Here is a 54,421-nt window from a genome sequence, read left to right on the forward strand (position 1 = left end):
GTACCTCGCCAACCCGAAATACGACACCGAATCCCTGCTGGCCAACGCCAGCGAAACACTCGGCTCGGCTACCACCATGCTCAACAACTTCGCCGCGCTGCTCGACACCTCACACCGCAAGACCGCACTCGGCATCGCGCAGGTCGTCATGTTGGGGGAGTTGGCGGTGAATCAGGCCCTGGATAAGGTCGTGCCAGCGGGTTAACCCGATCGCTTTAAGACGCCAAAGAAACCGGCCAATGAGTGCCGGTTTCTCGAGACTGCTAGTTGGCAGCACGAACTCAGGCAAGTAGACCGATGTTTTGGTCGATACGTTGTTGAATGGTGCGCAAGGTTTCCTGGGTGATCACACCCGGATACAAACTTTCAGCCATGGCTGAGAATCGGCTAGCTACCTCGCAAAATCTGTCAATGATGTCGGCGGCCGTAGCGGCGTTTACTTCAGCCTCCACTGCAAGGTTGAGCAGGTTTTCTCTTCCAATTTCCAAGGCTTCACCCATCACGTCCATCTGGTGATAGCCTCCCGGCCCCTCGCAGAAAGTGACGTCATAGGCCGGCGCTAATTTCCAGTCTCCGCCAGGCGACATGATGTAAGCAAAGTTCTTCGGATGGTCGTCTCGGTTGTTGAATGCGACATTGAAGACGACCCGCTCAAATGCTGCGGCTTTCTCTCGTACGTCATTGCTGCACTTATGAGTCGCACGCAGGAAGTTGACGTAGTCCAGCGCCCCGGGGGATCTGAAATCCGCACCGGTAAAGGCTGCAAGACTCTGCATGGGCACCCGCAAGTCGTTTTGTCGGTCAAAGCGTTTGCTGGCAAAAGCGGCCATTCCCTCAGACAGGCTGAAATAACGAGTGTCAGGAGTTTGGATACCGCACAAGCGTAAACATTCGGCATAGACCATTTCGATGGCGCACACCTCGGGATGTTCTTGCTGAGCCGGAAATTTCACCAACCAGGCTTCGAAACCGGGAGTGGCAACCGTAGTGAAGGCGTCAGTGTGCGGATCGCGATATACCAGCGCTTTTGGTCGGGCGCCCTGTGGAGAACCTCCGACCAGTAGCAGCTTCTGAAGAAGCTCTCCACCTTTACCTTTGAGTACTTCCTGCACTTCGGAGGCGAGCAACTCGATGGGAACATGCATTTGCGGTTCCAGCGCCTCGGGTGCAACAGGTTCAAACGACATGGCCCCCATGGCATTGTTGCCAATGTAGGCTAGCCGCTCCAAGGGGCCTACACGCGCGGGGTTGAGGCCTCGACGTTTGAACAATCGGTCCATCAGCAACATGCCCCAGCCATCTGGCAGCGAGTCATAAACCGGCCCAGGCAGTCCCAACTGATGTGACGGGAAATCCCGGTTTAACCTGGCTCCCTGTAATGGAAGCCTCAAGGACGAGAGTTCCAGCCCTCTGTTTTTTGCCTCATCGCTGTACTCAAACATGACCTGCGGGCGACCGGTCAGGGCTTTCGTCGAAGCAAGTGTGCCCCACCGCCAACGTTCACCCCAGCCCTCGTAGTAGACGTCAACTCGTTCAAGCATTGTCGACTTTCCTTTTGATGCGATGACGCTTGGCCGTTTTTTCGTAGCGAATGATATCGTCCAGAGTTTCGAGCCTTGGCAGAAACAACCCTTCGAGTTCCTTTTCGCGTCCGAGAACCATCGCCACTCGCACCATGTTGTCGAAACTCACATTACGACCGGCTTCAAGGTTTGACACCGTATTCGTCGCAATGCCCGCGCGAGCGGCCACGTCTGCCTGTGTCATCTCCAAAGCCAATCGTTCTGTGCGCAGGCGTTGGCAAATCCGGTTGACGATCTCGCTTGCGGTGGTGAGGCTTAAATCCAGCATGTCGTGTGTACCGTCGGCGTTCAGTTTTGATTATCAGTACGCAATATACTGTGGATTAAGCCTAAAAATATCATTTAACTCACAGGAAAATGTAATTAGGTTTAATGGGTAGGAGGAGGTCAGCACAGGTTGACGCGACAAGTTTCAACCCTGCTGCAAAACTTTCAGAGCCGCCGACGCCAGAAAGCCGGAGCGGCTTTTTTCTTCCGGGTGGTGCAACACATATTCGTCAATGCGGTTAAGCAAATGCCCCGGCAACGTGATGTTGAGTTTCTGGGCTTTACCCAAGTACTTCACGACATCTATATCGACCACGGCCCATGCACATCCTGCGTACTTCGGATTAGCGACGTTCACGCCCAGTTTGCTCGCAGCCGGGATCGGCGCACCGTCCTCAGCCAAAATTTCGAAATGTCCCTCGATGGCTTCGCGAGCCATGGCGACGGCATCATCCAGATCATCGCCAGCTGAAAAGCAGCCCGGAATGTCCGGCACCTCCACGCCCCAGGCGTGTTCCTCATCACCTATTGAAATCGCAATCGGGTAGAGCATATTCGTTTCCTCCATCGCGCCGATGACCTGAACAAGTCAGAGCAGCGCTTGTTGCAAAATACTGATGGCCGTTTTCTTCAACAGATCTTTCTTCGGATGCGGCACAGTGACCAGTCCAGGCTTGACCGGGTGTTTGAAGTGATGGTGGCTGCCTCTGACTCGCACTAAATACCAACCGTCTGCGACGAGTTGGCCGATTAAAAAACGGCTATTCACAACACCTCCTTGTGGTGTGCTTGGTGGGTACTATACCTACTTGGTTTTTGCGATCAACACTATAACCACCAAGTGGTCATCGTCCGTCATTCGGCTCAGCGGTGTGAATCAGTCTAGATAGGGAGGCAGCGCAGGGATTCAGAGTGTGTTGCAGGTTTTTGCATTGTTTCGAAATGCAGCATCGGATTTTTTCAGGCACAAAAAAACCGGCCATCAAGGCCGGTTTTTTCTGTTCCTGCATCCCCCGTCAAAAAACACAACGTGAGACTAATATTCGAGTGGAGCGGGTAGAGGGAATCGAACCCTCGTCGGAAGCTTGGGAAGCTACTGTTCTACCATTAAACTATACCCGCTCAGAGCGGCTGACTTTGTACCAGACTCGGCCAAGGATTTGAAGTTTTTCTTTTACTCATGAACGCTTTGAATCACTGAAAACGGTCAATCGCGGGCGAGCACTGCGGTGCGTAAAGCAAAATCCCAGCCCCGCAGTCCCGCACGCGAAGACACTCTTTCAAATAGCCAATGCATGTTGATCCTGAACAAACGAGTAACGCGTTCGGCTGGTCTGCTGCGCCGGTTTCAGAAAGCCGAGCAGGGCGTTCTGGCTGTCGCGGCACGCGGCCTTGTGTTCCATGTCGAGGAAATGCCCGGTGGCTTGCAGTGTGGTGAAGGTGCTCTGCGCGACGTGGTTGCCGAACAGGCGTGCGTCTTCGGCAGCGGTGTATTCGTCCCATTCGCCGTTTAGAAACAGCACTGGCACGTTGATCTTCTTCGCCGCATTCAAATAGCACTGACGATCGCTGTGCAGCACGTCGCTGATGTGGAAATGCATCTGCCCGTATTCGTGCTCGGCCAGGCTGCTGACGTGACGATAGTTGAAGCGTTTGAACAGTGACGGCAGGTGTTTGCCGATGGTGTTGTTGACCAGATGGCCGACGCGGTCGCCGTCGCGCTGGCCGAGGTAGTCGACGCCGCGTTCGAGGTAATCGAGCATGTGCGCGTTGATGACCGGCGAGAACGAGCTGATCACCGCTCGTTCAATGCGCCGTGGCTGGTGGGCGAGGGCGACCAGGGTCGCGGCGCCGCCCCAGGAGAACGACAGCACGTGTTCGGCGGCGAAGTGGTCGATCAGCTCGAGCAGAATCTGCCCTTCGACGTCCTTGGTCAGATGTTTCTCGTGGCGGTTGTGGGCTTTTGACCGGCCCGCGTAGGGCTGGTCGTAGCAGACCACGTTGAACTGCGGGTGCAGGTTTTTCACAGTCTGTGCAAACGACGCAGTCGTGGCCATCGAGCCGTTGACCAGGATGATGGTCTTTTCTGCGGCGTCTGCGCGATAGAACTCCGTGTAAACCCGATACTGACCCTGTATATCCAGCACAGCGATTTCTGGCCTCATGTCATAAGACTCCTGGCAAGCAAGCGGGTATGCGCGCAAATAGAGATTGCACGAGCTTTGTGACAGGTAGGCATACGCCTGGAATTTGCTTGGCCCATGTCGATCCATGACTGCGGTCGACGGGTGTTGTTATTGGCGGGCAGTCTGCCGGCTGAGGCGCAACCCAAAGGGCTGACGACCGGCAAAAAGTTTCTTAGAGGTATGTTGTGACTCATCGGTCACAATTTGGCCGACGTCCTGATTCAAGCAGGGGAGTCGGCATCGCGCAAGTGCCGTTGGTAAATTGTTCGACAACTTCTGCTGAGCGGTCGCGGGCTTAGAACAATTGGATCTCTTCGGTGCGCAAAGCGCGGTACTCGCCCGGTTTTAGCGCGTTATCGAGCAGCAGCGGGCCCATCGATTCGCGGTGCAGGCGCAGGACTTTGTTATTGAAGAACCCAAACATGCGTTTCACCTGATGGTAGCGCCCCTCGACGATGCTCAACCGCGCCGACCGTGGCCCCAGTAGTTCCAGCTTTGCCGGTTGCGTGGTCAGATCCTCGAAAGCGAAGTAGATCCCCTCGGCAAAGGTGCTCGCATATTGCGCGCCAATCTCCTGCTCGGTCTCGACGTAGTAGACCTTCGGCAGTTTGGTCTGCGGTTGGGTCAGGCGGCGCGACCATGCGCCGTCGTTGGTGATCAGCATCAGGCCGGTGGTGTTGAAGTCCAGGCGCCCGGCGATATGCAGGTCGTCCTTGTCCGGCTCATCGATCAGGTCGAGCACCGTCGGGTGTTGCGGATCGCGGGTGGCGCTGACGCAGCCTGGCGGTTTGTGCAGCATGAAATAGCGTGTTGGTTTGCCACTTTGCAGGACTTCGTCATCGACTTCGACGCGACTGAACTCCAACACTTCGCTGTGCGGGTCGCTGACGACTTTTCCGTCGATCCGCACGCGCTTTTCCACCAGCAACAGGCGAACCTGCTGACGGTTGTAGCGGGGCAGGTTGCTGAGGAAACGGTCGACACGCATGTTCAGTGTTCGATGAATGAAGGGGCGCGCATCTTACGGGATCGGCCGCCTGGCTGCTTGCAGTTGCGCTTCGACCTGCGCGCAACGTGGGCACAGGCAGGCTTGGTTGCGCAGTTCTGACGGCAACGCTTCAAGCACGGCAGGGTCGATGCTGACGCCATAGCACCAGCATTCGCGGTCAGCGGTGCGCGGGTCGGCCAGGCTGCAATCGTTGCGGGCGCCGCAGGCCGGGCAATGGTCGGGTTTAACGTCAGAATCAGGCATAAGTCGAGTGAGGCATTTCCACGCAGGTGCGATTGCGGCCGGTTTGTTTGGCTCGGTACATCGCATGATCGGCCCGCGACAGCAGGCTGTGCAAGGTGTCATCGCGTTGCAGGGTGGTGGCGCCGATGCTCACTGTCAGATTGAGACGGTGGCCGTCGTAGGCATATTCGTGCTGTTCGACGTGTTGACGGATCTTCTCGGCAATTTTCTGACCGGTGTCGCCGTCGGTGTCCTTCAGCAACACGATAAATTCCTCACCGCCCCAGCGGCAGACGATGTCGGCGTGGCGCAGGCAACTTTGCAGATCGCGGGCAAAACCGATCAACACCTGATCGCCGGCCATGTGCCCGTAGGTGTCGTTCAATACCTTGAAGTGATCGAGATCGAGCAGCAACGCGGTCAGTGGTTTGGTTTCGCGCTGGGCTTCGTGCAGGGCCTGTGCGGCGAGAATGTCGAAGCCACGGCGGTTGGGCAGTTCGGTGAGGCTGTCGAGAATGGCCTGCGCCTGGATTTTGCTTTGATAACGTTTGATCACGCGGTTGAGCAACGCCAGGACAATTAGCGTCACCAGCAGGCAGATCAGCAGGTTCAGATACAGCGACTGGCGGATTTCACTCAGCGCGCCGTCCTCACGTTTATCCACGAACAGGTACCAGTTCAGCTCCGGGATAAACCGCACGTTGAGGAAATGGCCCTGACCGTGGGCGGAATATTCGTAACTGCCGCTGTGCGGTTTGGGCAACTGGTTGACCAGACTCTTCATGCTCTCCAGTTCACTCAGGCTCTGGCCGATGTGCGCGCCTTCAGGCCCGCCTTCGGCACCGGTCAGGACCAACCGGCCAAAGGTATCGACGAAGTACACGCTGCGTTGATAGCGCTGTTGGTACTTGTCGATCAGCTTGATTACCGCGTCCACGGTCAGACCGACGCCCGCCGCGCCGATGAAGCGGTTGTGGTAGTCGTAAACCTTGTAGTTGATGAAGAAAGTCAGATTGTCCTTGTTGGCCAGATCCGGGTCGACGTTGATCTCGTACGGATCCTTCATGTCACGCACGCGGAAGTACCAGGCGTCGCGCGGTTCGTCGACCTTGACTTGCTTGAGTACGCCTTTGGCGTGGTAGTAGGTGTGGCTGGCGTTGGAGACGAAGAACGCCGTGTAGGCGCCGTAATGGGTCATGACTTCGTCGAGGTAACGGGTCATCTGCTCGGGGTTTTGCTCGCCGTTGACCACCCAGTCGCGCATGAAGGTGTCGCGGGACATCATCGAGGAAATCAGGATCGGCCGGACCAGGTCTTTCTGGATTTCCGAGTAGACCGTGTCGGAGGTCAGCGGCAGTTCGGTGTTGACGATGTTGTCGCGGATCGACGCGCGGGAGGCGTAGTAACTCAGTAGTGAAGTCGCGAGGAAACCGGCGCCGAGCAGGGCGATCAGCGTCAGGACCAGCGAGCGTTGCGAGTAGAGGGGAGAACGAAGCGGCATGGCAGTTCCGTTGGCAGTGGCCCGATGGCATGCATTCTAGTGGCACTGTCGAGAAATAACTGCTTCATGTACGGCGCGAATGGTCGTTCCTGCATCGTAGGAGGATGGACACAAACCTGTAAGAGCGAGCTTGCTCGCGAATGCGGTATGTCATTCAACACGGATTTGGCTGATCCACCGCCTTCGCGAGCAAGCTCACTCCCACAGGGTTTTGCGATGGGGTGGACACCGCTGATCTGAAGCCATCGCGGACTGGGCACTTGATTGATCCGCACCAGTCAAACGTGTGTCGGCCGCTCTGTTCCGTTGCGGCCGTGGGTCTTTCAGGAGGCCGCCATGCGTGTTCAGAAGATGTTGCTCGGTGCAGTGCTGGTTTTCGGTTTGTCCGGTTGTTACTACTATGCCGGCCCCTACGATGCTTACCCCGCGACCTATTACTACCCCGGTTATTACTCACCCTATTACTACGGTGGTTATTATGGCCCGCGCTACTACGGCGGCTCGCGTTATTACTACGGTGGCTACGGCTATCGCGGCGGATACGGGCGGGGTTATCACGGCGGCGGATATCACGGTGGCCACCATTAATCAGCGCCTGAATGACTGCGTTTTTGCGGATGAACAAGGTTTCATCAATCACTTGTTTCAACTTGTTGCAGGAACGCACCAGATGCCAAAAACGCTGTCTGATTTTTCGACAGTCACCGATTAAATGCCTGTCGCCTGCCAGCGTCGCTGGTGTGGCCAACCCGCGGTCCAGGAGGCCGCCATGTATAGACGAATTCTTCTACTTGCTGCGTTGATGTTTTCCGTTGCCGGTTGCGTCCCGTACTCCTACGCGGACTCGTATTACAGCTCAGAGGTCTACACATCACCCGCACCGGCCTACTACAACACGGGTGGCACGTATTACAACGGTGGCAGCACGTATTACGCGCAACCGCGCTACTACCAGCCAGCCCCGCGGTACTACCAGCAACCGCGCTATTACCAACCTGCGCCACGTTACTATCAACCGGCCCCGCGTTATTACGAAAGCCGTCGCTGGCACGGCAATGATCGCGGCAATTGGGACGGCCACCGTCGCGGCGGTTGGGACAACGATCACCGCGGTCGTGGCAACTACGACCGACACAGCGGACGCGGTGACCACAACGGACGTGGCAACCGCTGGTAATCACCCGCAAATGAAAAGCGGCGCTTAGAGCGCCGCTTTTTTGTGCGCGGATTTTAATACTGCGTCAAATCCGCCAACGGATGCCGCCCCTCCCAGACCTTGTGAAAGTGCGCCTCAACCACCGCATCCGGCACATTGTTAATGTCCGGCCAATGCCAGTGCGGCTTCTGATCCTTGTCTATCAAGCGCGCGCGAACCCCTTCGCTGAACTCCGGGTGCCGGCAGCAATTGAGGCTCAGGGTGTATTCCATCTGAAAGACTTCGGCCAACGACAGGTGGCGAGCACGGATGATCTGTTCCCAGACCAGATGCGCCGTCAGTGGCGAGCCTTCGCTCATGGTTTTCGCTGCACGGGCGATCAGCGGGTCGTTGCTGTCGCGTTGCAGGCTGATGGCTTTCCACGCGCAGGTGACGTCGCTGACGTCGAGCAGTTCGTCGATCTGCTGACGACGCGGCAGCCATTGCGCTTCGGGCATCTGCGCCAGGGCTTCCTGTTGCAGGGCCTTGAGCAAGCTATTGAGTTGCATGGCGGTCTGTTCCTGCCAATTCAGTTGCAGCAGGCCTTCGATCAGTTGCGGTTGCTGTTCGTCGAGCAGGAAACGGTCGGCCAGATCCAGATCGATCGCATCACGGCCGTTCATGTGCGCCCCGGTCAGACCGAGGAATAATCCGAGCTTGCCCGGCAACCGCGCGAGAAACCAACTGGCGCCGACGTCGGGATACAGACCGATGGTGATTTCAGGCATCGCCAAACGGCTGCTCGGCGTGACGATCCGCGTGCTGGCGCCTTGCAGCAAACCCATGCCGCCGCCGAGCACGTAACCATGGCCCCAGCAGATCAGCGGTTTCGGATACGTGTGCAGGCTGTAATCCAGGCGATATTCCGCGCTGAAAAACTGCGCGGCCAGCGGCGGGACTTCGCCGGGATGAGCGCGGCAGGCTTCGACCAGGCTGCGCACTTCGCCGCCGGCGCAGAATGCCTTGTCACCATTGCCGCGCAGCAGCACGCAGACAATTTGTGGATCCTTGGCCCAGGCGTTCAGTTTGTCGCTGAGGGCGTTGATCATCGCCAAGGACAGCGCGTTCAGCGATTTTTCAGCATCCAGGCTGGCGATACCGATGCGGGCGCCGTCGGTGCCGGTGAGTTCTTCGAAGTGCAGATTCATCGTGACCTCGATCGGGAATTTGAACGATCAGTATGATCGTTGTGGGGGAAAGTGCCGGATCTGCGTCAGATCAATTGACAAGCGTGGTCGGCTTTCCTAGGGTTCGCCCCATTGTTTTTGCCGGGTATGACCATGACTGCTGACGACCGTATCAAACTCGAACCGAGCTGGAAGGAGGCACTGCGTGCTGAGTTCGACCAGCCTTACATGGCAGAGTTGCGCCAGTTTCTGCAGCAGGAGCGGGCAGCCGGCAAGGAAATCTATCCGCCGGGGCCGATGATTTTCAACGCGCTGAACTCGACGCCACTGGATAAAGTAAAGGTGGTGATTCTCGGCCAGGACCCGTATCACGGCCCGGGCCAGGCGCATGGCTTGTGCTTCTCGGTGCAACCAGGCGTGCCGGCGCCGCCGTCGCTGGTCAACATCTATAAAGAGTTGAAGCGCGACCTGAACATCGACATTCCCAATCACGGCTACCTGCAGAGCTGGGCCGACCAGGGCGTGCTGATGATCAACACGACTATGACCGTCGAGCGCGCCAACGCCAATGCGCACAAGGACAAGGGCTGGCAGTTTTTCACTGATCGGATCATTGAACTGGTCAGCGAGCGCCAGCCGCATCTGGTGTTCATGCTCTGGGGCGCGCATGCGCAGAGCAAGCAGAAGCTGATCGACGCGACCAAGCATCTGGTGCTGACGTCGGTGCATCCTTCGCCGTTGTCGGCGTATCGCGGGTTTTTGGGCTGCGGGCACTTTGGCCGCACCAACAAGTTTCTTGAGCAGAATGGTGAGACGCCGATCGAGTGGCGTTTGCCGCCCATCTGAAGGGCCCCATCGCTGGCAAGCCAGCTCCCACAGGGTTTTGTGGGTGCCACAGATTATGTGACCACCCCAAAAATCTGTGGGAGCTGGCTTGCCAGCGATAGGGGCAACGCGGTCTCACTCGGGATTACGATTCCAGTACTTGAACAATGGCTCCGCCAGAAACAGCACAAACAACAGCCGCATCACCTGCATCGCCGTCACCAGCGGCACCGACAGTTGTAGCGTCTCCGCCGTCAGACTCATCTCGGCGATCCCGCCCGGCATCATGCCCAGCGTCAGCGAACGCAGATCCAGATGGGTCAGCGCACTCAAGCCCAGCGCCGCCAACGTCGCGATCAACATGGTCAACGCCGTGCCAATCAACGTCCGCCCCATAAAGGAGGGGGCGCGGCGGAAGAACTGCCGGTTGAAGTGGCAGCCCAAACCGCTGCCAATCAGCCACTGACCAATCTGGCTGCCGCCATTGGGCAGACCGATGTGCAAATCCCAGCTGATACTTACCGCCGCACTCACCAGTAACGGCCCGAACAACCATGGATTGGGTTGGCGCAAACGCTGCCAGAGCCACGCAAGCAAACCGCCCGCCGGAAACAGAATCGCCAGCCAGCGCCAATCGACGCTGCCCGCATGAGCAATCGGGTTGCCATCGCCAAGCAAATACTTGAAAGCCGCTGGCACACACAGCACCACCACCAACACCCGCAAACTCTGCCCCGCCGCAACGTGGCTGAGCATCGCGCCGTTACGTGCGCCGAGGTTGACCATCTCCCCGGAACCACCAGGCATGCTTGAGAAAAACGCCGTGGCGCGATCCTCACCGGTGCGGCGCATCAACCACACGCCGACTACCGCCGAGACACTGGTGACCAGCGCGCCGAAGAAGATCAAACCAAAATGACTGAGCACCTGCTCCATCACCACCGGGGTGAAGTGCAGGCCGATGCCGATGCCGACGATCCACTGGCCGCACTTGCGGCCGCCAGGGATTTCCGTGAGTTGCCACGGAGTCAGGCAGCGCACGAGGATGATCGCCAGCAACGAGCCGACCATCCATGGCAGTGGCCAGCCGATCTGGCTGGCGAGGTAGCCGCCGAGCAGACCGACCAGCGGGGTTCCCCACCAGGATTTAAGTGAGGCGCGATCAAACATCGGCAATGGCGCGACGCGCGACCGAACGTTTGCGCCAGATGCGCAGCAGCGGCATCAGCAGCATGATCGCGGTCAGCACCCAGACACCGAAGGTGATCGGGCTCGACCAGAGGATTTCCAGCGCACCGTTGGAAATCGACAGCGCACGACGCAGGTTCTGCTCCATCAGACCGCCGAGGATGAAGCCCAGCAGTACCGGCGACAACGGGAAGTCGAGCTTGCGCAGGATGTAGCCGAAGATGCCGATGCCGACCATCAGGAACAGGTCGAAGGTGGTGGCGTGAACTGCGTAGACGCCGATCCCGGTGATGATCGCGATCACCGGCACCAGTGCCCAGTTCGGCACGGCGAGGATGCGGGTGAAGATGCGGATCATCGGAATGTTGAGGATCACCAGCATGATGTTGGCGATGAACAACGACGCGATCAGGCCCCAGACGATGTCCGGTTGTTGCTGGAACAGCAGCGGGCCAGGGGTGATGTTGTACAGCGACAGCGCGCCGATCATCACCGCGGTGGTGCCCGAACCTGGGACGCCGAGGGTCAGCATTGGCACCAGCGCGCCACAGGCCGAAGCACCGATGGCGGTTTCCGGCGCGGCGAGGCCACGGGCGTCACCCTGACCGAATTTGCCGCTGGCACCGGCGATGCGTTTTTCGGTCATGTAGGCCACGGCGCTGGCCAGCGTCGCGCCGGCACCCGGCAACACGCCCATGATGAAACCAAGCAGGCCGCAACGGATGTTCACCACGAACACCGACGAGGCTTCCTTGAAGTTGAACATCATCCGGCCGGTGGCTTTCACCGCTTCCTGACCGCGATGGGTTTTCTCCAGCAGCAACAGAATCTCGCTGACCGAGAACAGGCCCAGCACCAGTACGACGAATTGAATGCCGTCAGTCAGGTGGATGTTGTCGCCGGTGAAGCGGTAAACGCCGCTGTTGGCGTCGATGCCGACACTCGACAGGAACAGCCCGATCAATGCCGCTATGAAGGTCTTCAACGGTCGATCACCGGCCATACCGCCAAGACAGACAATCGCAAACACCATCAACACGAAGTATTCCGCCGGGCCGAAGGCAATCGCCCATTTCGCCAGCAGCGGCGCGAACAGGACCATGCCGCAGGTGGCGATAAATGCACCGATAAACGAGCTCCACGCCGACAGCGACAGCGCCACACCGGCGAGGCCTTTGCGGGCCATCGGGTAACCGTCGAGGGTGGTCATCACGGTCGATGCTTCGCCCGGAATGTTCAGCAAAATCGAGCTGATCCGCCCGCCGTATTCGCAGCCCAGGTACACCGCTGCGAGCAGAATCAACGCCGATTCCGGCGGCAAGCCAAGGGCAAACGCGATCGGAATCAGCAAGGCCACGCCGTTGATCGGGCCAAGGCCTGGGAGCAGGCCGACGACGGTGCCGATCAGCGTGCCGGCCAGGGCCGTGACCAGGTTGTACGGGCTCAGCGCGACGCCGAAGCCTTGACCCAAATAACCGAGGGTATCCATATCAGTTCTCCAGCACGTTGAGCAGGCCAAGGGGCAGCGGAACGTCCATCACACGGTCGAACAGCAGGTACAGACCGATGGCCATCAGCGTGGTCACCACGATGCTTGGCAGCCAGCGACCGCCATACAGGCGCGCCATCGGAATGCCGATGAGGACGCTGCTGAGGATGAAACCCAACGGTTCGAAGAGACCGGCGAACACCAGCAGCAGTGCGACGCAAATGGCGATCTTGGTCAGGGTTTCGCGATCCAGTGGCGGCTCGTCTTCACTGTGTTTGATTGGCGCCGGGCGAAACACCATGTACAACAGCGCTGCGCCCATCAGGCCGAGCATCAGCAGCGGGAAGGCGCGCGGGCCCACCGGTTCGTAGGAAAAGGCCGCTTGGTACGGCCACGCCATCAATGCCAGGCCGGCGCAAACCAGCAACAGCACGGAGGCGAAAATGCGTTGAATAAGCATGGGAGCTCCTGTGCCGCGTCCCCGTCACCGGGAACGCAGCCGCTAGACAGAGGCGATCACTGAATCAGGCCGAACTCTTTGGCCAGCACTTTGTAGTCCGCAACCTGCTTCTTCACGTAGGTGTCGAGTTCCGGGCCGGTCATGGCGAACGGGAACAGTTCACGCTGATCGCGCAGCTTGGCGAACTCGTCGGAGGCCAGCAGTTTGTCGAACGACTCTTTCCACCAGGCGTAGTCTTCATCGCTGACTTTTGGCCCGAGGTAAAAGCCGCGCACCACTGGCCAGACGATGTCGTAGCCTTGCTCGCGAGCAGTTGGGATGTCTTTCATTTCCGGCTCGTCGAGGCGCTTGTCGGCGAACACCGCGAGCAGGCGCATGTCGCCGCTCTGGATGTGCGGCATGGAGTCGGAGATGTCGGTGCTGCCGACCTGGATGTGACCGCCGAGCAGGGCCGTGGCGATTTCGCCGCCACCTTCGAGCGCCACGTAACGCAGGTCACGCGGGTTGATACCGGCAGCCTTGGCGATCAGTGCGGTTTGCATCCAGTCCTGGCTACCAACGGTGCCGCCGGAACCGATGACCACCGAGCTTGGATCTTTCTTCAGAGCCTGAACGAGATCGTCGAGGGTCTTGTAGGGCGAATCGCTTTTCACCGCGATGGCGCCGTAGCTGGTGCCGACCGCTGCCAGCCAACGCACGTTGGTCTCATCGAAGCGACCGAACTTGCCCTGCGCCAGGTTCAACAGCGAGCCACTCGACCACGCCACCAGCGTGCCGGCATCGGCCGGGCGCTGAGCGACCACGGCGTTGTACGCCACCGCGCCGACACCGCCGGGCATGTAGGTGACGCGCATTGGTTTGGTCAGCAGTTTTTCGTTGACCAAGGCGCTCTGCACCAGTTTGCAGGTCAGGTCGAAACCACCGCCGGGGGAGGCCGGGGCGATACATTCCGGACGTTTCGGTTCGGCCATCAGTTGGCCGGCAAACAGGATGCAACTGGCGGCCAGTGCAACTTTACGCAGTGACAGGTTCATTCGATTCTCCACGGGCATTGTTGTTATTCGACGTGTTTTTCTTCAGCAGGCCATTACCAGAGCGCAACGCTGTAACTCACCAGCAAACGCACTTCGTCTGCATCGCGAGCCGAGTAGTTGGAGCGGTAGGTGGCATTACGCAAACGCACGGCGACATCCTTCAAGGCGCCGCTTTGTACTACATATTTGATCTCGGTGTTGCGCTCCCACTCTTTGCCTTCTTCACCGTTCTTGAGCTTGATGTTGTCACCGCTCAGGTAACGGCTCATGAAGCTCAGGCCAGGAATGCCGAGTTTGGCGAAGTCGAAGTCGTAGCGAGCCTGCCAGGAGCGTTCTTCGGCGCCGGCGAAATCGTTGATCTGCACGAAGTTGACCAGGTACGGGTCGCTGCCATCGACATACGGGAAGGCGCTGTCGCCGGACATGTGCTGATAACCGGCGCTGAACTTGTGGCCGCTCAGCGCGTAGCTGACCAGACCGTTGAGCGAGCGGTTGTCGATCTCGCCGCCACGGGCCGCGCCCTGATCATCGCTGACGGCAAAACGCAGGTCGGTGGCAAACGTGCCAGGGCCCATCGGACGTGAGGCCACGAGACCGAAGAAGTGCTGGTTGTAGACTTCGTCGAGTTGGGCGAAGTGGTAACTGCCGGTGATCTTGTCGGTGAACTTGTAGTCCACGCCGCCAAAATCGAAGTGCTTGCCGGCGGCGGTGCCAGCGAAACGGCTGTTCTTGTTGTTGAGGGCGATGTCCTCGAAATCGGTGCTGTCGCGATCCTTGGCTTTCTCCAGTCGGCCACCGGTGAAGGTCAGGTTTTTGATTTCCTTGGAGGTCAGCAAGCCACCTTCAAACGTCTGCGGCAGGATGCGCCCGTCGTTGGGTTTGAGGATCGGCAGTTCAGGAATCAGGCTGCCGATTTTAAGTTCGGTGGCGGAGATTTTCACTTTGCCGGTCAGGCCGACTTTCGAGTACTCGTCCGCCGCGCGCCCATCGTCGTGGGTCGGCAGCAGGCCGGTGCCGGTGCGGTCCGGACTCGAATCGAGTTTTACCCCAAGCATGCCCAACGCATCGACACCGAACCCCACGGTGCCGTCGGTGTAACCCGATTGCAGATTGAGCATGAAACCCTGAGCCCATTCGTCACGCTTGGATTGCTGGGCGCTGGTGCCATCGCGAAAGTCGCGGTTGAAATACATGTTGCGGGTTTCGAACGTGGCGCTGCTGTCTTCGATGAAGTCGGCAAAACTCAGCGGCGAAAAACCGGCAAGAGCGGCGGCACTGGCGAGGGCGGTGTGGCTGAAACGGGAAGGGCGAACAGGCACAGGTGCCTTGGTCTGCATGGACGGCATGCGGGGTACTCCGTTTATTGTTCTTATTGGTCGAAAACGCTTCGTGGCGTTTTTCGTAGCGCTGTGTGGCAGCAGCGACGGCAGTCGGGACTGTCCGTGGGCCGACTCTAACCGGCTAACCTTTCACTAACCTTTCAGCTGACTTTCACGGTTTTCGGGCTTCACAGCGGCGGTTGCGGCTGTAAACTCCGCGGCAAAGCGTGGCGCCGGCCATCCCTGAACGAGGTAAAAATCCATGCGTGTTCTGCTCGTCGAAGACCATCTGCAACTGGCCGAAAGTGTCGCTCAGGCGCTCAAGAGCACCGGTCTGACCGTGGATGTGTTGCACGATGGCGTGGCCGCCGATCTGGCGCTGGGCAGCGAGGAATATGCCGTGGCGATCCTCGATGTCGGCCTGCCGCGCATGGACGGTTTCGAGGTGCTCGCGCGTTTGCGTGCACGCGGAAAAAATCTGCCGGTATTGATGCTGACCGCGCGCAGTGATGTGAAGGATCGCGTCCACGGTCTCAATCTGGGCGCCGACGATTACCTCGCCAAACCGTTCGAACTGACTGAACTGGAAGCACGGGTCAAAGCCTTGCTGCGGCGCAGTGTGCTGGGCGGCGAGCGTCAGCAGCGTTGTGGCGTGCTGGCCTATGACCTCGACACCCGGCGCTTCACCCTTGGCGAAGAATTACTGACGCTGACCTCTCGCGAACAAGCGGTGCTGGAAGCGCTGATCGCCCGACCGGGGCGGGTGATGAGCAAGGAGCAACTGGCCGCGCAGGTGTTTGGTCTGGATGAAGAGGCCAGCCCCGACGCCATCGAAATCTACGTGCACCGTTTGCGCAAGAAACTCGACGGGCAACCGGTCGCCATCGTGACTTTCCGCGGTCTCGGTTATCTGCTGGAAAGCCGCGATGCATAAGCCCAGCAGCCTGCGCTGGCGCTTGCTGTGGAACCTCGCATTGCTGCTGGTGGTGTTGATGCTCGCCAGTGGCTTGAGTGCTTACTGGAATGGTCGCGAAGCTGCCGACACCGCTTACGATCGCACGTTGCTGGCCTCGGCGCGGACCATCGCGGCGGGCCTGTCGCAACGCGATGGCAGCCTCAGCGCCGACGTGCCGTATGTGGCGCTGGATACCTTCGCCTACGACAGCGCCGGGCGAATTTACTACCAGGTCAACGATATCCATCAGAAGCTGATTTCCGGCTACGAAAATCTCCCCGGCCCGCCGCCCGGCACACCGCGCACTGACAATTATCCGGCGCTCGCGCGGTTCTACAACGCCACCTACAACGGCCAAAACGTGCGCGTGGTCAGTCTGCTGAAAGCGGTGACCGAACCGAACATGAACGGCATGGCGGAAATCCGCGTCGCCGAAACCGACGAGGCGCGCGTGAGCATGGCCCGCAGTCTGGCCGCCGATACGTTGCTGCGACTGGGCATGTTGGCGATTGGCGCGTTGTTGCTGGTGTGGTTCGCGGTCAGTGCGGCATTGCGCCCGCTGGAGCGCCTGCGCACTGCTGTGGAAGAACGTCAGCCCGACGACTTGCGCCCGCTGCCATTGGTTGAAGTGCAGCATGAACTGTGGCCGCTGGTGCGCGGGCTCAATCATTTCACCGAGCGTCTGCGCGGTCAGTTCGAACGGCAGGCGCAGTTCATTGCCGATGCGGCGCATGAGTTACGTACGCCCTTGGCAGCGCTGAAAGCTAGGCTTGAGTTGGGCCTGCGCTCGAACGATGCCGAAGTCTGGCGCTCGACGCTGGAGTCCTCGGCACAAAGCACTGATCGCCTGACTCATCTGGCCAATCAGTTGCTGTCGCTGGCGCGCGTCGAAAACGGTGCGCGGGCGATTGCCGAGGGCGGCGCGCAGTTGCTCGATCTGAGTCAGTTGGCCCGAGAACTGGGCATGGCCATGGCGCCGTTGGCGCACAAACGCGGGGTGGCGCTGGCGCTGGAGGCGGACGAACCGGTGTGGCTGCGTGGTGAGCCAACGTTGCTCAACGAATTGCTGAGCAATCTGGTCGACAACGCCTTGGCGCATACGCCGCCGGGCGGCAATGTGATTTTGCGGGTCACGGCGCCGGCGGTGCTGGAAGTTGAAGATGACGGGCCGGGGATTCCGCTGGAAGAGCGCGATCGGGTGTTCGAACGCTTCTACCGACGCAATCAGCAGGTGGCGGGTTCTGGCTTGGGCCTGGCGATTGTCGGCGAGATCTGCCGGGCACATCTGGCGCAGATCAGTCTGCACGATGGCGAGCAGGCGGGGTTGAAGGTGCGGGTCAGTTTTATTGCCGGGTGATTGTGGTGGTTTGCTGGCCCCTTCGCGAGCAGGCTCGCTCCCACTCTGGAATGCATTCCAATGTGGGAGCGAGCTTGCTCGCGAAGGTCGCGCCTCGGTCCCGGATCAGTAAAACATCGTCCGCGATTCTTCCAGATCTTCGCACAGCGCCTTGTTCTCCTGATCGATCCCAAGCTTTCTGAACGCCGGAACAGTCATTGGGTCGATCCGCGCAAACGGATGATCAGTGTCCTTGTGGCAATACAGGCTCGCCACTTGCACCAGATCGACGTAATCAATGGCCGTCGAGTCGCGTTTGAAGTCCTGATAGCGCCCCGGCAACTCCACCAGCCGCTCCGGAAACTCCCAGACGCGCAGCAGTTTGTCGCCCAGCAACGGATGAATGTGATCGATCACATGGTTGAGGCTGACCGGGTCCGAGAGCAGTTCGTAGTGGTCTTCGGCGTAGGTCAGAATCGGCAGCACGCCGATCTGATGCACCAGCCCGCCGAGGGCCGCCTGATCGGGTTTGAGTTGGGTGTAGCGGCGGCACAGCGCATAACTGACGCCGGCGATTTCCAGGCTCTTGCGCCAGACTTCGCGCATCTTCTGTTCGACCACTTCGGAGCGGGCGTGGAAGATCTGCTCCATCACCAGACCGATCGCCAGGTTGCTGCTGTAGTTGATGCCCAATCGGGTGATGGCGGTGTGCAGGTCGGTGACTTCCTGCGCGGCACGCAGCAGGGGGCTGTTGACCACTTTGATCAGGCGCGCTGACAGCGCCGTGTCCCGGCCGATCACTTTACTCAGGTCGCTGACGCTGATTTCCGGGTCTTCAGCGGCCTTGCGAATCTGCAGGGCCACTTCCGGCAACGTGGGCAGAACCAGGTCATCGTTATCGATGGCCTCAACCAAATCCTGTTGGACTTTTTCCGCCAGTTCGCTCATTTAAACTCTCTAGGGTGTTGCAACAAATGCTGCGATCAGCGCTGGATTTCGCGGTCGCGATCCAGTTCGTAAGGCAGGTCGAGCAGATGCAGCGCGGGACCTTCGAGGGTGCCCAGATGCAAATCACCGGCTTCGGCTGCTTCGGCCTGCAGCACCGCCAGGAGTTCAATGTTTTGCCCGGCCTTGGCGGCCAGCACCACTTCGCCGATGGCGCTGTTGTGGCTTGGCGCGAACAATTGTGTGCCAGGCTCCGGCAAATCAGCGGTGTCCAGGCTCAAGCGATACAGACGACGCTTGAGTTTGCCCAGATACTGCATGCGCGCGACGATTTCCTGGCCGGTGTAGCAGCCTTTCTTGAAACTCACACCGCCGACCGCCTGCAGATTGAGCATCTGCGGTATGAACAGCTCGCGGGTGCTCGGCATGACCTGGCCGATACCGGCGCGGATCTGGCCCAGCAGCCATTGATTCAGCTCGGCTTCAGGTAGGGCCGCAGACAATTTGGCTTTGATTGCGTCAGCCTGATCGGCCGGTGCCCAGAGTTCAATGCGATCGGGCGAGACGCGAATCGCGATCAGACCTTCGTTACGCGCGACGCTGTCGGTTTCGGCCGGCAGGTCCAGACCGAGGCTGGTCAAAGCGTTGTCGCCATTCTCCACGCCGAAACGCACCCAGGCGGCGCTTTCATCGGTCAGTTTCGATTTGGAGAACACCGCGTACTTTTTCAGGTCTGCCAGTTGCGGCTCCAGCAGCTCGCTGGCCATTGCCAGGAGCACGCCATCACCTTCGAGCAGAATGCGGAAGCTCGACTGCATCCGGCCTTTTTGCGTGCAACGCGCGCCGAGGCTGGCGCGGCTGTCGCTCAAGTAATTGAGATTGCAGGTCAACTGGCCTTGCAGGAATTTTCCGGCATCCGCGCCGCGAACCGCGAGAACGCCTTCATGAGACAGGGTGCAGAAAAAAGCAGAATCGGCCATGGGTCATCGCAGGGTAAATAGACTGGGGCACATCATAAGGGCGCGTTGTTGAAATGGGTAGTTGATAAAGGATCGAGGGTGCCCGACCAAAGCCGACTGTGCGACCCGCCTCGGGGCTGTATACTTGCCGGCAAATTTGAGGAGGGCTCCATGGTCGAACAAGTTGAACTGAACCGCCTGTTTTGGCACAGCCGTCGCGGCATGCTTGAGCTTGACGTATTGCTGGTGCCATTCGTGAAAGAGGTCTATGCGACTCTGAACCAGGTGGATCGCGATCTGTATGTCCGTTTGCTGACATGCGAGGATCAGGACATGTTCGGCTGGTTCATGGAGCGCAGCGAGTCTGAGGATCCAGAGCTGCAGCGCATGGTTCGCATGATTCTAGACCGTGTCCAACCCAAGTAACACGTTCGAATGCCGCTGGCATGCCTCACGGCAGTTGCTGGCGGCGTATCTGTTGGCCCAGGCGTTCGCACTGGGCTCTTTGTTGGTGCTTTCGATTCCACTCTGGGCCACGCTGCTGGGGGCTTTCGCCTGTCTGCTTCATGGCTTTTGGGTGTTGCCTCGACAAATTCTGCTGAATCACCGTCGAGCGTTTCGCGGATTGCGCCGGGACGCCGATGGCTGGCAGCTGTGGAATCAGGTGGAGGGTTGGCAGGCAGCACAGCTGCGCCCGGACAGTCTCGCGCTGCCGCTGATCGTGGTGCTGAGATTCAGGTTGCGCGGTGAATGGCGGGTCAGATCGATCTGCGTGCCAAGGGATTCGCAGGCGGCGGATCTGCACCGACGCCTGCGAGTGCGGCTCAAGTTCAGCCGACGTAGGTGGGCGGCACCAGAATAGTGTCGAGCGCCTCGGGCAGCATATCGGGATAGTCTAGGGTGTAATGCAGGCCGCGACTTTCCTTGCGTTCCATGGCCGAGCAGATCATCAACTCGGCAACTTGCGCCAGGTTACGCAGCTCGATCAGGTCGCGGCTGACTTTATAGTTGCTGTAGAACTCGTCGATCTCGTCCAGCAGCAGGCGCACACGGTGCTGCGCCCGTTGCAGTCGCTTGTTGGTGCGCACGATGCCCACGTAGTCCCACATGAACCGCCGCAGCTCATCCCAGTTGTGCGCGATGATCACGTCTTCGTCGGAGTCGGTCACCTGGCTGGCATCCCACGCGGGCAGGGCGCTTGGCGCGGCGACATTGTCCAGTTGCGCGAGAATGTCTGTCGCCGCCGAACGGGCATAGACGAAGCATTCGAGCAGTGAGTTGCTGGCCATGCGGTTGGCACCATGCAGGCCGGTGAAGCTGGTTTCACCGATGGCATACAAGCCCGGAACATCGGTGCGACCTTGTTGATCGACCATCACGCCCCCGCAGGTGTAGTGCGCGGCGGGTACGACCGGAATAGGTTGTTTGGTGATGTCGATGCCGAAACCGAGGCAGCGCTCATAAACAGTGGGGAAGTGCGTCTTGATGAAGTCTTCAGGCTTGTGGCTGATGTCGAGATAGACGCAGTCGACCCCCAGACGCTTCATTTCATGGTCGATGGCCCGAGCGACGATGTCGCGCGGTGCCAGTTCGGCGCGTTTGTCGAAGCGATACATGAAGCGCTCGCCATTGGGCAGCTTCAAGTGTGCGCCTTCGCCGCGCAGGGCTTCGGTAATAAGGAAGCTTTTCGCTTGTGGGTGGTACAGGCAGGTCGGGTGGAACTGATTGAATTCCAGGTTCGCCACCCGACAGCCGGAGCGCCAAGCCATGGCGATGCCATCACCGCAGGCGCCGTCGGGGTTGCTGGTATAGAGGTAAACCTTGGCCGCGCCGCCCGATGCCAGAATCACAAAGCGTGCGCCGTAGGTATCGACTTCGCCGGTTTTGCGGTTGAGTACGTAGGCACCGAGGCAGCGCTCGCCTTCCATGCCTAAACGGCGTTCGGTAATCAGATCAACGGCAACCCGCTGCTCCAGCAATTCGATGTTCGAACGCTCTTTGGCCTGCGCCAGCAAAGTTTTGAAGATTGCCGCGCCGGTAGCATCGGCCGCATGGATGATGCGACGGTGGCTGTGACCGCCTTCGCGGGTCAGATGAAATTCGAATCCGCCATCTTCAGTGCCGGATTGATCGTCGCGTGTGAACGGTACGCCTTGGTCGATCAGCCACTGGATGGCTTCGCGGCTGTGCTCGACAGTGAAACGCACGGCGTCTTCATGGCACAGACCGCCACCGGCGTTCAGGGTGTCATCAACATGGGATTCGACAGTATCAGTGTCGTCGAGCACGGCGGCGACGCCACCCTGGGCCCAGAAGGTCGACCCGTTGGCCAGATCGCCTTTACTCAAAACGGCAATGCGCAAATGACCTGGCAGGGTCAGCGCGAGACTCAAACCGGCAGCACCGCTGCCTATGACCAGAACATCATGTTGGAATTGTTGGCTCATTACAGGATTCCGCTCAAAGCGACCCGGGTCGGGGGTGGCGCAAGACAGCTGGATCGGCGAGTCAAGACAGCCACACAGCCCACTAGTATATAGAGGGGTGGGGCGGCACAATAGCCGAGCCGACATGGCATTGTGAAACTACTGCGTAGGAAAAAACCGCGTGCTTCGTCGGAAGTTTTTTTCACCCTTTTGGGTAGAACACGACTGTATCGGCGCTGAAACAGGATTTTCTGCCCAGGGTTGCCCAATGTCAGGGCGGTGCGGCTATAAATAATTGGAACTTTTGCCAAAGGCCCAAGATCAATAGTCGGTGCCAGAAACAAGGGACGTGTCGGCTTCAGTGCGGAATCTGCTGTTGGATTCCTGCCCGGCGAAACCGATAACAAGATTATTCGCGCAGCCGGTTTATCCCGCGCTGCGTTTTTCGTGCGTGCCAAATCAGAGCCCGCAGGAAACTTGCCTGGAGGGGGAGAACTTTTGCGAAAAGCCCGAGTCTATGTTTGCAAGTCTGGTCGTTTAGTTATGCAAGTCTCCTTCGGGCTTATCGAGGAGTGTTCATGCTAACCCAGGAAGAGGATCAGCAGCTGGTCGAGCGCGTTCAACGCGGCGACAAGCGAGCTTTCGATCTGTTGGTGCTGAAGTATCAGCACAAAATTCTCGGGTTGATCGTGCGTTTTGTGCACGACACCCATGAAGCCCAGGACGTGGCTCAGGAAGCCTTTATCAAGGCGTATCGAGCACTTGGAAACTTTCGCGGCGACAGTGCGTTTTATACGTGGCTGTACCGTATTGCCATTAACACGGCAAAGAACTACCTGGTTTCTCGCGGCCGTCGGCCGCCGGATAGCGATGTAAGTTCCGAGGATGCAGAGTTCTACGATGGCGATCACGGCCTCAAGGATCTCGAATCACCAGAACGTGCACTGCTGCGGGATGAGATCGAAGGCACCGTCCATCGAACCATTCAGCAACTGCCAGAGGATTTGCGTACGGCGTTAACTTTACGTGAATTCGATGGTCTGAGTTACGAGGACATTGCGAGCGTCATGCAGTGTCCGGTGGGTACCGTGCGCTCCCGGATTTTCCGCGCCCGGGAGGCCATCGATAAAGCCCTGCAGCCGTTGTTGCAGGAAAACTGAGACAGCGGCGACAGCCAAGAGAGGAACGCCATGAGTCGTGAAGCCCTGCAGGAATCGCTGTCCGCAGTGATGGATAACGAAGCGGACGAACTGGAATTGCGTCGAGTGCTCAGCGCACTGGATGATGTTGATACCCGTGAGACCTGGGCTCGTTACCAGATCGCTCGGGCAGCCATGCACAAGGATTTGCTGCTGCCACGTCTGGACATCGCTGCGGCAGTATCTGCTGCACTGGAAGACGAAACGGCTCCGGCCAAAGTATCTCGCAGCCCATGGCGCAACCTCGGTCGCCTGGCTGTTGCAGCCTCGGTGACTGTTGCCGTTCTGGCAGGTGTTCGCCTGTACAACCAGGACGAAATCGCTGGTGTGGAACTGGCTCAGCAATCCAATCAGCCAACCCTGGCCACCCCACAGGTGAAAGGCCCGGCTGTGCTGGCAGGCTATAGTGAGAGTTCGGAAGCCACTGGCCCGATGGCCAACGGCGTACTGCAAGGTCAACCAGGCTGGCACGATCAGCGTCTGCCAGGCTACCTGCGTCAGCACGCTCAACAGGCTGCACTGAAAGGTACTGAAAGCGCGCTGCCTTACGCACGTGCTGCAAGCCTGGAAAACCGTTAAGGAGGATCATGCGCGCCATACCTCTACTTTCGCTTCTGCTCAGTGGCTGGTTCATTGTTCCAGCCCATGCTGATGAGGCCCAGGACTGGTTGACCCGTCTGGGCCAGGCCGAGCAGCAGCAAAGCTTCCACGGCACATTCGTTTACGAGCGTAACGGTAGCTTTTCTACCCACAACATCTGGCATCGCGTCCAGAATGGCCAGGTCCGCGAGCGGTTACTTCAGCTTGACGGCTCGGCGCAGGAAGTCGTACGCATTGATGGGCATACTCAATGCGTCAGCGGCACTCTGATTGCGGGACTGGGAGATTCGCCAAACTCCGCCGCTCGACCTCTTGATCCGCAAAAGCTGAAGAACTGGTATGACCTTGCCGTCATAGGCAAATCGCGCGTGGCCGGTCGAGACGCCGTGATCGTATCGCTGACGCCTCGCGATCAGCATCGTTACGGTTTTGAGCTGCACCTGGACAAACAAACCGGCCTGCCTTTGAAGTCGTTGTTATTGAACGACAAGGGGCAGTTGCTGGAGCGGTTCCAGTTCACCAGTCTCGACACAGACGAAGTCCCATCAGACAAAGACTTGCAAGCCGACGCCGACTGCAAAGCGATTACGCTCGACAGCGACAAGGCTTCTGCCGTGAAGACTGCCCAAGTCTGGCACTCCGACTGGCTGCCGCCGGGCTTCGAGTTGACCAGCAGCACTTCGCACAAAGATCCGGAAACCAAGACTCAGGTCAACAGTCTGCTATATGACGACGGTCTGGCGCGTTTCTCGGTTTTTCTTGAGCCTTTGAATGGCGCTACGGTCACCGATACCCGTACCCAACTGGGTCCGACCGTTGCTGTCTCCCGTCGCCTGACCACGCCGCAGGGCGAAATGATGGTGACAGTGGTGGGCGAGATTCCGATAGGCACCGCCGAACGAATTGCTTTGTCGATGCGTAACAATGATGGCGCTGCAACCAGCAAGCAGTGAGCTGATTCAGTCATTACCACTTCTTCGTCGAGACGTAGATGAAATGTTTGCTGAGCATTTTCATTTGCAAAACACCTGAAAGTTTTTTATAGGTCAGAGCCTCACGGCTCTGGCCTTGTTTGTTGTTGCCGGAACAAAAATACCGGTCTGTGGTTTCCGGTGTTCCTTGCTCCATATCGCTTAACCCTGCTCGTCGTAACGGGAGCTGTATGTCGATACCTAGCTTGAAGTCTTATCTCTCCATCTTCGCCACCGTGCTGCTGCTTGGTCAGGCGATCCCTGCTGCGCAAGCGGCCGACCTGCCTGATTTCACCCAGTTGGTCGAACAAGCTTCGCCAGCGGTGGTGAACATCAGTACCACGCAGAAACTGCCGGATCGCAAAGTGAACCAGCAGATGCCCGATCTGGAAGGCCTGCCGCCGATGTTGCGCGAGTTCTTCGAACGAGGCATGCCACCTCAGCAGCGTTCGCCGGGCGGCGGTGGTCGTCAGCGTGAAGCGCAATCGTTGGGCTCGGGCTTCATCATCTCTCCAGATGGCTACATCCTCACCAACAACCACGTGATCGCCGATGCTGACGAAATCCTCGTCCGCCTGGCTGATCGCAGCGAAATGAAAGCCAAACTGATCGGCACCGACCCACGTTCCGACGTGGCCCTGCTGAAAATCGAAGGCAAGGATCTGCCGGTGTTGAAGCTTGGCAAATCCCAGGACCTGAAGGCCGGCCAGTGGGTCGTCGCGATCGGTTCGCCGTTCGGCTTTGACCACACCGTGACTCAAGGCATCGTCAGCGCCGTTGGTCGTAGCCTGCCGAACGAAAACTACGTGCCGTTCATTCAGACTGACGTGCCGATCAACCCGGGCAACTCCGGTGGTCCGCTGTTTAACCTGAACGGTGAAGTGGTCGGCATCAACTCGCAGATCTACACCCGTTCCGGCGGCTTTATGGGTGTGTCGTTTGCGATTCCGATCGACGTAGCGATGGATGTGTCCAACCAACTGAAGAGCGGCGGCAAAGTCAGCCGTGGCTGGCTGGGCGTAGTCATTCAGGAAGTGAACAAGGATCTGGCCGAGTCGTTCGGTCTGGAGAAGCCAGCCGGCGCGCTGGTTGCCCAGATTCAGGATGATGGCCCGGCAGCCAAAGGTGGTCTGCAAGTCGGTGACGTGATCCTGAGCATGAATGGCCAGCCGATCGTCATGTCTGCTGACCTGCCGCATCTGGTCGGCGCATTGAAGGCTGGTGCGAAAGCCAATCTGGAAGTGATTCGTGAAGGCAAGCGCAAGAATGTCGAACTGACGGTTGGCGCGATCCCTGACGAAGACAAAGAGCTGGATGCACTGCCGAAGTCCGGCACTGAAAGCACCAGCAATCGCCTCGGTGTATCGGTAGGTGAACTGACTGCCGAGCAGAAGAAAACCTACGACCTCAAAGGTGGTGTGGTGATCAAGGAAGTGCAGGATGGTCCTGCCGCGTTGATCGGTCTGCAACCAGGCGATGTGATCACGCACCTGAACAACCAGGCCATCGGCTCCACCAAGGAGTTCGGCGAGATCGCTAAGGCGTTGCCGAAGAACCGTTCGGTGTCGATGCGCGTACTGCGTCAAGGTCGCGCCAGCTTCATCACCTTCAAGCTGGCTGAATAATCCAGCGCCAAGGTAAAAAAGAAACCGCCTCGAAAGAGGCGGTTTTTTTATGCCTGAAGCTTTTGTCCTGACGGGTATCGATCAGCCCATCATGTCCTTGATCATGCGTTCCTGCTCCATCAGCTCGCGCTGACGTGCATCGATACGCGACGACAGCGGGAAGTTGCTGCCCGCCTTGCGCTTGGCAAAATCGAGCTGCTGAATCGCCTGACGATAATCGCCGACGAGTGCGAAGTACTCGGCACGGGCCTGATGCAAGCCGATGATATTGCCCGACAGCCCGCGGGTTTCGGCGACCTGATACCACACGTCCGGATCATCGGGGCGAGACTTGAGTAGACCTTCGAGTGCCTTCTCGGCATCGGCAGCGCGATTCTGTTTGAGCAGCAGATCCACCCGAACCTGATTCAGCGGATAGTTGCCTGGGTACTGCGCGAGCATCCGATCGACCCGCGACTGCGCATCCGGCAGGCGATTATTGGTGATGTCCAGATCGACCTGGGCAAGGTTGTAGATGATTTCATTCGGCGAGGTCGCCAGCAGTTGCTTGAGATTCTCGCGGGCCTCATTCAACTGACCACCTTTGATCTGCGCAATCGCCAAGCCATAGCGCGCCACGTCGTTTTGCGGGTTTTCATCCAGTTGTGCGCGGAAACGCTTGGCGCCCAGGCCCGGGGTTTCTTCGTAGATCAACTGCACGCGCGCGCGGATCAATTGATAGCGCTTGGAGTCTTCAATGCCGCCCGGTTTGGCCTGTTCGGCGCGGTTACGGGTGTCGGCGATACGCGATTCGGTCACCGGGTGAGTCAGGAGGAATTCCGGCGGCTTGGCGTCGAAACGATACTGGCGCATCAGACGCTCGAACATGGTCGGCATCGAGCGTGGGTCGTAACCGGCCTTCTCCAGATTGAGAATGCCGATGCGGTCGGCTTCCTGTTCGTTCTGGCGGGAGAAGGTGCGCTGCGACTGAATCGCCGCCGCCTGTGTGCCGGCGATGGTCGCGATCCCGGCGTCACCGCCGCCGGCCGCAGCGATGACGATACCGGCCAGCAGCGCGGCCATCATCGGCACCTGCATCCGCTGCGAGGCTTCGACGCCGCGCGCGAAGTGGCGTTGCGACAAGTGCGCCAATTCGTGGGCGAGAACCGAGGCGTATTCGCCCTCGGTCTGTGCATTGAGAAACAGGCCGCCGTTGACCCCGACTACACCGCCCGGCGCCGCGAAGGCGTTGAGCTGCGGGCTGTTGATCAGAATGAATTCAAGGCGTCGGTCCGTCACCTGGCTGGTCTCCACCAGCTTGTAGACGCTGGATTCGACGTAGTCCTTGAGCTGCGGATCGTTGAGTTGTGAGACCTGACTGCGCAACATCGCCAGCCACGCGCGACCAAGCTGATATTCCTGTTGCGGCGAGACAATGGCAGAACTGGCGTCGCCGAGTGACGGCAGATCGTCGGCAAAGCCTGGTGAGGCGAGCAGGCAAGCGAGCGTCAGCAGGGTAGGGCGCAGAAAAGTCATGCACAAAGCCTTAGAAGACAAAGACCTTACTGTAGCCGGACACCGGGCTTGCGACCAGATATTCTAGGCAGCTCGACAGACCTGATCCGGAGTGACGCAATGACTGACGCTGTAGCCCATGACGTGGAACTGGACGCCAGTGGCCTGAATTGTCCGTTGCCGTTGCTCAAGGCGAAGATGGAACTGAACAAGCTTCAGAGTGGGGCGGTTCTCAAGGTGATCGCCACCGACGCGGGCTCGCAACGCGACTTTCGCACCTTTGCCCGATTGGCCGGTCACACGCTGCTGCGTGAAGAAGACGATTCAGGCGTTTACCGTTACTGGTTAAAAAAAGCCTGATACCGACCGCGTAAAAGACCTAAGGATTATTGATGTTCAAAGTGTTACGCGACTGGATTCAGCGCTATTTCTCCGACGAAGAAGCGGTGGTGCTGGCGGTGCTGTTGTTTCTCGCCTTCACGGCCGTACTCACCCTAGGCGGCATGCTTGCGCCGGTGTTGGCAGGGATGGTGCTGGCTTATCTGATGCAGGGCCTGGTGGTGACGCTCGAGCGTTTGCGCGTGCCGGGAGGCGCGGCGGTGGGCTTGGTGTTCGCGCTGTTCATGGGCGTGCTGATGCTGTTTATCGTCGTGGTGCTGCCGCTGCTTTGGCATCAGTTGATCACGCTGTTCAACGAACTGCCGGGCATGCTCGCCAAATGGCAATCGCTGCTGTTATTGCTGCCCGAGCGTTATCCGCATCTGGTGTCCGACGAGCAAGTGTTGCAGGCGATCGAGGCGGCGCGGGGCGAGATCGGCAAGTTCGGCCAATGGGCGCTGACATTCTCGCTGTCGAGTCTGCCGCTGCTGGTGAACATCATGATCTATCTGGTGCTGGTGCCGATTCTGGTGTTCTTCTTCCTCAAGGACCGAGTCATGATCGGCGAGTGGGTACGTGGTTACTTGCCACGTGAGCGCGCGCTGATCACGCGGGTTGCGCAGGAGATGAACCGACAGATCGCCAACTACATTCGCGGCAAGGTCATCGAGATCGTGATTTGTGGTGGCGTGACCTACATCGCTTTTGTGGCGCTCGGATTGAATTATGCGGCGCTGCTGGCGTTGCTGGTCGGTGTGTCGGTAGTGGTGCCGTATGTCGGTGCCGTGGTAGTGACCGTACCGGTGCTGCTGATCGCGTTGTTCCAGTGGGGCTGGAGCGATCAATTCATCTATTTGATGGCGGTCTACGGGATCATCCAGACACTGGATGGCAACGTGCTGGTGCCGCTGCTGTTCTCGGAGGCGGTCAATCTGCACCCGGTGGCAATCATCTGCGCGGTGCTGTTGTTTGGCGGGTTGTGGGGGTTCTGGGGGGTGTTCTTCGCGATTCCGCTGGCGACGCTGTTCAAGGCGGTGCTGGATGCGTGGCCGCGCCAGGAACCGGCGGTGGCACCGCTGCTGTAGCGATTGATCCAGATTGTTTGGTGACACTTAGGGCCCATTCGCGAGCAGGCTCGCTCCCACATTGGACTTGTGAGCACCACAGATCCAATGTGGGAGCGAGCTTGCTCGCGAAGGCGTCAATGAGGGTGACGCAAAACCATCAGGCTTTATTCAGATCCTGAGCAGCAGCCAAAACCGCATCCACATGCCCCGGCACCTTCACGCCGCGCCATTCCTGACGCAACACGCCGTCCTTATCAATCAGGAAGGTGCTGCGATCAACGCCCAGATATTCCTTGCCATACAGCTTCTTCAACTTGATCACGTCGAACAATTGGCAGACGGCTTCGTCCTTGTCGCTGATCAGCTCGAATGGAAACTCCTGCTTGCACTTGAAGTTCTCGTGGGACTTCAGGCTGTCGCGGGAAATGCCGAAGATTTCCGTGTTGGCAGCCTTGAACGCGGCGTACTGATCACGAAAACCCTGCCCTTCAGTGGTGCAGCCCGGGGTGCTGTCCTTGGGGTAGAAGTAAATCACCACTTGCTTGCCCTTCAGGGCAGACAGGCTGACAGTCTGCCCGCTGGTGGCAGGTGCTTCGAAATCCGCAACCGGTTGGTCGATGACAACGGCCATGAAAGCTTCCTTACATTGGGTTTTGTGGGCGCCAAGGCTCGATCAGTGCATCCAGGTTCATCGCATCGGCGAAGTCGAGGAACTGGTCACGCAGCCAACTGATCTGGGTGCCGGCCGGCAGGGTCACGGTGAACGTGGCGTTGAGCATGGTGCCGCCGGTCTGTGGCGCCTGATAGGTGTCGCAGGTCAGGTTTTCCAGTTCAACGTTGTGGTCCATGAAGAACTGGCACAGCTCATTGATGATGTCCGGGCGATACGCCGAGCTGACGTAAGCCACGTATGGCAGCGCTTGCGGGCGGTTTTCCAGCGCCGCACTGCGCACCACGTTGACGGTGAAAAGGTGCTTCTTGGCAAGGCCCGACAGGCTGCCTTCCAGGCGGGCGAGGGCGTCCCAGCTGCCGGAGATCTCGAGGATCAGCGCGCTGCATTCGCCGTGGCGAGTCAGGCGGGAAGTGACGACGGCGCAGCGATTTTCATGGCTGGCGCGGCACAGGACGTTAGTCAGCTCCATGGGGTTGGCGCCGAGGGCACTGATGACAAGGAATTGTTCGCGAACTGTGGGGGTGGACATGCAGCATTCCTAAAGCGATGAGCGGTCGGTAGGTTTACGCGCGTTGCTGGCCGGGGCGTGCCGTTCTGGCGGTCCGTACAAAAAGCCCCGACAAGCGCTCGCGGCTCGCTCCACTATAGCGGGAGCGCGTCGATGCGACGCAGGAACGGGGTCTGGGAGGCCGTAAAGAGAGGCTGGAACCCGGCGTACAAGCTGATCAGTACCGATCAAAGTCTGAAGGGTAGCGAAAAGCGGCGCCAAGGGGAATGGCGGCAGCGCAGTACTTCGCTTGTGCAAGCATCTTGGCGCCAGTACCATTACCGCTCTCTTTTTCCGGCAGGAGCGGTTTCATGATTGCGGGCAGTATGGTGGCACTGGTCACTCCCATGGATGCACAAGGGCGTCTTGACTGGGACAGCCTCAGCAAACTCGTGGACTTCCATCTCAAGAACGGCACCCATGCCATTGTCGCGGTCGGTACTACCGGCGAGTCGGCAACCCTTGATGTTGAAGAACACATCGCCGTCATCAAAGCCGTGGTCAAACAGGTTGCCGGGCGCATTCCGGTCATCGCCGGCACTGGCGCCAACTCGACCCGCGAAGCCGTCGAGCTGACCCGCAACGCCAAAGAAGCCGGCGCCGACGCCTGCCTGCTGGTGGTTCCGTACTACAACAAGCCGACCCAGGAAGGCCTGTACCAGCACTTCAAGCACATCGCTGAAGCAGTCGACATTCCACAGATTCTCTACAACGTTCCGGGCCGCACGTCCTGCGACATGCAGGCCGAGACCGTGATTCGCCTGTCCACCGTGCCGAACATCATCGGCATCAAGGAAGCCACCGGCGACCTGAAACGCGCCAAAGCGATCATTGATGGCGTGAGCAAGGATTTCATCGTGCTGTCCGGCGATGATCCGACTGCCGTTGAACTGATCCTGCTGGGCGGTAAAGGCAACATCTCGGTGACTGCCAACGTCGCGCCGCGCGAAATGGCCGACCTGTGCGAGGCCGCGCTCAAAGGCGACGGCGATACCGCGCGGGCGATCAACGAAAAACTGATGCCGCTGCACAAAGACCTGTTCATCGAAGCCAACCCGATTCCGGTGAAGTGGGCTTTGGTTGAAATGGGCCTGATGCACGAAGGCATCCGCCTGCCACTGACCTGGCTGAGCACACCTTGTCATGAAACGCTTCGCTCGGCCCTGCGCCAGTGCAGCGTCCTGGTTTAATTGAGGAAGTACAACGCATGAAGCGAATGGCCGGACTTTCCGCACTTGCCTTGATTATCTCCAGCACCAGTGGCTGTGGATGGGTCTGGGGGCCGGAAGGTTATTTCCGCGACCGTGGTAGCGATTACCTGCAAGCGCAACAGACTGCACCGATGCAACTGCCACCGGATGTCAGCACTTCCAAGCGTCTGGATCCGCTGCTGCCGATCCCGCGTAACGTTGCTGATGACACCGCCAAGGGCGAATACATTGTGCCGCGTCCTCAGCCGCTGTCGGCCGTTGCCGATGCCAGCGATTACTCGCTGCAGAAGAGCGGTGATTCGCGTTGGGTCGTGGCCCAGCACCCACCGGCCGAAGTCTGGCCAGTGGCGGTGCAGTTCTTCCAGGACAACGGTTTCCGTCTGGATGAACAGCGTCCGCAAACCGGCGAATTCACCACCACCTGGCAGCACTCTGACGAGCTGTCTGCGGCCATGGCCAAGCGCCTGAGCGCAGCCGGCATCGCCAGCGACAGCGAAGCCCGTGTGCGTGTACGGATCGAGCCGGGTGTGCAGCGCAACACCAGTGAAATCTACGTGGTCAGCGCCGAGCGTCCTGCCGGCAGCACTGCCGACGTGGCCTTCACCAACCGTTCGGTCAACACTGGCCTGGACGCAGCGCTGGTCGACGACATGCTCGCGAGCATGAGCCGTATCTCCGAGAAGGGTGGTTCGGTGTCGATGCTGGCCTCGCGTGATTTCGATACGCCAAGCCGTGTCAGCCTCAGCGAAGACGGCAGCGGTAACCCGGTGTTGAACGTCGGTACCGATCTGGACCGTGCCTGGTCGAGCGTTGGCCGTGCACTGGAACAGGGCGAATGGCGCGTTGAAGACATCAACCGCAGCCTCGGCCTGTACTACATCAACCTGGCCGAAAAAGCCGAGAAGAAAGACGACAAGCCTGGTTTCTTCAGCAGCCTGTTCGGCAGTGCGCCGAGCAAGGAAGAAGTTGAAGCCCGTGCCGAGCGTTATCAGGTTCGCCTGAGCAAGGTTGGCGAGAACATTCAGGTGACCGTCGAGAAAAACATCAACACCGTCGCGCCGGCTGAAGTGGCACGTAAAGTGTTGAGCGTGATTCAGGACAACCTGGGCTGATCAACCATGCGTTTTGCCGTTCTCGGCAGCGGTAGCCAAGGGAACGGCACGCTGATCGCCAGTGCTGATACGTATGTGCTGGTGGATTGTGGTTTTTCCCTGCGGGAAACCGAAAAACGCCTGTTGCGCCTGGGTGTGAACCCGGCGCAACTGAGCGCGATACTCGTAACCCACGAACATGCCGACCACGTGCATGGCGTGGGTTTGCTGTCTCGGCGCTACAATCTACCGGTCTACCTCAGTCGCGGCACTCTGCGCGGGATGCGCAAACCGATTGAACCCGCGGGCTTTCTGGCCGGCGGCGAGCAACTGCAGATCGGTGCTCTGAACATCGGGGTCATTGCCGTGGCCCATGATGCGCAGGAGCCGACCCAGTATGTCTTCAGTGATCACGAGCAGCGGCGCTTCGGCCTGCTGACCGACCTGGGTTCCTACTGCGAGCGGGTGCTGGACGGTTATCGGGACCTCGATGCATTGATGATCGAGTCCAACCATTGTCGCGATATGCTGGCCCGTGGTCATTACCCGTACTTTCTCAAGCAGCGGGTGGGCGGCGAGCTGGGACATTTGAACAACCATCAGGCGGCTTTCCTGGTGTCCGAGTTGGGCTGGCAGGGCTTGCAACACCTGGTCCTGGCCCACCTGAGCAGCAAGAACAACCTGCCGCAGTTGGCCCGGCAATGTTTTGTCGACACCCTCGGGTGCGACCCGGACTGGCTGCAACTGGCCGATCAAGATTCAGGGCTCGACTGGCGGCACATCGCCTAGCCCACCTACTTAGCAAGCGGAGCCCATCATGGAAAAACGTGAAGAACTCTACCGCGGCAAAGCCAAATCGGTTTACAAGACCGACGACGCTGACCGCTTGATCCTGCTGTTTCGCAACGACACCTCGGCGTTCGACGGCAAGCGCATCGAGCAGCTCGACCGCAAAGGTATGGTCAACAACAAGTTCAACGCCTTCATCATGCAGAAACTCGAAGCGGCCGGCATTCCGACCCAATTCGACAAACTGCTGGCCGACAACGAAGTCCTAGTCAAAAAGCTCGACATGATCCCGGTCGAGTGCGTCGTGCGCAATTACGCCGCCGGCAGCCTGGTCAAGCGTCTGGGCGTTGAAGAAGGTCTGAAGCTCAACCCTTACACCTTCGAACTGTTCCTCAAGGACGACGCCAAGGGCGACCCGTTCATCAACGAATCCCACGTCGTGGCATTCGGTTGGGGCACCGCCGAGCAACTGGTTCGCATGAAAGAACTGTCGCTCAAGGTCAACGAAGTCCTGACCAAGCTGTTCGACGACGCTGGCCTGCTGCTGGTCGACTTCAAGCTCGAATTCGGCGTATTCAGCGACGGCTCCATCGTCCTCGGTGACGAGTTCAGCCCGGACGGCTGCCGCCTGTGGGACAAGGACACCAAGAAGAAGATGGACAAAGACCGCTTCCGCCAGGGCCTCGGTGACGTCATCGAAGCCTACGAAGAAGTCGCCAATCGTCTGGGCGTACCGCTTTAATCGACGCAAGCATCTGATAGCACGAACAAATTTTCGAAAGAGGGTTTGCTTTCGGTAAAAGTGTTGTTATGATGCGCGCCGTTGGAGAGATGCCAGAGTGGCCGAATGGGACGGATTCGAAATCCGTTGTACCTTCACCGGTACCTAGGGTTCGAATCCCTATCTCTCCGCCATTACATAGAAAAAGCCCCGTAGCTGAAAAGCTACGGGGCTTTTTTGCATCCGCTCGATTGGTCTCAGCCAACCGAGCGAAAATTTGATGATGTAGGTACCGACAGCATCAACGCATGTCGATCTCGCTGAATTTGAGGGTGAGGGGCTCATCATTCAAATCCTTGAATACGAGCTTGATGGCAGGGGTCTTGGTCAGCTTGTCGTTGCTTTGCTGAAAATTCAAAGTGACGCGCGTAGGGAGGTTGCGGATGAGTTGGAATCTTGCCCAAGGGCGATCTTCCACCTGGCCTACTCGAATCGATTCGAATTTCAGCGGGCCTCCCGATGCATCGAAAAGGCGTGTGCTTTCGTCGAAGCGGAAACTGCGATCCACATTCATGTTTGTTAGTTCGAATGTGCAGGTTGGCAATCGACCGATATTTTCGCAGCCATCCAGTTCAATGCGTACGTTGTCCAGGACTTCCAAGCGCTTGCCGAGCAGATTACTCCCCTCGTTCTCAACGATTTTTGCCTGAAGCTTTGCAAATTCGAATGAGGGTTTGGCGTACTCCGTACCCAAGATAAAGAAACCGAATGACATCCCGGCGATGATGAGGAACTGCAGGGTGCCTCTCAGCAATGGCGTGAGATTTCGAATTTGCCATCCGATCGAAACAGCACCCAGAAACATAAAGGTGCTGACCAGCAAGACCACGTTTTTCCAGCTGATGAAACTGAAGCCGAACACGCTAGGGTCTGGTACTGCGTAGGTGATCAGTGCCCACATGGCGCCTAGCAGAACACCAAGCCCCGCCATGCCTCTCGTTATCAAGGAAGTGAGTTTCTGTGTCCGGGAGAGGGGCGCTGATAAATCCTGAGAGGGGGTCAAAGTTACGAACTCCTTGTTTCGTAGCCTGATCATGTATCCATGATGGTGAATGTCGGGCCGATGAGATGAGAATCCCAGGTATCAGGGATTGGTGGGTTGTGGCAGGTTGCCATTATCCATCTGCGACGGTTCGGGTAAAGCCGTATCTTGATTACATGCAGTTGCGACGGGGCGATTTTTCAGAGACTTGGATGCTGCCTACGTACAATAGGCAGCACGTTCATTTCTTAGATCTCCTTAACCGGCGTCTCCCCCTGCACAGCCTTGATCAGCCCGATCACATGCAAGCAATCCGCCTTGTTCACATAAGACTCGCCGCTGGCGATCGTCTCGTGATTACCCGCCCTCAGCCTCCAGCGCCATTGCCCTTTGCCGGTGCTCGGGGTGCCTCTGGATTGCCTGTAAATCTCGAAATACATTCAGTTCGCTCCATGCGATGGTTTGCTGCGTCAGCCCTTGTGACGCATCGACGCAAGCCTAGCGCAGGCGGTTTTTTTGGCTATCGGGGATGTGTTTCCAATCATTGGCAGATGTTTCTCAAGCGCCCGGACTAGAGCGCGGGAATAGGCCTCTGGATTGGCCGATACGTCACCGTCTGATCCTTGCAACACCGTCGACGCTCCTGCTTAATACGGGACGGCTCATGGCGTCGAAAATCGTTTGGCGACCGACAATCACTATAAAAAGAGCATTCCTTTGACTGAGCACGGAACGCAACAGACCGGGCAGGTGACGTTATCGCTGGTGGTCCCCGTTTTTAACGAGGAGGACAGCCTCGACACGTTTCTGCGGCGCATCAATGAAGTCTTTCAGACGCAGGCGTTGGTTGATCTTGAACTGGTGTTCGTCAACGACGGCAGCACCGATGCCACGCTCGAGCGCTTGATTGAGCATCAGCGGCACGATGCCCGCCTGCGTATCGTCGACCTGAGTCGAAATTTCGGCAAAGAGGCTGCGTTGTCCGCCGGTCTGCAGATCGCCACCGGGCAGATCGTGGTGCCGATCGACGCCGATCTGCAGGACCCGCCCGAGGTCATTGTGCAGATGATCGAGCGTTGGCGAGAAGGCTATGAGGTCGTGCTCGGTCATCGTATCAGCCGTCACAGTGATACCTGGGCCAAGCAGACGTCGGCTCATTGGTTCTATCGTCTGCACAACAAAATCGCCGAACAGCCATTGCCCGAGAACGTCGGCGACTTTCGCCTGATGGATCGCTGCGTAGTGGACGCCCTGCTGACGCTGCCCGAATCGCGGCGCTTCATGAAAGGACTGTTTGCCTGGGTCGGTTTTCGCACGACTCATGTCGATTACGAGCGCCCTGAGCGCGTGGCGGGGCAGAGCAAATTCAATGGCTGGCGGCTGTGGAATTTTGCCTTGGAAGGCATCACCAGTTTCAGCACCGAACCGCTACGCGTTTGGACATACGTGGGGGCGCTGGTGTCACTGGTGTCTTTTGCTTTCGCTATCTTCATTGTTCTGCGCACCCTGATTCACGGTGTCGACATGCCCGGTTATGCCTCGCTGATGGTCGCTGTGACCTTCCTCGGCGGGCTGCAATTGATCGGTATCGGCGTGCTCGGTGAGTATCTGGGCCGCACTTACATCGAATCCAAACGCCGGCCGGTTTTTCTGGTGCGTCGCGTCTACGACCCCAAGGACTGATACATGGATCTCAAGGAAACCGACATCCTCGGCGACAGCATCAACGAGCATTGGTATTACTGTTCCAAAGCGGCGGCTACCAAGCGTTTACTGGGCGATGCGCCCATTAGCCGGATACTTGATGTGGGCGCCGGCTCGGGTTTTTTCTCCCATCATTTGTTGACGCATACCGATGCTCGCGAAGCGTGGTGCGTGGATATCAGCTACCCCGCCGACTCCAGCGCGACCACCGCCGGTAAACCGGTGCATTACCGTCGCGGGATTGAAACCATCGAGGCCGATCTTGTGCTGTTGATGGACGTGCTGGAGCATGTCGATGACGACCTCGGGCTGCTCAAGATGTATGTCGATAAAGTGCCGTCCGGTAGCCGATTCCTGATGACAGTGCCGGCATTCCAGTTCCTGTGGAGCGGCCACGATGACTTTCTCGAACACAAGCGCCGCTACACCCTGCCTCAGTTTGAAACGCTGGCGCGCGATGCCGGACTGACGGTGCAGCGCGGTGCCTATTATTTCGGCGCGGTGTTCCCGATTGCGGCGGCATTGCGCTTGTTGCCGCAAGGTGCGCAAGCCCAGGCACCGCGCTCGCAACTCAAGCGTCATCACCCGTGGGTGAACGGCATCCTCAAAACCTTGTGCCGCCTGGAACTGCCGCTGATGAGCGTCAATCGCCTGGCCGGTTTGAGTGTGTTTGTGCTGGCGCAAAAACCGTGACGTCGGAGCAAAACTCAGCGCTGATTCAGCGCGGATTACGCTTTGCCGTGACCGGGCTGTTCGTCACCGCGGTGCATGCGCTGGTGGCGGTGCTGTTCATCCACTTCATCGCCGCGCAACCGCCGCTTGCCAACGGTGTGGCGTTTGCTGTGGCGACGGTGGTGTCCTACGTAATCAACACCACCTGGAGTTTTTCTGCCCGGTTGCATGGCCGGACGCTGCTGCGTTTTTCGCTGGTGTCCGTAGGCGGTTTTTTCCTCGCGATGTTCGTTGCCTGGGCCGCACAGATGGCCGGGTTGCACTATCTGCTGGGTATCGTTGCGGTGGCGCTGACGATTCCAGCGTTCACCTTTGTCTTGCACAATTTCTGGACCTATCGATGAAGGCTTCAAGGAACCACCCGGCGTTGGCTCTTTTGCCTTTGCTGCTGGGCGTATTGGCGTTTTTCTGCGTGATCGGGCCGCAAGCGCTGGATCCGCAAAACATTGCCTGGCTGGAGCAGGGCGATCCGGCCACGCATTATCTGGGTTGGGAATATTTCCGACATTCGCCTTGGACCTTTCCGCTGGGGCTCAACCCGTCCTATGGACTGGAGTTGGGCAGTTCGATCATTTTCTCCGACTCCAATCCGCTGCTGGCGCTGCTGTTCAAACCGTTCAATGCCTGGTTACCGGCGACCTTCCAGTATTTTGGTCTGTGGCTGCTGGCGTGCTTCGTACTGCAAGCCTGGTTCGGCTGGAAACTGCTGGGGCTGATGACGGGGAATCCGCTGATTCGCTTGCTGGGCACAGGTTTACTGGTGATTTCGCCGCCGATGTTCCTGCGCATGGGCGGACACCTTTCCTTGTCCGGGCATTTTCTGATTCTGGCAGCGCTGTACCTGGCGTTGTTGCCGAACCTGTATCGACGTCGTCTGGCCTGGGGCGCGCTGCTGGCAGTGACGGCGATGGTGCATGCGTACCTGTTGGCGATGGTGGCGTTGATCTGGGTGGCAGATCTGCTTGGCAAGACCTTCAGCCAACAATTGCCTCGGCGTCAAAGTCTGCTCGAAGGCATGTCGCTGTTCGCCGTGGTGACTGTGTGCTGTTGGCAGGTCGGTTACTTCACTATTGCCGACGGCGTGCAATCCGGTGGTTTCGGTTTGTACCGGATGAACCTGCTGTCACCTGTCGATCCAGCGGGCTGGTCGTTCATTTTGCCGGATCTGCCAAAAGCCGGTGGCGATTACGAAGGCTTCAACTATCCGGGCCTGGGTGTGCTGTCGCTGGTGCCGTTGGCGCTGATTGCCTGGCTGAGAAACCGACAACCGTTGAAGGATGAACTTCGCATTCGCCCTTGGTTAGTACTGGCGTTGCTCGGTTTATCGTTGTTCGCGCTATCGAACCAGATCGGTGTCGGCGCGCACACATTCAGCTACCCGCTGCCGAAAATAGCCATCAAACTGGCCAATATTTTCCGCGCCTCGGGGCGGATGTTCTGGCCCGTGTTGTACGCGCTCATCGTGTTGGTGATGTTCTTGCTGGTGCGCGGTTACCGGCCACGCATCGTCGTCGCGGTGCTGGCGCTGGCGTTGACGATACAGGTTGTCGACACGCGCAATGGCTGGATGGGGTTGCGCAACAGCAAGATGATGACGCCGTCCGCAGAATGGGCAACGCCGATGCGGGATCCGTTCTGGGCGAGCGCGGCGGCGCATTACCCGAACATCCGCAGCCTGATGCCGCAGAATCAGTCCGAGCGCTGGCAAGTGATTGCCGATTTCGCCGCGACCCACGGCCTGAAAACCGATGCCGTGTATCTGGGCCGCATGAGTTCCAGGGCGCTGGAGCAAGCCCGGCAGAAAACACAGCGCATGCTCGAATCAGGGCAGTACGACAGCGACTCGTTATACATCCTCGATGATACGGTGCTGGTCGATGCCGCCAAAAGCGTCAACAGTGACACGGACCTGCTGACCAGAGTGGATGGCCTGGTGGTGCTCGCACCGGGCTGGAAGCATTGTGCGCAGTGCCTGAGCATGCCTGATGAGGGGCGGCGGATGTCATCTGTGACCCTGATGCGTCCGGGTCAGGCGCTGACCCTCAACTACTCCGCCCGGCAGTTGGCCAGCGGTTGGTCGACCCCGGAAAACTGGGGAACATGGTCGGCGGGGCAGCAGGCGAAGATCGACTTGCGGGTGACACCCGTGGCGCGCTCGATTGTGCTGGAGGTCATGGCATTCGTTGTGCCGCAACACCCGGCGCAGCGAGTGATTGTCAGTTTGAATGGCGAACAGGTGCTGACCACGCGCCTGGTGCAGCTTCAGGATAATCATCTGGAAATACCGATCACCCCGACCATCCGACAGCGCCTGGCGGGCGATGATCGCCTGACGATCGAGTTGCAATTACCCGACGCCATCAGCCCTGAACAATTGGGTATCAATGACGATTCACGGGTCATGGGGCTGGGCCTGAAGCGTTTGACAGTGAACTGACGCACCGTGGTGATGGACGCCGGGGCCCCGGCCTTTCTACACTGCCGGTATTCCGGGGGGCAGGGGGCAAGGGATGAATCGCAATGAATTACGCAAGGCCGACATCAACCTGATGGTGGTGTTCGAGACCTTGATGCTGGAGCGCAATGTGACCCGGGCCGCGGAGAAGTTGTTTCTCGGCCAGCCGACCATCAGTTCGGCACTCAATCGTTTGCGTACGATGCTTAACGATCCGCTGTTCATCCGCGTCGGCCATCGCATGGAACCGACGGCCCGCGCCGAAGATATCTTTCGTCACCTCAAGCCAGCGCTGGATTCACTCTCGGTGGCGTTGAGCCTGACCCGCGATTTCGATCCGGCCGTCAGCACCATGACCTTCCGTATCGGCCTGTCCGATGATGTCGAATTCGGCCTGCTGCCGCCGCTGCTAAGGGCGCTGCGGCAAGAGGCGCCGAACGTGGTGTTCGTCGTGCAACACGTCGATTACTGGCGGATTCCCGATCTGCTCGCCGCGGGCGACATCACCGTTGGCATCAGCCAGACCCGTGGTCTGCCGGCCAATGCCAAGCGTAAGTTGTTGCGGCACATTCAGCCGAGCATCCTGCGCGCCGATGCTTCCGATACGCCTTTGACCCTCGACGAATACTGCGCGCGCCCGCATGTGCTGGTTTCGCACACCGCCAACGTCAGCGGTTTCGCCGATGAGTGGCTGGCGGAACTGGGCCGCACCCGTCAGGTGGTGCTGTCGGTGCCGCAATACAGTGCGTTGCCGGCGCTGCTGGCCGGCACCGACCTGATTGCCAGTCTGCCGGATTACACCGCGGCGGCGATGGCCACTTCCGGATTGCTGTTCAAGGAACCGTTCCCGTTCAAGACGCCGACGCTGGATCTGTCGATGGTCTGGCTCAGCCACGTCGACAGCGACCCGGCAGAGCGTTGGTTGCGCTCCAGGCTGGAACAGTTCATGAGTGAACGGCCATTGACTCCAGCCTGATGAGCCTCACATGGATATGTGAAAGTCCGCAGAAGGGTAGGGCAATGCTGTGCTATATGTACGACCTTTCTGCCGACTACCCGGAGCAATCCCGATGCCACACCTGCACATGGAATACACCGCCAACCTGCCGCACTTGAACGCTGACGTCGCGTTGATCCGGCTCAACAACACCTTGGTGGGCTCCGGTCAGTTTGCGGCAGAGTTCGATATCAAGAGCCGTGCGATCAAGGTCGAGACTTTCAAGGTCGGTACGGCCATGAGCGAGCGTGCGTTTGTCTACGTGAAGTTGGCGTTGCTCAGCGGGCGCTCGCCGGAAATCAAGAAGCAGCTGTCGCAAAGCCTGCTGGCAGTGCTGCAGGATCTGTGCGAATGGCCGGCCGGCGTTGAAGTGCAGCTGTGTGTAGAACTGCTCGACATCGATCGCGAGTCCTACACGAAAACCGCCATCAGCGGGTAAGGCTCAGGCCGCTTCCAGCTCGCTGCACACCTTGATGACCTGCTCGCGCAGCCAGACATTGGCGCTGTCCTGATCGACGCTCTGGCTCCATTGCATGTCGAGGGTAAAACCGGGCAAGCCGTTCGGCGCCTCGCAGTGATTGAACACGGCTTCGTTGGTCAGCAATCGCTGGATACGGCGGGGCAGGGTGAGGATGAAGTCGGTGCCGGTGATCATCTTCAGTGCCGCGCTGTAACTGTTCGACCGCGCGACGATCTGGCGCTTCTGTGCCTGTCGCGCGAGCCAGCCGTCGACCATGTTGGTGGTCGATGTCCACGGCGTCGGAAACACATGCCGTCGCTCGGTAAAAGCTTGCAGGCTCAGGCGCGGTTCCAGCGGTGTGGCACGCTTGTCGAAAACACAGACCAGGTCATCTTCCAGCAGCATCCGTGACTTGAGGTCGCTGTGATGGCGGTGGAAGTTGGGGCCGAAACTGATCACCAGATCGAGGCTGCCATCGCGCAACTCGTCGGCCGGCACGTCGGTTTCAAACTTGTGCATGTTGACCATCACCGGCAAGTCATCGAAGTCAAAGCGCTTCAACAATCGCGGCAGGATCAGTTGTTCGAAATATTCCGGGGCGCAGATGTTGAAAGTGACCGCTTGTTGCGTCGGGTCGAACGCAGCGGCGCCGGCGTGGCACAGGTTGATGCTTTCGAGAATTTTCTGCACGTGGCCGTACATGCTGCTGGCCTTGTAGGTGGGGCGCATGCCGGTGCGGGTATTGATGAACAGTTCGTCTTCGAAACTGGTGCGCAGTTTTTTCAGGCAGTAACTGACGGTGGACTGACTGACAAACAGCGTTTCCGAGACGTCGGTGACGCTGCTCTGCTCATACACGGCGATAAACACCATGAGATCCTGCATGTCGAGCTTGCGTAGCAAGTTACTGTTCAGCATCCGTTCTGTCTCGCTGTGCTCCTTGCGCTGAATCCGCGCAAACGTGTGCGAATGATCCTAACGGAACGATGGTGCCAGGACAAAGCCCTGTAGGACGTTTCACGTTCAGTTGTGGGACAGAAAGTTTTAGTAACACGACGTCGACGTTCAAAGCGCTAAAACATGGCCAGAGGCCTCTAGCCTGATCAGGAAAAGTGGCGCGGGTAATGCCGGGGATCGAAGCGCAGCACCATCAATAACATGATCGCCATTACCGCCGTCAGCGACCACCAGGCCCATTCGAAACTGCCCAGTTGGTCGCGGACAATCCCCGCCAGCAATGGCGAGAGGCCGGCAATCAGGTAGCCAATGCCCTGCACGAATGCGGTGAGCGCCCCGGCGCGTTGCGGGTTGTCGAGGTGATCGAGCGAGACAATCAGGCTCATCGGAAACAACCCGCCAATACCCAGACCTAACAAGCACGGCCACAGCAGGCTGAGATGAGGCGGGCCGAGAATCAGTCCGCAAAAACCGGCGATGATCAATCCGAGCAGAACCATCAGCACGGCCCGCCGATCTCGGCTGCGGTTGGCGATCGCTGGAACCACCAGGCCGGACAGTACCTCCATGGCCGTGAGAAAACCCAACAACAGTCCGGCGTTTTGTTCACTCCAGCCTTTTTCCACGTAGTACGGGGCGAGCCAGGCGAGCACACAGGTGTAGGACGCTGTCCCCAAACCGAAGAAGATCGCGAGTAACCAGGCGCGGGGATTGGCGAAGAACGAGTCTTTTCTGCTTGCCGTCGCCACGGAGGCGGGCAATTGGCCGCGTTGCGACCACCAGAACACCAGCGCGAGCAATGCCAGGATCGCCCAGATCGCCAAGCCGTGACGCCAGCTGCCGGTTTGCACCATCACCAGCGGTGCGAATGAGGCCACAAGCGCCGCGCCGCCCATGATCGACGTGACGTACACGCCCATGCACAGCGCGACGTTGTCGGCGAAGCGCGATTTGATCAACACGGGCATCAACGCCTGAATCAAAGCAATGCCGATGCCCGCCAACACGGCGCTGGCGATCAGTTCGGCGGCGGATTCGATAAACAGCCGCGACAGCGTCGCCAGGCCAATGATCAGCAGAGACAACAGCACCGTGCGCTGTGCGCCCAGACGCTGGCTGATGCCAAGGCCGAAAAACATTGCCAGCCCCATGGCCATCACCGGCAGCATCGTCAGCAGTGAGGCGAGGCTGAAACTCAGTGGGATGTCAGCGCGAATCGCCGAGAGCAATGGCCCGACCGCCGCCATCGACGGACGTAAATTGAGCGCGACGAGGCTGATGGCGAGCATCAACCAGACAGCGGGGCGAGCGGTGGCGCGGACGTTTTCCATCATCAGACCTGTGAGCGTGGGGCTGACGATTAGGCGCGGAGCCACTTGTACCGGGCAAACCAGAAAATCCGGAGCAGTATTTAAAAACTCGATACCTCCCCCCTGTGGGAGCGAGCAGGCTCGCTTTCAAAATGAACAACCGTGTGGTTTTTTCTGAATAAAAGCTGAACCATTCTCAAATACTTCGCAAGTTTCAGCATATCGCCAAGCGCCAACTAATCGTTGGCGTCTTTTTCACAAAAAATTGATGGTTGCCTGCTTAAAGTTTGTCATGCCTTAGTTAATGAAATTTTCACAATTGAATTTTTTGTCATTGGCCGAGGCTCTTCTTTTCAGGAACTGCCCCTTTCTATGTTGAAGTTAAAAGCCGTGCGCCCGGAATGGGTGACGTTGATTGCCAGCGCCTTTCTTTTAATCGGCTGCAATTTTGTCCTCTGGCAGCATCTGTTCGAGATCACCGCCGCCGATGGCAAGGGCATCGCCATGCGCCTGGCGTTCGGGGTGATGATCCTCGCGGCGTTCAACATCGTGCTGACGGCACTGGCTTTTCGCCCGTTACTCAAACCGCTGTTGACGCTGGTATTTCTGCTCAGCGCCGGCGTGGCTTATTTCATGGGGCAGTATGGCGTCATGATAGATGCCGGCATGTTTCGTAACTTTGCCGAAACCAATGTTACGGAAGTGCGTGATCTGCTCTCTTTGAAGTTATTTGTTTATATTCTGCTGCTGGGTGTTTTACCGTCCTGGTTGTTGTGGCGAGTTCCAGTCAACTATCGTCGCTGGCACCGTGAGTTGCTCAGCAAAGTTATTGTCAGTGTCGCCTCGGCGGCAGTGATTGGCGGCGTGGCACTGGCCAACTATCAGGGTTTGTCTTCGCTGTTTCGCAACCACCACGAAATTCGCTTGATGCTGGTGCCAAGCAACTACATCGGCGCTTCGGCCGGTTACCTGCGTGAGCAAGTGGTGTCGGCGCAGCAACCGTTCATCAAGATTGGCGAAGACGCTGCGCGTAATCCGGACGTGAAGCTTCAGCCGCGTAAATCCCTGACCGTGTTAGTCGTGGGCGAGAGTGCCCGGGCAGAGAACTTCGGCATTCTCGGTTATGGCCGCGACACCACACCGAAGCTGGACAAGGAAGCCGGGCTGATCGCCTTTACCGACGTGCACTCGTGCGGCACGGAAACCGCTGTTTCGGTGCCGTGCATGTTCTCCAACATGGGCCGCAAGGACTACGACGCGAGCAAGGCGAAGAACGAAGAAGGCCTGCTCGACGTGCTCAAGCGTGCCGGTATCGATGTGATCTGGCGCGACAATCAGTCCGGCTGCAAGGGCACTTGCGACCGCGTCACCCTGCAGGATGTCAGCAACTTGAAAGACCCGGCGCTGTGCGCCAACAGCGAATGTCGCGACGAAATCCTTCTGCAAGGCCTGCAAAGCTTTATCGACCACTTGGACAAGGACACCGTTTTAGTTCTGCACCAGATGGGCAGTCACGGCCCGGAATACTTCAAGCGTTATCCAAAGGAATACGAGCACTTCACCCCGGTGTGTGAAAGTAATGCACTGAACAATTGCAGCCGCGAAAGTATCGTCAACGGCTACGACAACACCTTGGTGTATACCGACCATGTGCTGTCGAGCCTGATCGATGTATTGCGCAGCAACCAGAACAAAGTCGACACCGCCATGTTGTACCTCTCGGACCATGGCGAGTCGTTGGGCGAATACAACTTGTTCCTGCACGGCACGCCTTACATGTTGGCGCCGGAACAACAGAAACACGTGGCGATGCTGGCGTGGTTCTCCGACAACTACCAAAAGGCCTACTCGGTCGACACGCATTGTTTGCAGATGAGCCGTGACAAACCGCTGAGCCAGGACAACCTGTTCCACTCGATGCTTGGCCTGCTGGAGGTCAAGAGCAAGGTCTATCAAGCGGATCTGGACATGTTTGCCGGTTGCCGTGGCGCGGTGATCGACGGCGTGCTGGCCAAGGACTGAAGTGTTTCGGGCTCGTCGTTTTGACGCGACGGGCCTGTCTGTTTCCTCTGTCAGACTATTCTTGCTCTTTGGCAGGACATTTCGTTACAGCTCTTGCCCTTCGCAGGCGCGTAAATCGCCGGTGGCGATATATACTGCGCGCCATTCTTCAAGGGAGAGCCGTGTGGCCATCGATATTCACTGGATTCGCGACAACGAAAGCCTCGCGCAGTTTTGCGCCGAGTGGCAGCAGCTGCCGTTCGTTGCCCTCGACACCGAATTCATGCGGGTCGACACCTTCTACCCGATTGCCGGCCTGTTGCAGATTGGCGACGGTAAACGCGCCTACCTGATCGATCCGCTGACCATCAATGCCTGGCAGCCGCTGGCCGCGCTGCTGGAAAACCCGGCGGTGCTGAAAGTCCTGCACGCTTGCAGTGAAGACCTCGAAGTGCTGCTGCGCCTGACCGGCAGCCTGCCGGCGCCGATGTTCGACACGCAACTGGCTGCGGCCTATCTGAACCTCGGTTTCTCGATGGGCTATTCGCGACTGGTGCAGGAAGTGCTCGGCATCGAGCTGCCGAAGGGCGAGACCCGTTCCGACTGGTTGCAACGGCCGTTGTCCGACACGCAAATCAGCTACGCCGCCGAAGACGCTGTGCATCTTGCGGAGGTTTTCGTACAGCTGCGGCCGAAACTGTCTGACGACAAGTTCGCCTGGGTACTGGAGGACGGTGCTGAACTGGTCGCCAACCTGCGCCGCGAAACCGACCCTTACGAGGTCTATCGCGAAGCCAAACTGGCGTGGAAACTGTCCCGCGCACAACTGGCGGTACTGCGCGAGCTGTGCGCCTGGCGTGAAAAAGAAGCGCGAGCCCGCGATCTGCCGCGCAACCGCATCGTTCGTGAGCATTCGCTGTGGCCGCTGGCCCGCACGCAACCGGACAACCTCGCCGCACTGGGCAAGATCGAAGACATGCATCCGCGTACCGTGCGTCAGGATGGCCAATTTCTGCTTGATCTGATCAAGCGCTCTGGCAGTGTGGGGCCTGATCAATGGCCGCCTGCCGTAGCGGAGCCATTGCCGATCGAAGCGGCTGCGTTGATCAAACAACTGCGCGCATTGGGCCAGGCTGCGGCCGAGCGTCTGGGCATCGCCCCGGAACTGATGCTGCGCAAGAAAACCCTCGAAGCCCTGGTCAAAAGCGGCTTCCCCGAGGGGCCTTACCAATTGCCTGAGTCGTTGCGTGGCTGGCGCCGCGAACTCATGGGTCAGAAGCTGCTCGACAGCCTGGCCACCGCCGGAGAACAGCCTTGAAACGTATTTGCTCTATTTACCAAAGCTCGAAGCGCAAGGGCATGTATCTCTATGTGCTCAAGAGCGATGAGCTGGAACGCGTGCCCGAGGGCCTGATGGCGGCTTTCGGCAAAGCCATATTTGCCTTCAGTCTGGTGTTGACGCCCGAGCGCAAACTGGCCAGCGAGGACATCGTCGTGGTCCTGGAAAACCTCGACAAGCAGGGCTATCACCTGCAGATGCCGCCAGCCGAGGACGAGTACATTGAGCACTTGCCCGAAGAGTTGCTGCGACGCAACGACCCGGTCTGATCTGCGAGGCCCTGTCCTGGGCCTCGGTTAACCCTGGAACTGTTTTTTACCGCGATGGCCGGCCAACATCCGACGGCCGTCTGCACGGTTTGCGAAAGGTTTGAAGATGCGCGTTCTGATTGCCGAACACGACCACGCGATATACGCCCGGCTGCTGCGTCAGGCAGCGCCCGAGCTTGAAGTGCTGACCAGCGGCGACTCTGCCGAACTGGCCCGTCTGGCCGCCGATTGCCCGGTGTGGCTGGGGCAGCCGGATCTGTTGGCGACCCTGTTGCGCCAGGGCCATCAACCGCAATGGCTGCAATCGACCTGGGCCGGCATCACGCCGCTGCTCGCTGACGGCCTGCGCCGTGATTACCGGTTGACCCGTGCGGTGGGGATTTTCGGTCAAGTGATGGCCGAGTATGTGCTGACCTACATCCTTGGCCACGAACGCGAAGTGCTGGCGCGCCTGGTCAGCCAGGTCGAGCGCAAGTGGGACAACCGCAGCGGCCAGAGCCTGGTCGGGCGCAAAGTGCTGATCGTTGGCACCGGCGACATCGGTCAGAGCGTGGCGCAGTTCCTGCTGCCGTTCGGCATTGAGCTGTACGGGATTGCCAGCAGCGCCCGTGAGCAGGCGCCGTTTGTCGAGGTCGGTTCGATGGCTGATCTGCCGCGACTGGTGGGTGAAGTGGACTACGTGGTCAATCTGCTGCCGAACACCGAACACACCCACGATATCTACGACGCGGCGCTGTTCAAGCAATTCAAGCCGACCGGGTTGTTTATCAACGCCGGGCGCGGGGTGGCGGTGGTTGATGCGGATCTGGTGGAAGCCTTGAAAGAAGGGCATCTGGCAGGCGCCGTGATCGACGTTTGCCGTCAGGAACCACTGCCGCAACGGCATCCGTTCTGGACAGCGTGGGGTTTGTTGCTGACCGGGCACAGCTCGGCACCGACGTCACCGGCGTTGATGGTGCAACTGTTTGTCGAGAACCTGAAGGCGTATCAGGCGAGCGAAGCGTTGCGCGGGGAAGTGGATTTCGATCGCGGGTATTGATTCCCACGCAGATCGTTCCCACGCAGAGCGTGGGAACGATCATTTCGGTACGGCTTAGAGGGTGAAGTCGCCTTCTGCCGCCAGTTCGTTCAGCGGACGGCGCGGGCTTGGCTCTTCGCGGGCTTGCAGGTATTCAGCCAGCGTTGCCTTGTCACCCAGTTTGCCAACGGCCACGGCAGCATGCAGCGCATAACCTTCAGGAATATTCAGCTCCTTGCGCGTCAGTTCCTGATCGAAACCGGCCATGCCGTGAGTGTGCCAGCCGCTGAGGCTCGCTTGCAGCGCCAGATGGCCCCACGCCGAACCGGTGTCGAAGGTGTGCCACAGCGCCGGGGTTTCTTCGCTCGCGCCCGGTGCGGTGAAGGTGGTTTTCGAAATCACGATCACCAATGCCGAGGCGTGCTGCGCCCAACTGCGGTTGAACTCGTTCAACAGTCCCAGATAGCGCTCCCAGTTCGGCGTATCGCGACGTGCATAGAGGAAACGCCATGGCTGCGAGTTGTACGCCGAGGGCGCCCAGCGTGCCGCTTCGAAGAAGCTCAGCAGGGTTTCTTCCGGAATCGCTTCCCCGGTGAAGGCGCGCGGCGACCAGCGGTCGGTGAATTGCGGGTGAATGGCGTAATCGGCAACGCGAGGGTTGGCACTCATCGAGAGATTCCTTGCTACGTTTGAGTCATGAATTCGAGGCAAAACCCTACGTGGCGGCGGTTGGGCTGACAAGCGCGATTTACCGACAGTCGCCAACGCTTGGCCCGCAAGGCCTTGAGCACTAGACTGGCGGCCTTTTCACCACCTGATGTTGATGCTTGAGCCATGGTCGCCAAAGACGAACCGTTCTGGATACGCAAAACCCTCGATCAACTGGATCACGAGGAGTGGGAATCGCTGTGCGACGGCTGTGGTCTGTGCTGCCTGCAGAAACTCGAAGATGAAGAGGACAACAGCGTTTATTACACGCGCATCGCCTGCAAACTGCTGGACCTGAAAACCTGCCAGTGCAGTGATTATCCGAATCGCCTCAAGTTTGTTCCGGACTGCATTCAGCTCACTCCTGGCCAGGCCGAAGAATTCAAATGGCTGCCGCCGACCTGCGGTTATCGCCTGGTCAGCGAAGGCAAGGATTTGCCGTCGTGGCACCATCTGGTCAGCGGTGATCGCGACGCGGTGCACCACGAACGGATTTCCCAGTCCGGGCGCATGCTCGCCGAAGGCAGCGTGCCGGAGGATGACTGGGAAGATCACCTGATTTTCCGCGCAGGTTAACCACCTGCGCACGCAAGCTTTACCAAGGAGTGTGTATGGCTGTCGGATTGCAGCGGGCGTTGATGATCGCGCTGCTGGCACTGAGCGCGCCGGTCTGGGCGGCGAAGAAAGTCGATCTGGATTATCACGTGCGCCTGTTGCCGCAGAGCGATCAGGCCGAAGTGCGTCTGACCCTGGCCAAAGGCGAGGCGGTGCGCAGCCTTGATTTCGACCTTGGCGATGGCAGCCATTACAGTGACTTCAAGGCTGACGGCCAATGGTTGCTGAATCCGGGCAAGCAGGCGCGCGGTGTCTGGCGTCCCTCCAGCGACAAGGCCAGCCTGAGCTACCGAGTACGCATCAGCCACGGCCGCAAGAACGGCAGCTTTGACACTCGGATGACCCCGAACTGGGCGCTGATGCGTGGCGACGAGTTGGTGCCGCCGGCCAAACTCGATCAACAGGACGGCACCGAGCTGGTCTCGCGTCTGCAATTCGAACTGCCTGATGGTTGGAAAAGCGTGGAAACCGCGTGGCCGCGCATCGGCAAAAACAAATTCCGCATCGATAACCCCTCGCGTCTGTTCGACCGCCCGACTGGCTGGATGCTCGCCGGCCATCTCGGCAGTCGCCGTACACGCCTGGGCGAAACCGAGGTGACCGTGGCTTCGCCGCAAGGGCAGGGCATGCACCGGATGGATGTGCTGACGATGCTGACCTTCGTCTGGCCGCAGGTGCAGGCTGTATATCCGCGCCATCCCACTAAACTGTTAATCGTCGGTGCCAACGACCCGATGTGGCGCGGCAGTCTTGGCGCGCATGAGTCGATTTATCTGAACACGCGATTGCCGCTGGTCAGCGAGAGCGGCAGCAGTGCCTTGGTGCGTGAGCTGGCCCAAGTGTTCGGGCGGATCAATGACGAGCAGCGCAGCGACTGGATCAGCGAAGGCTTTGCCGAGTATTACGCCATTGAGTTGGTGCGCCGCGCCGGTGGCATGAGCGATGAGCGTTATCAGGGTTTGCAGGCGAAACTGGCCAGGGACAGCCAGAAAGTCACGACGTTGCGCGGCGAACAGATCAGCCCGGCTCAGCTGGCGAAAGCGGTGATGGTGTTGCAGGAACTGGATCGCGAGATTCGCTTGAAGACGCGCAACAAACGCTCGCTGGATGATGTGTTGCGTGGGGCGATGCATCTGGGGACGGTGAGTACCAAGGAGTTTGTGCAACTCGCCGAGAGCGTGCTTGGCGAGTCGTCCAAAGTTCTTGATACCGCGTTGCTTCAGTGACACCGCTATCGCTGGCAAGCCAGCTCCCACAGTGTTTTGGGTTGGGCACAAAATCAGTGCACAACCCATAAACTGATTTGGGGCTGGGCAAAAATTCTGTGGTCTCCACAGAACCTGTGGGAGCTGGCTTGCCAGCGATGGGGCCATCAGCCCCGCCGCAAATATGGGATCAAACCCCGGCTTTCGGCGATTTCACCGAATCATTGCCGGTCACGGTGGTGGAGCTGGTCGCCGCCTCGGCATTCGCCTTCAGCTTGCTCAACTCTTCCCCGGCCCGCTCGATTTTCGCCCGCACGTTATTCATGTCCTGACGACTTTTCTCAAACAGGCTCTTCACCGAACTGTGCCCGGTAATCCCGCGCGCCATCGCCACGCCGCCAATCGCCACCTGAATCAAACCGAACACACCGCCACGGCGCAGGCCTTTGCCGACCATGATCACGCCACCGGCCAGCGAGCCGATGCGCTCCCAGCCTTCGACGTTCTGCTCGGGGTGGCTCTGGAATGGGGTGGATTCGATACGTTCGACGCGTTTGAGCTCGGTCATGATCTTTCTCCAGGCAATGAGTAATGGATAAACAAGCTGACTGTGCAGACGGTCAGCTCGTTCCATCCAATGTGCGACGTATCAGCGGAATTTTGGTCCGGAGCGGGTATTCAAACCCTTGGCCATGCGGTCGTAGAGCACGACGTTGACCGTGGCGGCGAGGTTCATGCAGCCGGTGGTCGGGATGTACACGACGTCTTCGCACCAATCGCGGATATCTTTATCCAGCGAGCCGTCTTCGGGGCCGAAGATGTACAGGGCGCGATCCGGGTGAGTGTATTCCGGCAGCGGGCGGGCGCCCTCGACCAGTTCCACGGCGACCGGCACGCAGTTGAGCGGGAGGATCTTTTTCAGATCGTCGATACCGATCAACGGGATGTCGTAGTGCACGCGTTTGGTGTCGGTGACGAAGTCGGCGGCGCGTTCATAACGCTTGCCGGTGTAGAACACCGAGGCCACGCCATAGCAGCCTGCGGCGCGCATCACCGAACCGACGTTCTCCGGTGATTTGGGGTTATACAAACCAATGCAGCTGTACCGTTTGTCTGCCACGAGCGGGGTGCCTTCGGGAAAAAGAGCGCGATTATACGGGGATTGGACGAGGGCGGGCAGATTCGAGATCTGTGGTGATTGGCCCTGCCTCATCGCTGGCAAGCCAGCTCCCACAGGTACCTGGATGTACACAAAATTTGTGAACAGCCAAATCAAAGTGGGAGTGGCAAGCCAGCTCCCACAGGTTTCCTGGATTTACACAAAGTTTGTGAGTAACCCAAATCACTGTGGGAGCTGGCTTGCCAGCGATGGGGCCAGTGCTGGCAATGAAGATCAGTCTTCTTTTTTCATCAACCCGGCGAGGGCGGCAAAGGGGTTATGCGTCGCCTTGGCGATCTTCGGCGTGCTCAGCGAGCCTTCGCTGAAATACTGCTGGTCGGTATAGCGCGAGTGTTCGTTGTCGTGGCAATACAGGCACAACAATTCCCAGTTCGAGCCGTCCTGCGGGTTGTTGTCGTGATTGTGGTCGCGGTGGTGCACGGTCAGTTCGCTCAGGCGCTTGCCGGAAAACTCACGGGTGCAGCGGCCGCAGACGTGCGGGTACATCTTCAGGGCCTTGTCGCGGTAGCCCATTTCCTTGTCGCGCTGGTTGTCGGCGAGGATGCGATCCAGCTTCGACGTATTGGTTGGGGTGGACGAACTCATGGGTTCACCTTTGTAAAAGACTAATGACGGTTATGCGCAGAGTTTAGCTCAGCCCTTGAGCTTCTCGGCAATCCAGATCGTGTGGCGCGTGCCCTTGTTGCCGTGGGCGAAGACCTGGACCTCTTCGGCTTTGAAACCGGCCTTCTTCAATTTGTCGGAAAACAGCCGGTCGGCGCTGGCCGACCACACGGCCAATACGCCTTTCGGGCGCAGGGCCTTGGCGCAGGCATTCAGACCCGCGGCGGAGTACAGCCAGCTGTTGGCCTTCTGGGTCAGGCCTTCGGGGCCGTTGTCGACGTCGAGCATGATCGCATCGAAGCCGTTCGGTTCACTTTGCAGCACTTTGGCCACGTCTTCCTGACGAATCACCGTGCGCGGATCGAGCAGCGGACGACCGGACTTCTCACCGAGCGGGCCACGGTTCCACTCGACCACGCCGGGCACCAGCTCGGCGACCACGACTTCGGCAGTCTTGCCCAGATGCTTGAGCGCCGAGGCGAGGGTGAAACCCATGCCCAGACCGCCGATCAGCACCCGCGAATCCGGCCGGCCAGCGACCTTGCGGCAGGGAATTTCGGCCAGCGCATCTTCGGAACCGTGCATGCGCGTGTTCATCAATTGCCCGCCGTCGCCGCCCTGGATCTTGATGACAAAATCCTCGCCATACTCGAACAGGCACAGGGCACCGCCGCTTTCAGGGATCGGGGTGGTGTCGAGCAGAACGAAACGTTTCATGGAAATCTCTACAAGGGGGAAGGCAAGCAGGCCCGTTGGGAGTAGCCTGAGCGCAGACTAAGGCCAAACGGAGCCCTTGATGAAGCGCACCATTCTAACGGTCATTGCCCTGGCCGCGCTCTCGATTACTGCGGTGCAGGCGCAGCAGACCATTCCGGTCAGCCCGACGCCGCAGCCCGGCGCGCCGGGCACTGCGACACCGACGCCGTACCCGCCTATCACGCCGTTCAACATTCCCAAGTCCGGCCCCGGCAGTGGCAGCCCACCGCTGGTGCCGATCGAAATGCCCAGCCCGCCGAGCAAGGATCAACCAGTGCCGGGCATTGAGCCAACCGGCACCAAGACTAAGTCCCCCGGCGGTTAAACCTGTTGCGCCGCCAGTTGGCCGTCGGCCATGCGCAGACGTTTCGACAGAGAGACGGCGAGGGCGCGGATGATTTTCGCGGCGATCTTCGGCGCGTCGTTGAGCATTTTTTCCAGCGAGTCCTTGCCCAGGTTCAATAGCTGACAGTTCGTCGCTGCCACGCACGTTGCCGAGCGTCGTTCGCCATCGAGCACGGCCATTTCGCCGAACGCCCGACCGCTGCGCAGGGTGGCCATGGTGATGACCTGGCCGTCGGGCCCGGTTTTCTGCACGGCGACCTGGCCGGTGTGGAGGATGCACATGAAACTGCCGGCATCGCCCTCGCGGAAAATCGCTTCGCCTTCAGCCACGGT

General features: G+C 58.9%; 61 protein-coding genes and 2 tRNA genes (2 of these 63 only partly in view). 32 read left to right on the forward strand and 31 right to left on the reverse strand.

Going from position 1 to position 54,421, the window contains the following annotated elements:
• A protein-coding gene (locus WA225_RS14605) for a DUF6124 family protein (RefSeq protein ID WP_331695026.1) crosses the window boundary here: on the forward strand, positions 1-205 show its 3' portion. It extends 158 nt beyond the left edge of the window; only the last 205 of its 363 coding nucleotides appear in the window; its start codon lies beyond the left edge, outside the window; the stop codon is at positions 203-205.
• A gap of 76 nt (positions 206-281) precedes the next feature.
• On the opposite strand, the gene WA225_RS14610 is transcribed toward WA225_RS14605, so the two are convergent.
• From WA225_RS14610 to WA225_RS14650, 9 genes are all read right to left on the reverse strand, one after another.
• The gene (locus tag WA225_RS14610; RefSeq protein WP_422608444.1) at positions 282-1,541 is read right to left on the reverse strand and encodes a type II toxin-antitoxin system HipA family toxin; all 1,260 of its coding nucleotides are present in this window, start codon (positions 1,539-1,541) and stop codon (positions 282-284) included.
• Positions 1,534-1,851, reverse strand: coding sequence for a helix-turn-helix domain-containing protein (locus WA225_RS14615; protein WP_242204589.1), 318 nt, complete (start codon positions 1,849-1,851; stop codon positions 1,534-1,536). Before WA225_RS14615 ends, WA225_RS14610 begins: the two co-directional genes overlap by 8 nt.
• Before the next feature lie 144 nt (positions 1,852-1,995).
• Complete coding sequence (locus WA225_RS14620) at positions 1,996-2,403, reverse strand: type II toxin-antitoxin system HicB family antitoxin (RefSeq protein ID WP_137218087.1); 408 nt, start codon at positions 2,401-2,403, stop codon at positions 1,996-1,998.
• Between the two features lie 36 nt (positions 2,404-2,439).
• The gene (locus tag WA225_RS14625) at positions 2,440-2,619 is read right to left on the reverse strand and encodes a type II toxin-antitoxin system HicA family toxin (RefSeq protein ID WP_242204587.1); all 180 of its coding nucleotides are present in this window, start codon (positions 2,617-2,619) and stop codon (positions 2,440-2,442) included.
• Positions 2,620-2,898: 279 nt separating this feature from the next.
• Positions 2,899-2,972, reverse strand: a tRNA-Gly gene (locus tag WA225_RS14630).
• A 158-nt stretch (positions 2,973-3,130) separates the two neighbouring features.
• Entirely contained in the window at positions 3,131-4,015 is an 885-nt protein-coding gene (locus tag WA225_RS14635) for an alpha/beta fold hydrolase (RefSeq protein ID WP_064119706.1), read from the reverse strand.
• Between the two features lie 316 nt (positions 4,016-4,331).
• Positions 4,332-5,024, reverse strand: coding sequence for a pseudouridine synthase (locus WA225_RS14640; RefSeq protein ID WP_422608445.1), 693 nt, complete (start codon positions 5,022-5,024; stop codon positions 4,332-4,334).
• Positions 5,025-5,057: 33 nt separating this feature from the next.
• On the reverse strand, positions 5,058-5,288 hold the full coding sequence (locus WA225_RS14645) for a cysteine-rich CWC family protein (protein ID WP_422608446.1): 231 nt from the start codon (positions 5,286-5,288) through the stop codon (positions 5,058-5,060).
• Complete coding sequence (locus WA225_RS14650) at positions 5,281-6,768, reverse strand: sensor domain-containing diguanylate cyclase (RefSeq protein WP_422608447.1); 1,488 nt, start codon at positions 6,766-6,768, stop codon at positions 5,281-5,283. Before WA225_RS14650 ends, WA225_RS14645 begins: the two co-directional genes overlap by 8 nt.
• A 336-nt stretch (positions 6,769-7,104) precedes the next feature.
• On the opposite strand from WA225_RS14650, the gene WA225_RS14655 reads away from it, so the two are divergent.
• Entirely contained in the window at positions 7,105-7,356 is a 252-nt protein-coding gene (locus tag WA225_RS14655) for a hypothetical protein (protein WP_064119702.1), read from the forward strand.
• Between the two features lie 181 nt (positions 7,357-7,537).
• Complete coding sequence (locus WA225_RS14660) at positions 7,538-7,945, forward strand: hypothetical protein (protein WP_397481509.1); 408 nt, start codon at positions 7,538-7,540, stop codon at positions 7,943-7,945.
• Between the two features lie 53 nt (positions 7,946-7,998).
• Here the strand turns inward: WA225_RS14660 and WA225_RS14665 are convergent, their stop codons facing one another.
• Positions 7,999-9,111 carry an enoyl-CoA hydratase/isomerase family protein gene (locus WA225_RS14665; RefSeq protein ID WP_422608448.1) on the reverse strand — a complete coding sequence of 371 codons (1,113 nt, stop codon included), beginning with the start codon at positions 9,109-9,111 and terminating at the stop codon, positions 7,999-8,001.
• A gap of 132 nt (positions 9,112-9,243) precedes the next feature.
• Here WA225_RS14665 and ung point away from each other — a divergent pair, with 132 nt between their 5' ends.
• Positions 9,244-9,936 carry a uracil-DNA glycosylase gene (ung, locus tag WA225_RS14670; RefSeq protein WP_064119805.1) on the forward strand — a complete coding sequence of 231 codons (693 nt, stop codon included), beginning with the start codon at positions 9,244-9,246 and terminating at the stop codon, positions 9,934-9,936.
• 114 nt (positions 9,937-10,050) lie between these two features.
• Here ung and WA225_RS14675 read toward each other — a convergent pair whose 3' ends face one another.
• The 5 genes from WA225_RS14675 to WA225_RS14695 are packed head-to-tail and all read right to left on the reverse strand — an operon-like array spanning position 10,051 to position 15,432.
• Positions 10,051-11,085: an AbrB family transcriptional regulator gene (locus WA225_RS14675; protein ID WP_422608449.1), complete on the reverse strand. Its 1,035-nt coding sequence runs from the start codon at positions 11,083-11,085 to the stop codon at positions 10,051-10,053.
• Complete coding sequence (locus tag WA225_RS14680; RefSeq protein ID WP_422608450.1) at positions 11,078-12,592, reverse strand: tripartite tricarboxylate transporter permease; 1,515 nt, start codon at positions 12,590-12,592, stop codon at positions 11,078-11,080. Before WA225_RS14680 ends, WA225_RS14675 begins: the two co-directional genes overlap by 8 nt.
• A gap of 1 nt (position 12,593) precedes the next feature.
• Positions 12,594-13,052 carry a tripartite tricarboxylate transporter TctB family protein gene (locus tag WA225_RS14685; protein ID WP_422608451.1) on the reverse strand — a complete coding sequence of 153 codons (459 nt, stop codon included), beginning with the start codon at positions 13,050-13,052 and terminating at the stop codon, positions 12,594-12,596.
• Between the two features lie 56 nt (positions 13,053-13,108).
• Entirely contained in the window at positions 13,109-14,086 is a 978-nt protein-coding gene (locus tag WA225_RS14690) for a Bug family tripartite tricarboxylate transporter substrate binding protein (protein ID WP_422608452.1), read from the reverse strand.
• Between the two features lie 53 nt (positions 14,087-14,139).
• The gene (locus tag WA225_RS14695) at positions 14,140-15,432 is read right to left on the reverse strand and encodes an OprD family porin (RefSeq protein ID WP_422608453.1); all 1,293 of its coding nucleotides are present in this window, start codon (positions 15,430-15,432) and stop codon (positions 14,140-14,142) included.
• A 235-nt stretch (positions 15,433-15,667) separates the two neighbouring features.
• On the opposite strand from WA225_RS14695, the gene WA225_RS14700 reads away from it, so the two are divergent.
• Together WA225_RS14700 and WA225_RS14705 are read left to right on the forward strand one after the other, a co-directional pair.
• Positions 15,668-16,339, forward strand: a complete 672-nt coding sequence (locus WA225_RS14700) for a response regulator (RefSeq protein WP_034153139.1) — start codon at positions 15,668-15,670, stop codon at positions 16,337-16,339.
• A complete protein-coding gene (locus WA225_RS14705; protein ID WP_422608454.1) occupies positions 16,332-17,717 on the forward strand; it encodes a sensor histidine kinase in 1,386 nt (461 codons plus the stop codon). The genes WA225_RS14700 and WA225_RS14705 overlap by 8 nt, the downstream gene beginning before the upstream one ends.
• 105 nt (positions 17,718-17,822) lie before the next feature.
• Here the strand turns inward: WA225_RS14705 and WA225_RS14710 are convergent, their stop codons facing one another.
• Both WA225_RS14710 and WA225_RS14715 read right to left on the reverse strand, forming a co-directional pair.
• Entirely contained in the window at positions 17,823-18,644 is an 822-nt protein-coding gene (locus tag WA225_RS14710) for an HDOD domain-containing protein (RefSeq protein WP_064388478.1), read from the reverse strand.
• A gap of 35 nt (positions 18,645-18,679) precedes the next feature.
• Positions 18,680-19,621, reverse strand: a complete 942-nt coding sequence (locus WA225_RS14715; protein ID WP_422608455.1) for a YgfZ/GcvT domain-containing protein — start codon at positions 19,619-19,621, stop codon at positions 18,680-18,682.
• Positions 19,622-19,771: 150 nt separating this feature from the next.
• On the opposite strand from WA225_RS14715, the gene WA225_RS14720 reads away from it, so the two are divergent.
• On the forward strand, positions 19,772-20,026 hold the full coding sequence (locus WA225_RS14720) for a succinate dehydrogenase assembly factor 2 (RefSeq protein WP_053118052.1): 255 nt from the start codon (positions 19,772-19,774) through the stop codon (positions 20,024-20,026).
• Positions 20,010-20,462, forward strand: a complete 453-nt coding sequence (locus WA225_RS14725; protein ID WP_422608456.1) for a protein YgfX — start codon at positions 20,010-20,012, stop codon at positions 20,460-20,462. The genes WA225_RS14720 and WA225_RS14725 overlap by 17 nt, the downstream gene beginning before the upstream one ends.
• Here WA225_RS14725 and nadB read toward each other — a convergent pair.
• Positions 20,431-22,047, reverse strand: coding sequence for an L-aspartate oxidase (nadB, locus tag WA225_RS14730; protein ID WP_422608457.1), 1,617 nt, complete (start codon positions 22,045-22,047; stop codon positions 20,431-20,433). The genes WA225_RS14725 and nadB overlap by 32 nt on opposite strands.
• A 557-nt stretch (positions 22,048-22,604) precedes the next feature.
• Here nadB and rpoE point away from each other — a divergent pair.
• The 4 genes from rpoE to WA225_RS14750 all read left to right on the forward strand — a co-directional run bounded on the left by rpoE (position 22,605) and on the right by WA225_RS14750 (position 26,421).
• Positions 22,605-23,186 carry an RNA polymerase sigma factor RpoE gene (gene rpoE, locus WA225_RS14735; protein WP_003172477.1) on the forward strand — a complete coding sequence of 194 codons (582 nt, stop codon included), beginning with the start codon at positions 22,605-22,607 and terminating at the stop codon, positions 23,184-23,186.
• Positions 23,187-23,216: 30 nt separating this feature from the next.
• Positions 23,217-23,804, forward strand: coding sequence for a sigma-E factor negative regulatory protein (locus WA225_RS14740; RefSeq protein ID WP_008077804.1), 588 nt, complete (start codon positions 23,217-23,219; stop codon positions 23,802-23,804).
• Positions 23,805-23,812: 8 nt separating this feature from the next.
• Complete coding sequence (locus WA225_RS14745; protein WP_422608458.1) at positions 23,813-24,778, forward strand: MucB/RseB C-terminal domain-containing protein; 966 nt, start codon at positions 23,813-23,815, stop codon at positions 24,776-24,778.
• 209 nt (positions 24,779-24,987) lie between these two features.
• A complete protein-coding gene (locus tag WA225_RS14750; RefSeq protein ID WP_422608459.1) occupies positions 24,988-26,421 on the forward strand; it encodes a DegQ family serine endoprotease in 1,434 nt (477 codons plus the stop codon).
• An 81-nt stretch (positions 26,422-26,502) separates the two neighbouring features.
• Here the strand turns inward: WA225_RS14750 and WA225_RS14755 are convergent, their stop codons facing one another.
• A complete protein-coding gene (locus WA225_RS14755; RefSeq protein WP_064119685.1) occupies positions 26,503-27,936 on the reverse strand; it encodes a M48 family metalloprotease in 1,434 nt (477 codons plus the stop codon).
• Between the two features lie 99 nt (positions 27,937-28,035).
• Here WA225_RS14755 and WA225_RS14760 point away from each other — a divergent pair, with 99 nt between their 5' ends.
• Positions 28,036-28,275: a sulfurtransferase TusA family protein gene (locus WA225_RS14760; RefSeq protein ID WP_422608460.1), complete on the forward strand. Its 240-nt coding sequence runs from the start codon at positions 28,036-28,038 to the stop codon at positions 28,273-28,275.
• A gap of 32 nt (positions 28,276-28,307) precedes the next feature.
• Positions 28,308-29,378, forward strand: a complete 1,071-nt coding sequence (locus WA225_RS14765; protein WP_422608461.1) for an AI-2E family transporter — start codon at positions 28,308-28,310, stop codon at positions 29,376-29,378.
• 139 nt (positions 29,379-29,517) lie between these two features.
• On the opposite strand, the gene WA225_RS14770 is transcribed toward WA225_RS14765, so the two are convergent.
• Both WA225_RS14770 and WA225_RS14775 read right to left on the reverse strand, forming a co-directional pair.
• Positions 29,518-29,991, reverse strand: a complete 474-nt coding sequence (locus tag WA225_RS14770) for a peroxiredoxin (protein WP_095119107.1) — start codon at positions 29,989-29,991, stop codon at positions 29,518-29,520.
• 10 nt (positions 29,992-30,001) lie between these two features.
• Positions 30,002-30,562 carry a glycine cleavage system protein R gene (locus WA225_RS14775; protein WP_422608462.1) on the reverse strand — a complete coding sequence of 187 codons (561 nt, stop codon included), beginning with the start codon at positions 30,560-30,562 and terminating at the stop codon, positions 30,002-30,004.
• Positions 30,563-30,891: 329 nt separating this feature from the next.
• Between WA225_RS14775 and dapA the strand changes: the two genes are divergently transcribed.
• The 5 genes from dapA to WA225_RS14800 all read left to right on the forward strand — a co-directional run bounded on the left by dapA (position 30,892) and on the right by WA225_RS14800 (position 34,586).
• Entirely contained in the window at positions 30,892-31,770 is an 879-nt protein-coding gene (gene dapA / locus WA225_RS14780; RefSeq protein ID WP_422608463.1) for a 4-hydroxy-tetrahydrodipicolinate synthase, read from the forward strand.
• A 17-nt stretch (positions 31,771-31,787) separates the two neighbouring features.
• A complete protein-coding gene (gene bamC / locus WA225_RS14785; RefSeq protein WP_064119681.1) occupies positions 31,788-32,903 on the forward strand; it encodes an outer membrane protein assembly factor BamC in 1,116 nt (371 codons plus the stop codon).
• A 6-nt stretch (positions 32,904-32,909) separates the two neighbouring features.
• Positions 32,910-33,671 (forward strand): MBL fold metallo-hydrolase, encoded by a 762-nt coding sequence (locus WA225_RS14790; protein WP_007911390.1) that lies wholly within the window; start codon positions 32,910-32,912, stop codon positions 33,669-33,671.
• A 28-nt stretch (positions 33,672-33,699) separates the two neighbouring features.
• Complete coding sequence (gene purC / locus WA225_RS14795) at positions 33,700-34,413, forward strand: phosphoribosylaminoimidazolesuccinocarboxamide synthase (protein WP_008077821.1); 714 nt, start codon at positions 33,700-33,702, stop codon at positions 34,411-34,413.
• 83 nt (positions 34,414-34,496) lie between these two features.
• Positions 34,497-34,586: transfer RNA gene (locus WA225_RS14800), tRNA-Ser, on the forward strand.
• A gap of 107 nt (positions 34,587-34,693) precedes the next feature.
• On the opposite strand, the gene WA225_RS14805 is transcribed toward WA225_RS14800, so the two are convergent.
• Both WA225_RS14805 and WA225_RS14810 read right to left on the reverse strand, forming a co-directional pair.
• Complete coding sequence (locus tag WA225_RS14805) at positions 34,694-35,383, reverse strand: hypothetical protein (RefSeq protein WP_422608464.1); 690 nt, start codon at positions 35,381-35,383, stop codon at positions 34,694-34,696.
• A 299-nt stretch (positions 35,384-35,682) separates the two neighbouring features.
• Entirely contained in the window at positions 35,683-35,874 is a 192-nt protein-coding gene (locus tag WA225_RS14810; RefSeq protein ID WP_016984684.1) for a YegP family protein, read from the reverse strand.
• Positions 35,875-36,151: 277 nt separating this feature from the next.
• Between WA225_RS14810 and WA225_RS14815 the strand changes: the two genes are divergently transcribed.
• The 6 genes from WA225_RS14815 to WA225_RS14840 all read left to right on the forward strand — a co-directional run bounded on the left by WA225_RS14815 (position 36,152) and on the right by WA225_RS14840 (position 41,761).
• Positions 36,152-37,117, forward strand: a complete 966-nt coding sequence (locus WA225_RS14815) for a glycosyltransferase family 2 protein (protein ID WP_422608465.1) — start codon at positions 36,152-36,154, stop codon at positions 37,115-37,117.
• Positions 37,118-37,120: 3 nt separating this feature from the next.
• Entirely contained in the window at positions 37,121-37,831 is a 711-nt protein-coding gene (locus tag WA225_RS14820; protein WP_422608466.1) for a class I SAM-dependent methyltransferase, read from the forward strand.
• Positions 37,828-38,214, forward strand: coding sequence for a GtrA family protein (locus WA225_RS14825; RefSeq protein ID WP_422608467.1), 387 nt, complete (start codon positions 37,828-37,830; stop codon positions 38,212-38,214). Before WA225_RS14820 ends, WA225_RS14825 begins: the two co-directional genes overlap by 4 nt.
• On the forward strand, positions 38,211-40,307 hold the full coding sequence (locus WA225_RS14830; protein WP_422608468.1) for a DUF6311 domain-containing protein: 2,097 nt from the start codon (positions 38,211-38,213) through the stop codon (positions 40,305-40,307). Before WA225_RS14825 ends, WA225_RS14830 begins: the two co-directional genes overlap by 4 nt.
• A 73-nt stretch (positions 40,308-40,380) precedes the next feature.
• Complete coding sequence (locus WA225_RS14835; RefSeq protein WP_064119673.1) at positions 40,381-41,301, forward strand: LysR substrate-binding domain-containing protein; 921 nt, start codon at positions 40,381-40,383, stop codon at positions 41,299-41,301.
• A 94-nt stretch (positions 41,302-41,395) separates the two neighbouring features.
• Positions 41,396-41,761, forward strand: coding sequence for a 5-carboxymethyl-2-hydroxymuconate Delta-isomerase (locus tag WA225_RS14840; RefSeq protein ID WP_422608469.1), 366 nt, complete (start codon positions 41,396-41,398; stop codon positions 41,759-41,761).
• A gap of 3 nt (positions 41,762-41,764) precedes the next feature.
• Here the strand turns inward: WA225_RS14840 and WA225_RS14845 are convergent, their stop codons facing one another.
• Positions 41,765-42,700: a LysR substrate-binding domain-containing protein gene (locus WA225_RS14845; protein ID WP_422608470.1), complete on the reverse strand. Its 936-nt coding sequence runs from the start codon at positions 42,698-42,700 to the stop codon at positions 41,765-41,767.
• Between the two features lie 185 nt (positions 42,701-42,885).
• The gene (locus WA225_RS14850; protein ID WP_422608471.1) at positions 42,886-44,070 is read right to left on the reverse strand and encodes a cyanate transporter; all 1,185 of its coding nucleotides are present in this window, start codon (positions 44,068-44,070) and stop codon (positions 42,886-42,888) included.
• 351 nt (positions 44,071-44,421) lie between these two features.
• Here WA225_RS14850 and WA225_RS14855 point away from each other — a divergent pair, with 351 nt between their 5' ends.
• The 4 genes from WA225_RS14855 (at position 44,422) to WA225_RS14870 (ending at position 48,697) form a co-directional block, all read left to right on the forward strand.
• Complete coding sequence (locus WA225_RS14855) at positions 44,422-46,071, forward strand: phosphoethanolamine transferase (RefSeq protein ID WP_422608472.1); 1,650 nt, start codon at positions 44,422-44,424, stop codon at positions 46,069-46,071.
• A 163-nt stretch (positions 46,072-46,234) separates the two neighbouring features.
• Entirely contained in the window at positions 46,235-47,368 is a 1,134-nt protein-coding gene (gene rnd / locus WA225_RS14860) for a ribonuclease D (protein ID WP_422608473.1), read from the forward strand.
• Positions 47,365-47,658, forward strand: a complete 294-nt coding sequence (locus WA225_RS14865) for a YcgL domain-containing protein (protein ID WP_064119667.1) — start codon at positions 47,365-47,367, stop codon at positions 47,656-47,658. The genes rnd and WA225_RS14865 overlap by 4 nt, the downstream gene beginning before the upstream one ends.
• Before the next feature lie 106 nt (positions 47,659-47,764).
• Positions 47,765-48,697, forward strand: coding sequence for a D-2-hydroxyacid dehydrogenase (locus WA225_RS14870; RefSeq protein WP_422608474.1), 933 nt, complete (start codon positions 47,765-47,767; stop codon positions 48,695-48,697).
• Between the two features lie 54 nt (positions 48,698-48,751).
• On the opposite strand, the gene WA225_RS14875 is transcribed toward WA225_RS14870, so the two are convergent.
• The gene (locus WA225_RS14875) at positions 48,752-49,345 is read right to left on the reverse strand and encodes a nitroreductase family protein (RefSeq protein WP_422608475.1); all 594 of its coding nucleotides are present in this window, start codon (positions 49,343-49,345) and stop codon (positions 48,752-48,754) included.
• Positions 49,346-49,510: 165 nt separating this feature from the next.
• Between WA225_RS14875 and WA225_RS14880 the strand changes: the two genes are divergently transcribed.
• Both WA225_RS14880 and WA225_RS14885 read left to right on the forward strand, forming a co-directional pair.
• Positions 49,511-49,960, forward strand: coding sequence for a YcgN family cysteine cluster protein (locus WA225_RS14880; protein ID WP_422608476.1), 450 nt, complete (start codon positions 49,511-49,513; stop codon positions 49,958-49,960).
• 35 nt (positions 49,961-49,995) lie between these two features.
• Positions 49,996-51,225 carry a hypothetical protein gene (locus tag WA225_RS14885; RefSeq protein WP_422608477.1) on the forward strand — a complete coding sequence of 410 codons (1,230 nt, stop codon included), beginning with the start codon at positions 49,996-49,998 and terminating at the stop codon, positions 51,223-51,225.
• A gap of 169 nt (positions 51,226-51,394) precedes the next feature.
• Here WA225_RS14885 and WA225_RS14890 read toward each other — a convergent pair whose 3' ends face one another.
• The 4 genes from WA225_RS14890 to WA225_RS14905 form a co-directional block, all read right to left on the reverse strand.
• Entirely contained in the window at positions 51,395-51,772 is a 378-nt protein-coding gene (locus tag WA225_RS14890; RefSeq protein WP_422608478.1) for a YgaP family membrane protein, read from the reverse strand.
• Positions 51,773-51,853: 81 nt separating this feature from the next.
• On the reverse strand, positions 51,854-52,324 hold the full coding sequence (locus WA225_RS14895; RefSeq protein ID WP_150730362.1) for an RNA methyltransferase: 471 nt from the start codon (positions 52,322-52,324) through the stop codon (positions 51,854-51,856).
• A gap of 273 nt (positions 52,325-52,597) precedes the next feature.
• Positions 52,598-52,969, reverse strand: coding sequence for a YajD family HNH nuclease (locus tag WA225_RS14900; RefSeq protein ID WP_007911336.1), 372 nt, complete (start codon positions 52,967-52,969; stop codon positions 52,598-52,600).
• A gap of 48 nt (positions 52,970-53,017) precedes the next feature.
• Positions 53,018-53,704, reverse strand: a complete 687-nt coding sequence (locus tag WA225_RS14905) for a spermidine synthase (protein ID WP_007911335.1) — start codon at positions 53,702-53,704, stop codon at positions 53,018-53,020.
• 79 nt (positions 53,705-53,783) lie between these two features.
• On the opposite strand from WA225_RS14905, the gene WA225_RS14910 reads away from it, so the two are divergent.
• Positions 53,784-54,068, forward strand: a complete 285-nt coding sequence (locus WA225_RS14910; protein ID WP_422608479.1) for a hypothetical protein — start codon at positions 53,784-53,786, stop codon at positions 54,066-54,068.
• Here WA225_RS14910 and WA225_RS14915 read toward each other — a convergent pair.
• Positions 54,065-54,421, reverse strand: partial view of a cyclic nucleotide-binding domain-containing protein gene (locus tag WA225_RS14915; RefSeq protein WP_034153174.1) — the 3' portion only. Its footprint extends 117 nt past the window's final position; only the last 357 of its 474 coding nucleotides appear in the window; the start codon falls outside the window, past its right edge; its stop codon occupies positions 54,065-54,067. The two genes, WA225_RS14910 and WA225_RS14915, sit on opposite strands and share 4 nt — an antisense overlap.

The organism is Pseudomonas sp., from assembly GCF_049300855.1.
GTDB lineage: Bacteria > Pseudomonadota > Gammaproteobacteria > Pseudomonadales > Pseudomonadaceae > Aquipseudomonas.

What these genes read in the sequence shown, in the direction of transcription:
- WA225_RS14745 (WP_422608458.1), top strand. Translation starts at nt 23,813, where the DNA reads ATGCGCGCCATACCTCTACTTTCGCTTCTGCTCAGTGGCTGGTTCATT.
- WA225_RS14835 (WP_064119673.1), top strand. Translation starts at nt 40,381, where the DNA reads ATGAATCGCAATGAATTACGCAAGGCCGACATCAACCTGATGGTGGTG.
- WA225_RS14750 (WP_422608459.1), top strand. Translation starts at nt 24,988, where the DNA reads ATGTCGATACCTAGCTTGAAGTCTTATCTCTCCATCTTCGCCACCGTG.
- WA225_RS14820 (WP_422608466.1), top strand. Translation starts at nt 37,121, where the DNA reads ATGGATCTCAAGGAAACCGACATCCTCGGCGACAGCATCAACGAGCAT.
- WA225_RS14660 (WP_397481509.1), top strand. Translation starts at nt 7,538, where the DNA reads ATGTATAGACGAATTCTTCTACTTGCTGCGTTGATGTTTTCCGTTGCC.
- WA225_RS14900 (WP_007911336.1), bottom strand. Translation starts at nt 52,969, where the DNA reads ATGAGTTCGTCCACCCCAACCAATACGTCGAAGCTGGATCGCATCCTC.
- ung (WP_064119805.1), top strand. Translation starts at nt 9,244, where the DNA reads ATGACTGCTGACGACCGTATCAAACTCGAACCGAGCTGGAAGGAGGCA.
- WA225_RS14690 (WP_422608452.1), bottom strand. Translation starts at nt 14,086, where the DNA reads ATGAACCTGTCACTGCGTAAAGTTGCACTGGCCGCCAGTTGCATCCTG.
- WA225_RS14855 (WP_422608472.1), top strand. Translation starts at nt 44,422, where the DNA reads ATGTTGAAGTTAAAAGCCGTGCGCCCGGAATGGGTGACGTTGATTGCC.
- WA225_RS14710 (WP_064388478.1), bottom strand. Translation starts at nt 18,644, where the DNA reads ATGAGCGAACTGGCGGAAAAAGTCCAACAGGATTTGGTTGAGGCCATC.
- WA225_RS14695 (WP_422608453.1), bottom strand. Translation starts at nt 15,432, where the DNA reads ATGCCGTCCATGCAGACCAAGGCACCTGTGCCTGTTCGCCCTTCCCGT.
- WA225_RS14635 (WP_064119706.1), bottom strand. Translation starts at nt 4,015, where the DNA reads ATGAGGCCAGAAATCGCTGTGCTGGATATACAGGGTCAGTATCGGGTT.
- WA225_RS14610 (WP_422608444.1), bottom strand. Translation starts at nt 1,541, where the DNA reads ATGCTTGAACGAGTTGACGTCTACTACGAGGGCTGGGGTGAACGTTGG.
- WA225_RS14910 (WP_422608479.1), top strand. Translation starts at nt 53,784, where the DNA reads ATGAAGCGCACCATTCTAACGGTCATTGCCCTGGCCGCGCTCTCGATT.
- bamC (WP_064119681.1), top strand. Translation starts at nt 31,788, where the DNA reads ATGAAGCGAATGGCCGGACTTTCCGCACTTGCCTTGATTATCTCCAGC.
- WA225_RS14885 (WP_422608477.1), top strand. Translation starts at nt 49,996, where the DNA reads ATGGCTGTCGGATTGCAGCGGGCGTTGATGATCGCGCTGCTGGCACTG.
- WA225_RS14685 (WP_422608451.1), bottom strand. Translation starts at nt 13,052, where the DNA reads ATGCTTATTCAACGCATTTTCGCCTCCGTGCTGTTGCTGGTTTGCGCC.
- WA225_RS14680 (WP_422608450.1), bottom strand. Translation starts at nt 12,592, where the DNA reads ATGGATACCCTCGGTTATTTGGGTCAAGGCTTCGGCGTCGCGCTGAGC.
- WA225_RS14645 (WP_422608446.1), bottom strand. Translation starts at nt 5,288, where the DNA reads ATGCCTGATTCTGACGTTAAACCCGACCATTGCCCGGCCTGCGGCGCC.
- WA225_RS14880 (WP_422608476.1), top strand. Translation starts at nt 49,511, where the DNA reads ATGGTCGCCAAAGACGAACCGTTCTGGATACGCAAAACCCTCGATCAA.
- WA225_RS14665 (WP_422608448.1), bottom strand. Translation starts at nt 9,111, where the DNA reads ATGAATCTGCACTTCGAAGAACTCACCGGCACCGACGGCGCCCGCATC.
- WA225_RS14720 (WP_053118052.1), top strand. Translation starts at nt 19,772, where the DNA reads ATGGTCGAACAAGTTGAACTGAACCGCCTGTTTTGGCACAGCCGTCGC.
- WA225_RS14890 (WP_422608478.1), bottom strand. Translation starts at nt 51,772, where the DNA reads ATGACCGAGCTCAAACGCGTCGAACGTATCGAATCCACCCCATTCCAG.
- WA225_RS14615 (WP_242204589.1), bottom strand. Translation starts at nt 1,851, where the DNA reads ATGCTGGATTTAAGCCTCACCACCGCAAGCGAGATCGTCAACCGGATT.
- WA225_RS14790 (WP_007911390.1), top strand. Translation starts at nt 32,910, where the DNA reads ATGCGTTTTGCCGTTCTCGGCAGCGGTAGCCAAGGGAACGGCACGCTG.
- WA225_RS14770 (WP_095119107.1), bottom strand. Translation starts at nt 29,991, where the DNA reads ATGGCCGTTGTCATCGACCAACCGGTTGCGGATTTCGAAGCACCTGCC.
- WA225_RS14675 (WP_422608449.1), bottom strand. Translation starts at nt 11,085, where the DNA reads ATGTTTGATCGCGCCTCACTTAAATCCTGGTGGGGAACCCCGCTGGTC.
- WA225_RS14755 (WP_064119685.1), bottom strand. Translation starts at nt 27,936, where the DNA reads ATGACTTTTCTGCGCCCTACCCTGCTGACGCTCGCTTGCCTGCTCGCC.
- WA225_RS14655 (WP_064119702.1), top strand. Translation starts at nt 7,105, where the DNA reads ATGCGTGTTCAGAAGATGTTGCTCGGTGCAGTGCTGGTTTTCGGTTTG.
- WA225_RS14805 (WP_422608464.1), bottom strand. Translation starts at nt 35,383, where the DNA reads ATGGCGGGGCTTGGTGTTCTGCTAGGCGCCATGTGGGCACTGATCACC.
- WA225_RS14715 (WP_422608455.1), bottom strand. Translation starts at nt 19,621, where the DNA reads ATGGCCGATTCTGCTTTTTTCTGCACCCTGTCTCATGAAGGCGTTCTC.
- WA225_RS14760 (WP_422608460.1), top strand. Translation starts at nt 28,036, where the DNA reads ATGACTGACGCTGTAGCCCATGACGTGGAACTGGACGCCAGTGGCCTG.
- nadB (WP_422608457.1), bottom strand. Translation starts at nt 22,047, where the DNA reads ATGAGCCAACAATTCCAACATGATGTTCTGGTCATAGGCAGCGGTGCT.
- WA225_RS14740 (WP_008077804.1), top strand. Translation starts at nt 23,217, where the DNA reads ATGAGTCGTGAAGCCCTGCAGGAATCGCTGTCCGCAGTGATGGATAAC.
- WA225_RS14620 (WP_137218087.1), bottom strand. Translation starts at nt 2,403, where the DNA reads ATGCTCTACCCGATTGCGATTTCAATAGGTGATGAGGAACACGCCTGG.
- WA225_RS14870 (WP_422608474.1), top strand. Translation starts at nt 47,765, where the DNA reads ATGCGCGTTCTGATTGCCGAACACGACCACGCGATATACGCCCGGCTG.
- WA225_RS14875 (WP_422608475.1), bottom strand. Translation starts at nt 49,345, where the DNA reads ATGAGTGCCAACCCTCGCGTTGCCGATTACGCCATTCACCCGCAATTC.
- WA225_RS14845 (WP_422608470.1), bottom strand. Translation starts at nt 42,700, where the DNA reads ATGCTGAACAGTAACTTGCTACGCAAGCTCGACATGCAGGATCTCATG.
- WA225_RS14640 (WP_422608445.1), bottom strand. Translation starts at nt 5,024, where the DNA reads ATGCGTGTCGACCGTTTCCTCAGCAACCTGCCCCGCTACAACCGTCAG.
- WA225_RS14830 (WP_422608468.1), top strand. Translation starts at nt 38,211, where the DNA reads ATGAAGGCTTCAAGGAACCACCCGGCGTTGGCTCTTTTGCCTTTGCTG.
- WA225_RS14650 (WP_422608447.1), bottom strand. Translation starts at nt 6,768, where the DNA reads ATGCCGCTTCGTTCTCCCCTCTACTCGCAACGCTCGCTGGTCCTGACG.
- rpoE (WP_003172477.1), top strand. Translation starts at nt 22,605, where the DNA reads ATGCTAACCCAGGAAGAGGATCAGCAGCTGGTCGAGCGCGTTCAACGC.
- WA225_RS14905 (WP_007911335.1), bottom strand. Translation starts at nt 53,704, where the DNA reads ATGAAACGTTTCGTTCTGCTCGACACCACCCCGATCCCTGAAAGCGGC.
- WA225_RS14810 (WP_016984684.1), bottom strand. Translation starts at nt 35,874, where the DNA reads ATGTATTTCGAGATTTACAGGCAATCCAGAGGCACCCCGAGCACCGGC.
- purC (WP_008077821.1), top strand. Translation starts at nt 33,700, where the DNA reads ATGGAAAAACGTGAAGAACTCTACCGCGGCAAAGCCAAATCGGTTTAC.
- WA225_RS14840 (WP_422608469.1), top strand. Translation starts at nt 41,396, where the DNA reads ATGCCACACCTGCACATGGAATACACCGCCAACCTGCCGCACTTGAAC.
- WA225_RS14765 (WP_422608461.1), top strand. Translation starts at nt 28,308, where the DNA reads ATGTTCAAAGTGTTACGCGACTGGATTCAGCGCTATTTCTCCGACGAA.
- WA225_RS14700 (WP_034153139.1), top strand. Translation starts at nt 15,668, where the DNA reads ATGCGTGTTCTGCTCGTCGAAGACCATCTGCAACTGGCCGAAAGTGTC.
- WA225_RS14775 (WP_422608462.1), bottom strand. Translation starts at nt 30,562, where the DNA reads ATGTCCACCCCCACAGTTCGCGAACAATTCCTTGTCATCAGTGCCCTC.
- WA225_RS14705 (WP_422608454.1), top strand. Translation starts at nt 16,332, where the DNA reads ATGCATAAGCCCAGCAGCCTGCGCTGGCGCTTGCTGTGGAACCTCGCA.
- WA225_RS14850 (WP_422608471.1), bottom strand. Translation starts at nt 44,070, where the DNA reads ATGGAAAACGTCCGCGCCACCGCTCGCCCCGCTGTCTGGTTGATGCTC.
- dapA (WP_422608463.1), top strand. Translation starts at nt 30,892, where the DNA reads ATGATTGCGGGCAGTATGGTGGCACTGGTCACTCCCATGGATGCACAA.